The sequence below is a fragment of the Massilia sp. P2_C2 genome (assembly GCF_056404615.1).
Window position 1 is genome coordinate 1 of the sequence record NZ_JBFUDR010000006.1, and the last position, 50,564, is coordinate 50,564.

Genomic DNA, 50,564 nt, shown 5'->3' on the forward strand with positions numbered 1-50,564 from the left:
GGCGACGACGGTGCCCGGCCCGGCCCGGCCGCCGCCATTGCCTATCGCCAAGCGTACCCGCACGCTGCGGTCCGCGACGTTCGGGAATACCTGGGCATCGGCGATGTACACGGGCGACGTCGCCTGCAGCTTCACGGCGCCGACGATGCCGTTCCAGCTCATGCCCAGCGAGTCCGAAACGCTGTGCGAATCGGGCCGGTACGCCATCAGCACGCGCGAATCCACGCGCACCGTCACGCGGTGCCGGCCCGGCGCGACGAGGCCCAGCTCGTACTCGTGCGGGGCGACGAGGCTCAGGTTGGCACCGAGCGCCCGGCCGTCGATCCAGGCGCTGGAGCCCCAGCGCGGCCGCTCCAGGTGCAGCACGATGCGCTTGCCGGCCCAGGCGCGCGGCACGTCGACGTCGCGCTGGTACCACGCGGCGCCGAGGTAGTGGCGCGGCGGCTGGCTGAGGAACGGTACCTTCACCTGGCCTGGCGTCGTATAGCGTTGATACTCGTCGCGCAGCGACCAGTCCTTGTCGTACAGCGACAGCACCCACGGCGTGCGCGCGGTGATCTCGTCCCCAAAGCCCTGCGCGTTCAGGATGCCGGGCACGCGGATGCGGTCCGGCAGCGCGCGGCCTTCCCAGTGCGCGGCCACGCCCGCATCGTCGCGATCGAGTGCGAAGCGCCAGTCGCCGGACAGGTCGAGTGCATCGCCCGCCCGGGCAGGCGTTGCGCACGCCAGCGCGAGGGCCACCACGCCCGTGCGCATGCTGGTACCGAACGTCATCCCCATGCCAGGATCAACCGCCGAAGCGGAAGTCCGCGCCCACCATGATGCGGCGCCCGGCGTAGCTGTAGTCCAGGATGCTCGGCGTTCCGTTCGAGAACGGCACGTAGGAACCCTGGCTGTTGCTCGTCGCCGTATTGCCCAGGTTGCGGCCCTCGACGAAGACGTCGAATTCCGGCGTGATGCGGTACTGGATCTTGGCATCGACGTAGCGGGTCGCGTCGCGGAAGTTCGGCGAACCCGGGTTGTAGGCCGGCGGACGGGTATTGCCGCTCGCGTTCGGGTAGTTGTTCGGCGCCGTGCCGCTCGACCCCGCGAGATTGGTGAAGAAGCTCGACACACCCTGGACCGCGACACGCGCCGACAGGCGGCCGTCGTCGTACCAGAACGCCCAGTTGTACTGGAACTTCGACTCGCGCAGCGGGGGCAGCGGCGTGCCGGTCAGCAGGTCGACGATGTTCTGCGTCGAGGTCACCGAGGCCAGCTTGGTGTAGTTGCCGTCGAAGCCGAGGTAGCGCAGGCGCCACGGCAGGAACGTGAACGCGGTCTTGGTGTTGAACTCCCAACCCTTGCGCGTGGTCGCGACGCCGTTCTCGTACGTCGGGAACGAGAACGGCAGCTCGGCCAGCGACTTGCCGGTCGTCGGGTCGACCAGCGACAGCCCGAGCGGGCCGTTCACCGTCTGCACGATCGCCGGACCGACGATGCCGCGCTGGTTGAAGTAGGACAGCGAGAACATCGTGTCCTTGCTCGGATAGTATTCCGCGGTCCAGTTCTGGTTCAGGTTCTTCTGGGCCTGCAGCGCCGGGTTGCCGACGGTCTTCGTGCAGGTCTGGGTACCCTGGGCGTCGACCCGCTCGTCGTAGCGGCACAGGCCCGCCGGCAGCAGGCTGGTGACCGGGGGACGGGCGACCGTGCGGGCGCGGTTGTAGCGCACGACGAACGTATCCGGCACGAGCCATGCGGCCAGGTTATAGATCGGCAGGAAGTCGTGCGTCGTCGCGTCCACCGCAGTGTTGGTCGACACCGTGACGTCATTGGTGCCGCCCGGCGCGTTCGGGTTCGCCGGGTCGAAGCTGGCCGTGCGCGTGATCGACTGGAACTGCATGTTGCCGATGCCATGCACCTTGGTGCGCACGTAGCGATAGCCGATGTTGCCCTCGAGCTCCCAGCCGAACGGCAGCGAACGGCCGGTGAACGGGATGTGGTCGATGTTGAAGTCGCCCATGACATACAGGGCTTCGGAGCGCTCGCTCATCCGGGTCACCGGGGCCTCGTAGGTCTTGCCGTCGGTGCCCTTGCAGCGCTCGATGCAATCGAGGTTCGCGTTCGTGATGCCGGCCAGCTGGAACACCTTCGGCACGTCGATGCTCGGCCAGTTGGTCACCGCGCCGCCGAACTGGCCGTTGGCGCCGTTGAAGAACTGCGTGCTGGTGATGTTCCCGTTCAGCGACTTGGCGATGATGTCCTGGAACTGCTGCGGCGTGACGTTCACCACACCCGAACTCTGGGAATCCCAGCGGTTGCTCGGCACATAGCCGTACTGGCACTTGTTGCCGCCGGCACCCAGCGAACCGGCCGTGTCCTGGCAGCCCACGAGGGTGCTGCGCACGAGGCCGGGGATCGCGTAGACGATCGGATTCGTGCTCACCTGGTAGCCGTTGCCGCCGCGCGTGTCGTAGCGGGTGTCGCGGAAGTTGAAACCGGTCTTGAAGCGGGTGAAGAACGGGATCGCCTCGGGCAGGCGGAACGTGAAGTCGGCCTTGGCGGTACGCTCCTCCGTCTCGGTCTTGCCCGGCGTGTAGGTCAGCTGCGGCTGCGAATAGGTCAGCAGCGGCTGCTGGGCCGCCGTATACGCCGGGATATTATTGATGTTGGTGGTGCCCGCCGTCGCGGCCGCCTGCGCGGCCGGCTGCACCAGCCGCGCGTAATTGGCCGGGTTGTACAGGTCGAAGCTCGACCCCTGCGGGAAGTTATAGGCCCACAGTCCGGCCGGCGTCACGGACAGCTGCGCCGCGCCATAGTACGAGGCGAACGTCGTGCGGAAGGTTTCCGTCGTGTAGTTGGACCGCGCATCGCCGATCATCCACTCGGCGGTCATCCCGTCGCGCTTCCACTCGCCGCCCGTCTGGAAGTATTTGGTGATGGTGTCGGATTTCTGGAAGATCTGGTCGACGCCCGCGGCGCCGTCGCCGATGCTGAAACCGGTGACGTGGTGGCTGGCGTCGACGGTGACGGACGACGGATCGACGTTCGCGACCGCGCCCTGCACGGCCGGCCCGTTGCTCAGGAAGCTGACCGTGCCCGGGTACAGGTAGTAGCCGGCGCCATCCGCGCCCGGCGCCACCGACCGCACGCCATTCTTGTCGACGAACGTCTTGGCCAGGTTGACGTTCATGCCGCCCAGGTTCAGGAACGAATTCTTGTTGTCGGTGTGGCGCTTCGAATAGCTGCCCTTCGCGTACACCGTCAGATCGCGGTTGACCCTGAAGTCGGCGCGCAGGTCGAGGTCCTGGCGGCGGTCGATCTCGGTCTGGATCTTGTTGCGGATCAGCGAAGGCGTGTAGTCGTTCCACTGGTTCAGGCAGCTGATCAGCTCATTCTGGCGCTCGTTCACCGCATTCGTGCGGTTGGACGAACCCAGGTTCTTCAGGGTCGCGTCTGCCGTCGTCAGCTGCGGGAAGGCCGAATAGCAGTCCGCCTTGGACTTGGCTGCCGCCGACATCGTCAGGATCTCGTACGGCGTATGGGTCAGGTAATTGCCGGTGCCGTTCGTGTATGGATAAATGCCCGTCGAGCCGGCTGCGGGACCGGCCGGCGTCGCCGCCGCGGGGTCGGCCATGTTCAAGGTGGCCGGGTTGTACGTGAAGGTCTTCTCCGGCGAATTGTCGAAGTCGATCAGCCGGGAATAACCCTGGTTCGCGCTGGTCGCGACCTGCATCTGGTGCTGTTCGTTCGCGGTCGTCGACTTCGAGGCGTTCAGGATCACGCCGAGGCGGTTGTCCAGGAATTTGCGCGACAGGATGACGTTCGTGTCGGGCTCCCACTTCTTGTTCAGGTTATTCGTCGTGCCGGCCACGCGCACCGAGACGAACGGCTCCTTGAAGTCCAGGCCCGTGCGGGTCTTGATGATGATGCCGCCGCCCAGCGAGCCCTCGACCATGTCCGCGGTGGAGCCCTTGACGACGTCCACGCTCTTGATCAGGTCGGCCGACAGCTGGCGGAACTCGCTGCCGCGCCCGCCGGCCCCGGCCGCGCTGTTCGCCGACTGCACGGCCTGGCCGTCGATCTCGACGCGGGTCAGGTCGGGACCGTTGCCGCGCACCGCGACGGTGACGCCCTCGCCGAAGTCGCCGCGGTCCAGCGCGATTCCGGCCATGCGCGAGATCGCCTCGCCGATGTTCCGGTCCGGCAGCGAGCCGACGTCCTCGGCCACGATGGAATCGATCGCGGTGGCCGCGTTCTTCTTGCGGGCGATCGACGACTGCTGCGATTTGCGGGTCGACACGACGACCGTCGCGATGCCGCTGGCGACCTCGTTGTTGCCCTGCGCGGCCGGTGCCGGCGCCGCTGCGGATGCGGTCCCCGCAGCCTGCGCGGTCGCTGCGTCCGCTGGCGTCGGATTGTCCTGCGCGAGGGCGGCGTGGCTCGCCACCAGCGATGCCAGCGCCAGCGAGACGGCGCAGGCGAGCGGCGTGGGACGGATGACGGTTCGGATGTCGTGCATTTTCTCTGTCTCCTGGATGGACCGCCTCGGGCGGTCTGCTTGTTCGCGGCGACGCCGCACATCTGGCGCTGCGGTCGTCGACTCTTTTGCCAAGAAACAGTGTAGGGTGGCAACCCCGCGTTGTGATATATCAGCGAGAAATACTCATCGACGTGAGCGAATCGGGCGCGCGATGACGCACGAAACGATCAGGAACGCGCGCGATTCCTTTTTTGCGCAGGATTGGGAAAATTTGGCCGCGCAGGTTATCGCGGCGCGGCGGCGCGGTCGCGGATCGGGATGAAACGCGCAATCCGGTGATCGATTCGCGATGCGCGTCCCGGTCTCACGCCCGCTCGTCCGGGCTGGTCAACGCGCCACGAACGCTGTTAGGATTGCGGCACGCGGCACGGCCTGCGTGTCCGCCTTCCTTTCCGCACCAACCAACACAGTAATCCTTGCGATGACCAAACCTTTCAAACGCATCCTGTTCACCGGCGCCGCCGGTAACCTGGGCCGCCGCCTGCGCGAACGCCTGCACGCATTCGCCGACATCGTGCGCCTGGCCGACATGGTCGACGTCGGCCCGGCCGCGGCGCACGAAGAGATCGTCGCGTGCGACCTGGGCGACCGCGACGCCGTCATGCGCATGTGCGAAGGCGTCGACGCCATCCTGCACTTCGGCGGCATCTCCACCGAAGAGGAATGGGCGCCCATCATGCAGGCCAATATCCTCGGCATGGTCAACCTGTACGAAGCCGTGCACAAGCTGGGCATCCGGCGCGTCGTCTTCGCCAGCACCAACCACACGATGGGTATGTACAAGACCACGGACCTCGTCGACGCCACCATGCCGCCGCGCGCGGACGGTTATTACGGCGTATCGAAGGTGTTCGGCGAGACGCTGTCGCGCTATTACTGGGACCGTTTCGGCGTCGAGACCGTGTGCATCCGCATCGGCTACTGCTGGCCGGAAGCGACGAACTACCGCCAGATGACGACGTGGCTCTCCCTCGACGACCTCGTGCAGCTGCTGCGCCGCTCGCTCGTCACGCCGCGCGTGGGCCATATGATCGCGTTCGGGATCTCGGACAACGACGGTCGCTGGTGGGACAACCGCCACGCCGCCTTCCTCGGCTACAAACCGAAGGACAGCTCGGCCCAGTTCGCGCACAAGCTGCCGCAGGAAGTCCAGTATCCGCCCGCCGACGACATCACGACGTTCTACCAGGGCGGCGTCTTCCTCCACAACGGTCCGAAGTACCGGCCCTGAACGGCCCGGCGGCGCGCCTTCGTGCGGCATATGTCGTCTGACATCCTATAACCTCGTAGGGTGGGCACCCCTGTGCCCACGCGTAACGCCAACGTAACGCCAACGTAACGCAAACGCCCCGCGTGGGCACGGGGTGCCCACCCTACCGGCAATTTTTCGGCAAACTTGTCTGACAAGTGGTCTGCACGGCTATAATCACGTGTGAACCCATAGCCAATGATGCCCGCATGAACTCGCCGACCACCCTGCTACCCGCCCGCAAGAAATACCGCAACCTCGCCCAGGGCGTGGTCGAGGAACTGAGCGCGCGCATCCGCCGTTCCGAATTCAACCCCGGCGACAAGCTGCCGCCGGAAGCGGCGATCATGGAAGCATACGGCGTGAGCCGCACCGTCGTGCGCGAGGCGATCTCGCAACTGCAGGCGGCGGGCCTCGTGCAGACGCGCCACGGCATCGGCACATTTGTGCTGGAACCGCCGGCGACGGCGCTCGGCATCGGCCGCGACAGCGTCGTCACGGTGCGCGACGTGCTCGCCATCCTCGAACTGCGCATCAGCATGGAGACGGAGGCCGCCTGGCTCGCGGCGTCGCGCCGCACCGACGAACAGGTGGAAARGATGGGCGCGGCGCTGGGCGAGATGCAGCGCGCGCTCGAGAACGGCCGCACGTCCGTCGAGGCCGACGTACGCTTCCACCAGCTGATCGCGGAAGCGACGGACAACCGCTATTTCGTCGAACTGCTGGGACAACTGGGCAGCGCCATCATTCCGCGCGCCCGCCTGAACACGCCCGGCCTCGGCGAGGACAAGCCGGCCGACTACCTGGAACGCGTCAACCGCGAGCACGAGGATATCTACAAGGCGATCCTGCGGCGCGATCCGGAAGCGGCCCGCGCCGCCATGCGCACCCACCTCTCTAACAGCCGCGAACGGCTGCGCGAGGCGCAGCAGCGCCTGCAGGACCAGCCGGCCCGCTAGGGCGATGAGCGCAGCGGACCCATGGCAATACTGCTCTGGCACGCAGCAAACACGGCAAACGTCAGCAGGAATGGGCCGATCCTGGCCCATTGACCGGCGATCCGCTCGTTCGACCACGTGAGCGTCGCGGTAAACGAATCGGCGCCGACGGACACGCTGATGTCGTGCATGTCGAGATACCGGCGCACGGTCGGCGAGACGGCCTTGACCACTGCCTCCTTGATGCTGAAGACCAGTTGAATGAAGCCCGTGGCGTCCTCGCATGTGTCCAGCAGGGACTTTTCCTCCTGCCCGAGGACCAGATAGGCAATCTGTTCGATGTCCGCTTCGTGCCGCCGGTCGAACAGGTCGATGCCTATCCCCCGGGCGAACGACGACCGCACCACGGCGGCGGCGCAAATGCCCGACTCATGTGTGATCGACCCGGTGACGCCAGCGGGCCACACCGGCGCGCCGAGTGTGTTGCTTGGCAGGCTGGACGCCCGCACGCCAAGGCTTCCGAGGGCGGCATGTGCGCACCACCGCCCCGCAATGAACTCGGCCCGCCGCGGCAGGAGCGCATTGGCAATCCGTGCGACGTCGGCGGCAGGAACATCGAAGTCCAGGGAGGCGGCGACGCAGCGCGCAGCGCCGTCCTGCGGCAGCCAGGCCTGCAGGATCTCATTGATCGCTGGCGGCCATCGACTGTCGACGCACGATCCGGCCCGCATACCCGTCCGTCAGGCCGCGCGGCGCTGTGCCGAGCAAAGATGATCCGCGAGATACGCCGCATCCTCCCCGACACCACCGAGCAAGCCCGATTTCTGCTTGTGCAACCAGGGCAAGCCGACAAAATAGAGGCCCGGCTGCCGCGTGACGCCGCGCTCCTGGACCGGATAACCGTCGGCGTCGAAGACCGGGAACCTGACCATGTCGAAATCGAAGCGGTAACCGATCGCCCAGACGATGCTGCGGATGCCGCTTGCACCGAGATCGAGTTCGGACGCCGGTTGCACCGCATAGCCGTCCTGGAGTTGCGGCAGCGTCTCCGCCGGCAGCTCCAGACCCGCCCTGGCGATATAGGCATCGATGTTCTGCAACATGCCTGCCTCGAACCTGTCGGCCTTCGCCAGGTTGTCGTGGAGGTCCTGCGCCAGCAGGGCTTTGCCGTCCTGCACATCCTGCAGGCGGCCGACGAGACGGATCCCGTCGCGCGCAAACTGGTGCAGATTGAGGGAACCGCCATCGGACTTGCCGGCCATGTGCGGGTTCGCGGCGAATTTTTCCTTTGGCGACGTCAGGGTGTCCACGGTGCGTTCCGAAATGCCGAGCAGCGCGGCCCACTCCATGATGTCCTTGCCCCGGTAGCGGCGCGGAATCCGGCCGGCGCCACTCACGCATAATGTGACCGGGCGTCCGCTCTGGTGAATCTCCTGCGCGATCTGGCAACCCGACTGCGAACTGCCGACGACGAGCACGCCCCCTTCCGGCAACTGCGACGGATTGCGATAACTGCCGGAATGCAGTTGCGTGATGCCGGACGGGACCCGTGAGGCGAAAGCGGGCACCTTCGGCGCCTGGAACAGTCCGGTCGCCACGACGACGTGTCTCGCCTCATAGACAGTGTCGCGCGTACGGACAACGAATCCGCCATCCACACCGGCTTCCACCGCATGCACCTGGGTATTCGTCCGCAGGGGCAGCCCGAACTTGTCGGCATAACCGGCAAAAATCGCCACGACTTCATCACGGGTGAGAAAACCTTCACGTTGCGCGCCGGTGTATTCGGCACCCGGCAGGCGAAACGTCCAGTTCGGCGTCACGAGCGTGAACGAGTCCCAGCGTCCGTCTCGCCACGCCGGCCCGGCCTGGTCCGCCTGCTCGAGGATCAGGTGCTCGCGGCCCTGCTTCTTCAGGTAATAGCTGGTGGCCAGGCCTCCCTGCCCGGCGCCGATGATAATGGTGTCGATCTTGTTGGTCATATCATTGCTTGTTGTTGAGTTTGCGGCCGTACAGGGCACACGCCGGGCAAAAGCCGATGAAGCCGAAGAATGCAAAGGCCAGCGCGCCGACGATGACCAGTCCCCGCATCCAGGGCGCCAGCGGCACGAACAGGGCGGCGGCAATCACCATGATTCCCGCGACGACGCGCAGGATGCGTTCCCAGACCGGGAGATTTTTTTGATAGAACATGTTGAGCCTTTCTCGTTGGGGAAAAACGGTCCTTCATGTAGCGAAGGCCGCATGCACGGGCCGGTGGCCGGATGCCGTCATGGCGCTTCCGCCTGCCATCCGCCACCCATGACATAAGCAAGCTGGGTCGACGCGAGCAGCCCTTGCAGCCGGTTGCGCGCGACCTTGAGCTCGGCGTCGGACAGGTCACGCTCCGCGATTGCCACATCCAGGTAATTGACGGCCCCCTTCTCGAAACGGACGCTGGCAATGCGCGCAACCTGCCGGGCCGATTCCACGGCCGACTGCAGCATGCCCGCCTGCCGCCGGTACGATTCGACGTCGCCCAGCGCATCGTCCACCTCGCGCAAGGCAATCAAGAGCTTGACCTTGTGTTCGTTGACCGCCGCCTGGTAGCGTGCGTCGGCGATTTTCTGGTTCGCGCGGATCCGGCCGCCATCGAGCACCGGGAGCGAAATGGCGATCGGCCCCACGGAGAACTGGCGCGAGGCCCGGTTGGTCAGGTTGTGCAAATCCATCGAGGCGAAGCCGAAATTCCCGGTCAGGCCGATCGACGGATAAAACGCGGTGTCGGCGATGTCCTTTTGCGCCAGCAGGGCGCGCAGGTTTTGCGTCGATGCCGCCAGGTCCGGGCGCCGTGCCAGGATCGCTGCCGGCACGCCCGCGCTGATCCCCGGCACCTCCGGCAGGCGATATGCCGGGTTGCGCGGCAGGGTGAAATCCTGCAGCGGTTTCACGGTCAGCGTCGCCAACTCGTGTTCGGCAAGATTCATGCGACGCCGCGCATCCTCGATCTCGACTTCGGTATTGTCCAGGTCGAGCCGCGCGCGTGCCGGCTCGAGTTCGCTGATCAATCCGTGCTCGTAGCGGTTCCTGAGCACGGCCACCGCGTCGGCACGCCGGTCGCGTATGCGGGTCAGCAAGGCCATTTCGGATTCGGCCAGGCGAAAATGCCAGTAGTTCACCGCGACTTCCCAACTGAGCACCTGCTCCACCATGCCGGCGTAGGCCTTTTCTGCCGCGACCCCGGCATTCGCAGCGTCGACCGCGTTCGCTACCCGATTCCACAAGTCCAACTGCCAGCTCGCATCGAATCCGGCGGCATATTTATTACCGCTGATGGTGTGATGGCCAAGGACCTCACCCAGCGGCGTGTTTTCCGATGTGCGCGAGCGGCTGAAGCCCGTGCTCGCGCCCAGTTGCGGCATACGGTCGGCATCCGCCGTCTGCACTTGCGCGCGCGCCGCCAGCTCGCGCAATCGGGCCACCTGCGTATACGGATTGTCGCGCAACGTCGTTTCCACCAGCTCGTCGAGCACGGCATCGTCATACATCCGCCACCAGCGGCGCTGCAGCGCTTGCCCCGATCCCACGCCCGCGTTCTTGTAAGCGGCCGGTACGGGTGCTGCCGCCGGCATCGACGCCTTGTTCGGCGCGCCTGCGCAACCTGCCAGCGCCGCCATCAATGACGCGCAGATCAGGGTAGGTTTGGACATCGTCATAGTTTCCAGATTTTCTGTGTCATTGATTATTTGCCTGCCGCCACGACCCGGTCAGCCAGCCAGATCGCGGCGATCGACACCAGCAGCACGCAACCCAGGATGAAGAAGCAGTCGTCGTAGGCCATGACATACGATTCCCTGCGCACGAGGTGGTCGATCACGGCGATGGCCTGCTGGTGCGCGCCGGACGCGTCCCCGTTGCGCAGCGCAAATTCGCTGCCCAACTGGCCCAGCCTGTCCAGGGTGGCGTTCGAAAACAGGGACACCGATTCCCCGATACGCGCCGAGTGAAAATGCTCGCGCAGGGTAATCGTCGTGGCGAGGATCGCCGTGCCCACGGCGCCGCCGAGGATGCGCGACATGTTGTACAGGCTGGATGCCGACGACAGGTTGGCAAGCTCGACCCGGTGAATGGCGAAGTTGGACAACGTCAGCACGATCAATGGCTGGCCGAGCGCCCGCAGCACCTGCGACACGACCAGCTGGTCATGGCCGGTGCTGGCATCCATCCGCGCATTCATGAAGCACGACGCCGCGAACAGCAGCAGCCCGGCCGTGCAGATGACGCGGTTGTCGATGCGCCTGGAAAGGACTGCGGCGACAGGCATCATGACGATCTGGGGCAGGCCCATCCACATGATCACCTCGCCGATGCGCAGCGTGTTATAGCCTGCGATCTCGGACAGGAACAGCGGCAGCACGAACGTCGACCCGTACAGTCCCATGCCGGCCGCGGCGCCCACCAGCGACGACACCCCGAAGGTGCGGCGCGCGAACAGTCCAAGGTTGACGAACGGCTTGCTGCGCTTCAGGAGGAGCGCAATCCAGGACAGGATCCCTGCCACGGCCAGGACAAAGCTGGCACGAATCATTACGGAGGAAAACCAGTCCTTGCTATTCCCCTCTTCCAGGAACACGATCAGCGAACCCAGTCCGACCGTCATGGCACCGATCGCCGGCCAGTCCGCCTCGCGCAGCAGCGACAACTGGAGTTTTTCGCGGCCGAGCCCGTAAGCCAGGCCGGCCAGCATCAACACGCCCGGTACCCAGTTGATGAAAAAGATCGATGGCCAGCCGTAGAAATTCGTGAGGATGCCGCCCAGGGTCGGGCCGAACGCGGGCGCGATCGTACTCGACAACATGAGCCACGCCAGTCCGGCCGCGCGTTTATCCGCCGGCAGGCGGGTCAGGATGAGGGTCATCGCGGTGGGAATCAGTGCGCCGCCGGTGAAGCCCTGCAACGCCCGGAACACGATCATCGACGGCAGGTTCCACGCATAGCCGCACAAGGTGGAGAACAGCAGGAACAAAGCACTGTTGCCGACCATGTAGACGCGTACCCCGAACACCCGGACGAAGAATGCGGTCAAGGGAATCGCGATGACTTCGGCCGCCAGGTAGGCGGTGGTCATCCATGAGCCCTCTTCCTGGGTCGCCGAGAGCGAGCCCCGAATCTCGCGCAGGGACGCGTTGGTGACCTGGATGTCCAGGATCGCCATGAAGACGCCGAGAATCGCCGCATAAATGGCGATCCAGGTGCGCCGGCTGACTTCGGGCGCCGGTGCCTGTGCGCCGGCGCCGGCGCGCGGCATGGCGCCGGTCTCGCTTTGGGTGGCTGCGTTCATGTGACTCAACCGCGCGGCGTGCGTTCGCCGGGATTACCCTGGCGCAGGTCGACTTCCACGATAGCCGACGCACCCGGTGCCAGGCGGCTGGCCACGCTCTTCACCGATTCGGCATCCAGCATGATCTTGACCGGGATGCGCTGGACGATCTTGGTGAAGTTTCCGGTGGCATTGTCAGGCGGCAGCAGCGCAAACTGCGCGCCGGCCGCCGGCGAGAAACTGGCGACGCGGCCCGTGAATTCTTCGCCGGGGAATGCGTCGATGCGCACGCTCGCGCGCTGGCCCTGATGCAAGCCGCGCACCTGGGTTTCCTTGAAGTTGGCGTTGACCCAGACCCCATCCTGTACGATCGCCAGTACCTGCTGGCCGGCCTGCAGCCGTGACCCCACTTCGACATTCTTCCTGCCGATGCGGCCCGCGACCGGCGCCAGGATGCGCGTGTATTTCATTTGCAGGCCAGCCTCCTGCAACTGCGAGGCAAGCACCTTCTTTTGTGCGGCGACAGTCGCGCGGGACGCTTCCATCGCGTCGCGTTTGGCGGCGGCTGCGCTCGCCTGATATTCCTGCGCCTGCATTTCCGCCACCGCACTATCGCGCGCCGCAATCGCCGCCTCGACCTCCGACTTCGAGACGGAATTGACCTGCGCTTCGTACAGCGAACTGACGCGTTTAGCCTCCGCGTCGTTACGATGCCGCAACGCCGCAGCGCGCGCCACCAGGGATTTCGCAGCGAGTGCCTCAGCCTGGAACTGCCGGATCTGCACGTCGATCTGGCGGATTTGCTCGTCCGCCTGGGCCAGCTGGGCCTCGATCTGGTCGACCTTGACCTGCTGGTCGGCCGGATCCAGTTCGACCAGCGGATCGCCGGCCTTGACCCATGCATTGTCGTCCACCAGGACCCGGGTAACCACGCCGGAAATGCGCGGCGATACGACGCTGACGTGCGCGGCAAGGTAAGCGTTGTCCGTTTCTTCGAAATTCTGGCTGCGCCACCACATGCGCGCACCGAAGCCGAGCGCCGCCAACAGGATCAGCGCGAACACAAGGCTGGCCTTGCGCTTGCCTGCCGGAGGCTTCGCCGGTGCGTTTCCCGGCAAGGTCGTTTCAGCGGATGTGTGCGCGGGTTTATCGGCCATTCAACAGCTCCATTTATTCTCCATACAGTGCTTGGTAATCCCCGGGCCGGAACGCGCCCGGGTGTTCGTTTGCCGGATTTATTGCGCCGGGACTTCGGACCAGGACGCCGCGAGGACAGTGCGCAAGGCCGCACCCTGAACGATAGAAAAATGATCCTCGTCCATGTCCATCGTCTCCATATGCCCGCCGTTGGACATGGAGAAATTCACCAGCAGGGGAAAGTCTTGCCTGCGGCTGGYGCGGAACACACGAACCGGCGTGTTGATCGGCAGCGGCGCGTGGCGAACCAGGGCATCGTAATTGGCACGGTATTCTTCGAGCAGGGCAATGAATTCCTGCACCGACAACTCTGCGCCGTGCGCCGAGGTAGCGCGCAGTACCGCCAGCGCGGCGTCCGGCTGCCGCTCGGGATCCAGCGCTTCGATGACTGTGAACTCCTTTGGCATCGGCGTGCTTCCCAACAGGTCGCGCACGAAGTTGTGCAACAGCTGGTAGCCATGCAGTCGGGCGTCGCCGTGGCTATCGGCCGACTGGTAGCTGTCGATCATGGTCAACCCCGACGGTGCGATGCCCCGGGCTTCCAGTTGTCGCGCCATTTCCTGGGCGATGACCCCGCCCATGGACCAACCCAGCAGAACGATCGGCCGGTTGCGGGACAACTGCGCGGCGAGCGCATCGATGTAGCGCGCCGCAAGTTCCCTGACTTCACGGGGAGAGCCGTCGCCGGGCGATTGCAATGCCACGACAGCCGTCCCGGCGGGCACCAGGGAAACGAGTTCCCGATAGCACAGGATATTTCCGCCGACCGGATGGACGGCAACCAGCAGATGCTCGGCGCCATCGCGCAGTACGACCACCGGACTGCGCGCGCAGGATGAGGACGCGTCGCTTTCCGCGAGCAGCTTCGCCTGGGATGCGATCGTACCGTGACGCAGCAGCGAAGCCAGCGGCAGGCGCCTGCCGAATTCATTCGCGATCGCATTCAGCAGGCGCACCGCAAGCAAGGAGGTGCCGCCCAGCTCGAAGAAATTGTCGTCGATGCCGGGCGCCTCGATATGGAGCAGCCCTTGCCAGATGTCGGCCAGGCGACATTCATCCGCATTGCGCGGCGCACAGCGTTCCCGCGCCGCAGGCGGCAGCGCAGCCGCGATGTCGGCCAGCGCCCTGCGATCGACCTTGCCGTTGGCAGTGACCGGAATCTGTTCGAGTTCGATGAATTGCACAGGCACCATGTAGTCGGGCAGTGACCGCGCCAGATGGGCGCGAATGTCGGCCTCGCCGACATCGTCACGTTCCAGCACATACAGTGCCACGAGTTGACGATCCTGGCTGCCGCCCTGGCGAACGATGGTCGCGCCGCTGCGCACCCCGGGACAGCGGCCGAGCACGGCATCGATTTCTCCCAGCTCGATGCGGAAGCCGCGGATCTTCACCTGGCCGTCGTTACGGCCGAGGAACTCGATGTAACCGCTGCCGTGATAGCGGCCCATGTCGCCGGTCCGGTACAGCCGTTCGCCGGTGTGCGGATGGGTGATGAAGCTTGCCGCGGTGCGTTCGGCGTCCTGGTAATAACCGTGCGCCACGCCGATGCCGCCGATGTAGAGGTCGCCCGGCACCCAGGCGGGCGCATGGCGCAGGTCTTTCGTCAGCACATGGAAGGTTTGATTGGACAGCGGCCATCCGTAGGGAATGCTCTTCCAGGCCGGATCGACCTGGTCCACCACGAAATAGTTCGACCAGATCGATGCTTCGGTGGCGCCTCCCAGGCTCACCAGCCTGGCGTCCGGCAGATGCGCCGCCAGCCGGCCCGGCAGGCCGATCGGGATCCAGTCGCCGCTGAGCATCACCAGGCGCAGCGACGCCAGATCGCCGGCCGTGCGCGCGCCCAGGTATTCGATCTGCATTTCAAGCAGGGCCGGCACGGTGTTCCACACGCTGACCTTGTGTTCGCGCACCAGGCGCGCCCAATCCTCGGGCGACGGCGTCGCGCTGTACGGCGGCAGGACGAGCGCAGCGCCCGTGCCCAGGGTGCCGAAAATATCGTATACCGACAGGTCGAAGTTGAACGCCGAAATGCCGATCACCCGGTCCTCGGCGGTCAGTCCGAAGCGATCGATGACATCCTGGATGGTATTCACCGCGCCGCGGTGGTCGATCATCACGCCCTTGGGCTGGCCCGTGGAGCCCGACGTGAAAATCACGTACGCCAGGTCCTGCTCGCCCGCCTGCCCGTCTGGGGCATCAGCCAGCGCCACGGCCTCGCCAGGCTGGCCATCGGGCAGGACATCTTCCAGGATCAGCATGTGCACGCCGGGCGGCAAAGCGAAACCGGCTGCCAGTTCGCGCTCGACCAGCACGGCCTTGACGCCCTGCTGGGCGACCAGCCACGACTTGCGTTCCGCGGGCAACTCGCTGGATACGGGCAGATAGGCCCCGCCCGCCTGCACCACCGCCACCGCGGCCGTCACCTGGCGCCAGCCGCGTCGCGCGACGATCGCCACCAGGTCATTGCGCCCGACTTGCGTCGCACGCAGCCGCGCAGCCAACCCGGTCGTCCGGCGCCACAACTCGTCATAGGTCAAGGTGTGCCCGCAGCCGATGATGGCGGGGCGTTCCGGATAGGCGCGGCACGCCTCGGCAACGAAGTCGTGCAGCAGGCCGGTGCGCAACTGTTTGGCGGTCGCATTGGCGGCCTGGCGGGCAGCCAGGCCGGATGCGGGCACTTGCGGCAAATACAGCCCGGCGGCATCGGTCTCGCCGATCACGTCCAGTAACTGGGCGCCGAACGCGCGGAACATGTCTTCGACGACGCCGGGAAGGAACGCGTCAACGACATAGTCCCAGTTCAACGTCAGGTGATCACCATCCATGTAGACCTGGCAATCGAGCAGCACCTGCGGCGTCTGCAGGCCGCCGGCGCGCACTTCCCATCCCAGGTCGACCGGCGACAGCAGATCACGCATGGGCAGGCCGAGCGAACTGGCAAACACGACGGGCATGGCCGGCAACGCGCTGCCGCTGCGCCCCATGGCACGGATCACTTCGACGCCGGACACCTGCATGTGCTTCAGGTCGCGAAACATCTTGCGCTGTAACGCCCGCGCGCGCTCGCGCAATCCGCCAGGCACGTCTTCCGCCTCCACCGGCATCGTGCTGCCGAAATTTCCGAACACATGCGCGAACCGGGCGTCGGCCGGCCGATGCGTCACCAGCATGTTGATGATGAAAGAAGGATTCTTCGACCAGAGACGCAGCACATCGGCGTACATGGTGCAGAGCAGGCTATTGATGCTGACCCCAAGCTTGCGCGCCTGCGCATGCAAGGCGTCCACCTGACGTGCATCCAGGCTGATCCGGATACGCCGAAACTCCGATTTTTCGGGAATGGCGTCGTGATCGACGAGCGGCAATTCCGGCGCATTGGGCAATTCCTTTGCGCGTTCCTGCCAGTATTCCAGGGAAGCGGCGTAATCGGGGCTTTCCATCAATTCGAGCCGTTCGCCGACGAAGTCTGCGAATTTTGCGGCTGGCTGTGACGGCGTAGCGCGGCCCAGATAGGAGGCGCACATATCGTTCAGGAACAGCCACATCGACATTGCATCAAATGCAATCAGACGGAAAAGGAAATGGATATAGAAACCGTCCGATAGCCGATCGATGAAACAGGAAAATTGCAGGCCGCGTCCGAAAGGCGGCAATTCGGATTCCAGTGTCTCTTTCCTCTCAGCCAAGTAATGCTTTGCATTCTCCGCGCTGGTTTTCGAATAATCGTTGACACTGATTTCGATTCTTGCCGGAGGCGCTATCGGGCGCTGGGTGCCATCGTCAAGAATTTCGACGCAAAGCGAGGGATGCATTTTCACCACGCCATGGATGGCCGCCTCCAGCTTCGCAATATCAACGCTTTCGGAGAAAAAGCAGCGATGCAGATATGCCGGGGTATGCAGGCGGTAGGCATTCTGTTCGCCGAGCCAGTAGGCGTGCTGCAGAGGAGTAAGCGGAAACGCTGAGGCTGAGGTTTGACAGGTATCAGGCCGCAAGTCTGGACGATTTATTTTCACAATAGGAATCCCTTAGACATATTGCATCAACATGTCAACGTTAATCAGAAATATCGGAACCTCAGCGGAGGCGCGCAGTTTATGCCGGCAATGCCGACGGTTTTGTGACCCACCCATGAAGGAATAAAGGAGGTAGATCCGGAAGAGCTACTGATTATCGATGGCACCACATCTCGAATGCGGCCATATTACCATACCGCATTTTAAAAACAATATTCGATCCTTGAAATTGCGCAATCGCGACAGCCATAAACCGATTTCCCCCCACTCGGGTGGGGGAATCTAATCGGCCGCATATCATGGCAAATTTGGAGGCAATCGACAGAAAATGACACGCCAAACCAATCCATAGTCGGAGCTGGCCGCACGGCATAAATCTGCAAAACCGCCCGGGATTAATTAATGATTTTGCAGAATCAGGGTCGCCAATTATGCGAATGAATCACCATGGCGACAGCCGACCCGTTATCGCCATCGGATTTCCGCGATAACCGGCCTTGCCCTTTATGCATCATTGGCTTGCGCGAAGATGGACGAGGAGCAGGAAAAATTTTATGCACGGTAGCCTGCATGGCAAGGTAGCTTGTTATATGCTGCCGATGGCTGGTGGAAAACGTGACCAGTGTCGTCAAAGGGCCAAATTAATGAAAACGCAATTGAAGAAGGGCACGCTCGACATGTGCGTGCTGGCCATCCTGGCCGTCAGGGACAGCTACGCGTACGAGATCGTCGCGCAACTGGCCGACGGTCTCGACATGAGCGAAGGCACGATCTATCCGCTCATGCGGCGCCTTCAGAACGAAAAATGGGTGAGCACGTATCTGGTGGAGTCCGAATCAGGACCGCCGCGCAAGTACTACAAGTTGGCGCCGTCCGGGCGCGAGCAGTTGGCGCAGATGCGACGCGACTGGCAAACATTCGCCAATGAGGTCAACAAAATCCTGGGAGAGACAGCGTGAATCAACAAGCCTACCTCGCATCACTGAAGCGATCCTTGTCCGGCCTGCCCGGCGACCAGATCGAAGACATTCTGCGCGATTATGACCAGCACTTTGCCGATGCGATGCAAAGCGGGCGCAGCGCTGACGAAGTCGCCAGCGGGCTGGGCGACCCGCGCAAGGTCGCGCTCGAGTTCAAGGCGCTGATGCATGTCGAAGCATTTCAAGACAAGCACAGCCTGGCCAATTTTGGGCGCATGGCGCTCGCCCTGGCGCGGGCAGCGGGCTTCAATCTTGTTTTTCTCCCTTTCATGCTCGTCGCACCGCTGTTGCTGCTGTCACTGTATTTGGCCAGTGCCTGCGCCTTCGTCGGCGGTGTCACGCTCACGGCGAGCGGCGTGGCCGGCGTTGGCCAGGTCGCCTTCGAGTACGGTGGCAGGCACGTGGCAGTGGCATTCGTCAACCAGGAGGATCAGGCGCGACTGGCGCGGGCGACGGCGCTTCAAATTTCCCCCTATGCGATCGCCTACGTCGATAAACCCCTCGCGAGCGACAGCATTGATGCAAGCGGCAAAACGTTGTCCAGCAAGGGCGCCAAGTCGTTGATCGGTGTCCTGTATATGGCGGCTGGCATAGCACTGTTCAAGCTCTGCCAAAAGCTGGCGAACGTGGCGGGATCGACAACCAGGCGCTATCTCGATGTCAACGCCAACATCCTGCGCACCGCCCGCAAGGCAAATACGTGAGCCGAAACCGGGTCGGCAGTGCGGCCTTGTGGCATGAGCGCGACTGTACGAACCGTTGGTTCCAGCGGTTCGTACAATCCGAGGTCGCTGTCAGAATGTCATGCGCACACCCGCCCGGTAGGTACGGCCGATCACATCGTAGATGGCCGGGTTGACGCCGATGCTCAGGTTCGTCTGCGGGACGAGGACCGGCGCGCGGTCGGCAAGGTTGTCGACCTTGAAGTAGACCATGCCGTTCCTGGCGAAGTTGTAGTTCGCGCCGAAGTCGATATAGGTCGCGCCCGGAAGATGGTTGTCGTAGATCGTCGGATGTTGCGACGTCGGCAGCGGGCAGTTGGTCTGGCATTCGATGAATTCATTGCTGAACACACCGGCGCTGACCCAGCGCTCCGTCAGGCTGAGACTGAGCTTGCCGTTGTCCCAGGATTCCGTCACCAGGGCCTTCCACTTCGGCGTGCTGCCCGCCATGTTGCCCGCGCCTTCGCTCGGCGTCGTGCCCGGCACGCCCGGATCGGACACCGAGTGGATCGTCCGCGTGGCCATGCCGCGCAAGGTGAAGGCGCCCGGCAGGCCGAGGTCGCGCAGGTTCGCGCGGTACGCGGTCTCGATGTCGACGCCCTTCGTGTGGAGCGACGCGAAGTTGAAGCTCTGCGCCAGCACGTAGTTGGTGCCGGCCGGCCCGGTGATCGACACGGCGTTGCAGACGTTCTGGTAGCCGGCATAGCACAGGTCCACTTCCTGCTGGGGCCCCAGCGAGCTGATGACGTTCTTCACCTTGATGTCGTAATAGTCGACCGACAGGTTGAAGCCGCGCGCCCAGCCGGGCTGGGTCAGCACGACGCCGAACGAGTTGTTGCGCGCGACTTCCGGCTGCAGGTCCGGATTGCCGACGTTGCGCTGCTGGATCTGGACCGACGAGCCCTGGGCGTTGTTCACGGCCTGGTTCGTGACCGTCATCGCRGCATACAGTTCGGAGAGGTTCGGCGCGCGCACGTCCTTCGAGCTGACGGCGCGCAAGCGCAGGCCGTCGATCGGGGTCTTCCACGTGGCGCCGATCTTCCACGCGTTCGCATTGCCGGCCGTGCTGTACTTTTCCTGGCGGTCGGCGATGTTCAGGTTCGCTTCGCCGAACGTGGCCGACTTCAGGAACGGGATGTTGAACTCGATATAGGCTTCCTTCACGTTGAATGCGCCGCGGCCGTTGTGGTAGTTCCCTGCGAACCAGTTGTCGCCGCCCGTGGACAGCGTCGTGTCGAGCGGATAAGCGGGACTGTAGGGCGATTCCAAAGCGGCACCGGCGCCATACGGGTCGCCGCGAACCGCGTAATCTTCGCGCCGCCATTCCGCACCGGCCGCCATCGAGACCGGGCCCGCCCAGCCCTCGACCACGTCGCCGTGGACGTTGGCGCTGACGACGTTCTGGCTCGAATCCGTGTGCTGCATCGGACCGTTGACGGGCGCGATGTACGACCAGCCCGCCATATTGATCGGAACGTCGCCGAAGATGTTGATCGGCTGGCAGCCGTTGGCGCGCGCGGCCGCGTCGCGGCAGACGATGTTGCCGTTCGCGTCGCGGACGGCGTCGATGGCGTAGTTGTAGCGGCGGTTCAGCGTGATGTCCTGCACGTGGATCACGGTCGTGTTCTCGCCGTGCTCGGCGTAGGCATCGTACGACCAGTCCTTGCCGAACAGGCTGAAGCGCCCGTCCGCGCCGACGACGAAACGGCGCTGCGTGCGCGTCGGGTGCACGGTCAGGTTGACCGGGAATTCGGCGTTCGCCGTCCCGACCTGCATCACGCCGCTCGGGTAGCCGGCCGCGCAGCCCGCCGCGCTGGACGCGGGCAGGTAGGCGTTGTCGCACTTGATGCCGAGGTTGCCCTGCTTGGCCGCGCCAGGGTTCGGCGAGAACACGGAAGTCACCTGCGCCCAGTTGCCCGTGACGTAGATCTCGTTGTCCGCGTCGAGGTCCCACGACACCCGGCCGTACGCGACCTCGCGCTTGAAGTTCATGGCCAGGTTCGTGCCGGCGCCCACGCTGCCGGACAGGTCGCCGCCGACGCAGAAGTTGCCGACGCAATCGGTCCCGTACTGGAATGGGTAAGGCGCGCCGCCGGGTCCGAATGCCGTCCCCTTCAGCGGGCCATCCGTGATCAGGCCGTATTTCGCATACTGGACGTGCTGGGCGTGCACGATGCTCTTGTAGCGCGGCGCGCCCGCCGCCTGCATCGCCTTCGTCGATTCCTGCAGCGCGGGATTCATGTACCAGCTGCGGCCGTTCGCCCCGACTTCGCCGAAGCCCGGCGAATCGATCCCGTTTTCCTTCGTGAATTCGCCGCTCACTTCGACGTGCAGCCGGTCGTCCGCGAAGCCGCGGCCCCAGGCGGCCTGCAAGGTGCCGTTCTTGTCGTCGTGGTAGGTGGTCATGCCCCCTTCCACGTTGAACTTGAAGCCGTTGAACTTCTTGTCCGTGATGAAGTTGACGACGCCGCCGACCGCGTCCGAACCGTACGAGGCCGACGCGCCGCCCGTCACCACGTCGACGCGCTTGACGAGCAGTTGCGGAAACTGGCTCACGTCCGTCACCCCGGTGACGTTGGCGCCGACGACGCGCTGGCCGTCCAGCAGGGTCAGCGTGCGGATGGTGCCGAGGCCCCGCAGCGACAGCGAGGACAGCCCCTGCACGCCGCTGGACGTGCTGTACGTGAACGTGGTGCGTCCCGTGCTGCCCTGCAGCGCCGGCAGTTCGGTCAGGGTCTCGAACAGGTTCGGCTTGGCCGCCCTGGCGAGATCGTCCGCGGTCAGCGTGGTCGTCGGCGTGGGCTGGTTGAAGCCCCGGGCCGCGATGCGCGAGCCGGACACGAGCACCGTGCTCACGCCGCCGGTGCCGGTGGCCGTGACGGCGGCGGTGGGCGCGGCGGATGAGGTGGCCGGTGCGGGCTGGTCCGCCGCTGCGGGGTCGGAGGGGGCCGCGGCCGTGGCTTCCTGTGCCTGTCCCGGCATGGACAGGACGGCACAGGCACCGGCGACGGCGAGATGGATCAGGGTGTGACGAAACTGCGTTGGCATCGTGTCTCCGTTTATTGTATTGGTCGATGTGGTCCTGGTCGGACCGTGCTGCCGCGACTGGCGATGACTCCCCTTGGTCCCGGCGCGCTGCCTCTGCTGCTGTTTCTGCTTGGCCCGTGGTAACGCTATCTGTTACCGCTATCATCGAAGGAATCGCATTTTGTTCTTATCGATAAATATTCGTCCAATAACTTTTTATACTGCAGCGATACCAATGTTGGTATCACTTCAGCCTGTCGTTCCAGCCAATTTGTGCTTGCCCTTTTACCCGCCCACTTGTACGATGACTGACGTGTACGCAGTATCATTCCGCACGCTTTTCTGGAGCCTCAATGAATCCGCAAGAACTCAAGCAAGTGATGTCGTCCGGCCTGCTGTCCTTCCCCATCACCGACTTCGACGCCGAAGGTAATTTCCGCCCGGGCACCTATGCCGAACGCCTCGAATGGCTCGCCCCGTACGGCGCCACCGCCCTGTTCGCGGCCGGCGGCACGGGCGAGTTCTTCTCGCTCACGCACGACGAGTATTCGCAAGTCATCAAGACAGCCGTCGATACGTGYGCCGGCAAGGTCCCCATCCTCGCCGGCGCCGGCGGCCCCACGCGCAGCGCCATCGCGTTTGCCCGGGAAGCCGAGCGCCTCGGCGCCAAGGGCGTGCTGCTGCTGCCGCATTACCTGACGGAAGCGAGCCAGGACGGGCTCGTCGCCCACGTGGAAGCCGTCTGCAAATCGGTGAACATCGGCGTGGTCGTGTACAACCGCGCGCAGTGCCGGCTGACGCCCGAGTCTCTGGAAAAGCTGGCCGACCGCTGCCCCAACCTGATCGGCTTCAAGGACGGCATCGGCGACATCGAACTGATGGTGTCGATCTGGCGCCGCATGGGCGACCGCTTCAGCTACCTGGGCGGCCTGCCGACGGCGGAAGTGTATGCGGCCGCGTACAAGGCCCTCGGCGTGCCCGTGTACTCGTCGGCGGTGTTCAACTTCATGCCGMARCTSGCSATGGACTTCTACCACGCCATCGCSAAGGACGACCACGCGACCACGAACCGCCTGCTCGACGAATTCTTCCTGCCRTACCTGGCAATCCGCAACCGCAAGGCCGGTTACGCGGTCTCGATCGTCAAGGCGGGCGCCCGCCTCGTCGGCCACGACGGCGGCCCGGTGCGCGCGCCGCTGACCGACCTGACGGAAGAAGAACACGCCATGCTGGACAAGCTGATCAAGGCACAGGGCGGCCGGTAAACCAGAACCCAAGAAGATCCCAAGGAGATCCAATGAGCATTCAAGGTGAAATGATCATCGGCCGCCGCGTCGTGCGCGGCAGCGCCGGCACCACGCGCGCCTTCAACCCGGCCACGCGCGCGCAGATGGAACCGGCATTCGGCCTCGCGACCGAAGACGACGTCGCCGCCGCCTGCACGCTCGCCGAACAGGCCTTCGACACGTACCGCAACCTGCCCCTGGAACAGCGCGCGCGCTTCCTCGAAACCATCGCCGACCGCATCATCGACATCGGCCCCGCGCTGATCGAGCGGGCTTCCGCGGAAAGCGGCCTGCCGGCCGCGCGCCTGGAAGGCGAGCGCGCTCGCACCTGCAACCAGCTGCGCCTGTTCGCCAAGGTCGTCCGCGACGGGCACTTCCTCGAAGCGACACTCGATTCCGCCCTGCCGCAACGCACGCCGCCCCGTTCGGACCTGCGCATGCGCAAGATCCCATTGGGCCCAGTCGCCGTGTTCGGCGCGTCGAACTTCCCGCTCGCCTTCTCCGTCGCCGGCGGCGACACCGCGTCCGCGCTGGCGGCCGGCTGCCCCGTCGTCGTGAAGGCGCACAGCGCGCACCTCGGCACGTCGGAACAGGTCGGCAAGGCCGTGCGCCAGGCGGCCGAGGACTGCGGCATGCCGGAAGGCGTGTTCTCGATGCTGATCGGTGAAGGCCGCGTGGCCGGCCAGGCGCTGGCCGCGCATCCGGCCATCAAGGCCGTCGGCTTCACCGGCTCGCGCCAGGGTGGCCTCGCGCTCGTGCGCACGGCGAACGCGCGCAAGGAACCGATCCCTGTGTATGCCGAAATGAGCAGCATCAATCCGGTGTTCCTGCTGCCGGGCGCCCTGTCCGCCGGCGGCGCGAAGCTGGCGCAGGGCTTCGTCGATTCGCTCACGCTGGGCGTCGGACAGTTCTGCACGAACCCCGGCCTCGTGATCGGCCTGGCCGGCAACGACCTGGATGCGTTCCGCGCAGCCGCCGCCGAGGCGTTGGCCGCCAAAGGTGCGGGCACCATGCTCACGGCCGGCATCCACCAGGCGTATGTCGACGCGGTGGGCCGCCGCTCCGGCATCGCCGGCGTGCAACTGGTCGCACAGGGCAGCGCCGAAACAGGAACAGGAACGCGGGGCTGCGCCGCCCAGGCCGCGCTGTACGCCTGCGATGCCGCCACCTACATCGCCAGCCCGGCGCTGGAAGAAGAAATCTTCGGCCCGGCTTCGCTGCTGGTCGCCTGCCGCGACGCGGCCGAGATGCTGGCCGTCGCACGCCACCTGGAAGGCCAGCTGACGGCCACCGTGCACGCCACCGCGCAGGACCGCGAGCTGGCCGCCGGCCTGCTGCCGACGCTGGAACGCAAGGCCGGCCGCGTGCTGTTCAACGGCTTCCCGACCGGCGTCGAGGTGTCGCATGCGATGGTGCACGGCGGCCCGTTCCCGGCCACGTCGGACGCCCGCAGCACCTCGGTCGGCGCCACCGCCATCGAGCGTTTCCTGCGCCCCGTGTGCTACCAGGACGTACCGGCCGACCTGTTGCCGGACGCCCTGCGCGACGACAATCCGCTGGGCCTCGCGCGCATGGTCGACGGCACGCTGCTGGTCGCGAAATAATCAGCATGTAGACGCCAGGCAGTACGGGGTGGCTGGTACGATGTGCCCGCCACCCGCAATGGCCGGAGGAGACACCGGCCGCGCGCACGTGGGGGAACCTCGAAGAGCCGTCGCGAGCGGCAGCCCTGCCGTTCGAGAAGCGCAGCTGTACGCATAGTACAGCCGGTCCGCCGTCGCGGAGCATCGCAGGACGGCAGGGCAACGCGCAGCAGGCTATTCGACGTTCCTCGTCAGCACAAATCAACCATAAGGCCTGACCATGACACGCAATCACAACGGCGACGCCGCAGCCGCCAGCCCCGCCGGCGGCAGCTACCGGTGGACCATCTGCGCCCTGCTGTTCTTCGCCACCACCGTCAACTATCTCGACCGCCAGGTCCTCTCGCTGCTGGCGCCGTCGCTGTCGAAGGAATTCGGCTGGTCCAACACGGACTACGCCAACATCGCCGCCGCCTTCCAGTTCATGTATGCGATCGCCCTGCTGTTCGCGGGCCGCATCGTCGACCGCCTCGGCACCAGGACCGCGTACACCATCGCCATCGTCATCTGGTCGGGCGGCGCCATCGCGCACGCCTATTCGCTGGAACTGGGCGCGGGCGTGACAGCGATGCTGGGGCTCGCGGTGCCGGCGTCCGTCGTCGGCTTCATCATCGCGCGCAYGATCCTCGCGATCGGCGAAGCGGGCAACTTCCCGGCCGCGATCCGCGCGACGGCCGAATACTTTCCCAAGTCCGAGCGGTCGTTCGCGACGGGCATCTTCAATTCCGGTGCCAACATCGGCGCGATCCTGGCGCCGCTGACCGTGCCCGTGCTCGCCGCGCTCTGGGGCTGGCAGGCCGCGTTCATCTGGATCGGCGCCATCGGCTTCCTGTGGGTCGTGTTCTGGTCCGTCCTGTTCGACGAACCCGCGCGCCAGCGCCGCCTGTCGCGCGCGGAACTCGACTACATCCGTAGCGACGACAACGGGGCCGCACAGGTCGCCCCGACGGGCCCCGCGCCGAGCCTGCGCACCCTGCTGGGCCTGCGCCAGACCTGGGCTTTCGTGGTCGGTAAATTCCTGACCGATGGCGTGTGGTGGTTCTTCCTGTTCTGGCTGCCGAAATACCTCACCGACAAATACGGCATGGCGACCTCAAGCCTCGTGCTGCCGCTGGCCGTCCTGTACAGCATGACGATGGTCGGCAGCATCGGCGGCGGCGCCCTGCCGGCCCGCTTCATGCGTACCGGCAGCGCACCGTACGACGCCCGCATGAAAGCCATGCTGCTGATCGCCTTCTTCCCGCTCGTCGTGCTGCTGGCGCAACCGCTGGGCCACCTGGGCTACTGGGTGCCCGTGATCCTGATCGGCATCGGCGCCTCGGCGCACCAGGCGTGGTCGGCCAATCTGCTGACGACGACGTCGGACCTGTTCCCGCGCCACTGCGTGGCCTCCATCGTCGGCATCGGCGGTCTGGCCGGCGGCATCGGCGGCGTCCTCGTCACCAAGATCGGCGGCCGGCTGTTCGATTACTTCGGCGCGCAAGGCCAGATCCAGACTGGCTACATGATCATGTTCGCGTTCTGCGCGCTGGCCTACCTGGCGGCCTGGGTGATCATGAAAGCGCTGGTGCCGGCGCAGGCCACGGCCCGGCTGCCGGAGGAGCTCGCGCATGCCTGAAGCGATCATCGAACGACTCCCCGGCGTGCGCTGCGCCGTCGGCGAAAGCCCCGTCTGGCACGCGGGCGAACAGGCATGGTACTGGGTCGACATCCCCGCGCGCCGCATCTGGCGCATGGACCATGCGACCGGCGGCACACGGTACTGGACGGCCGCCGAGATGGTCGCCTGCATCGCACCGCGCGCGGACGGCGGCCTGATCGCGGGCATGGAAACAGGTCTCTTCGCCCTGGACCTGCTGGACGACGGCACCGTGCGCGCGGAACGGCTGGCGGCGCCGTCCGGGCTGGGCCCCGGCATGCGCTTCAACGACGGCCGTACGGACCGCCAGGGCCGCTTCTGGAGCGGCACGATGTTCATGGACATGGCCGCCGCAAAGGCGATCGGCCAGCTGTTCCGCTACGACGCGCGGGGCCTGTCCGCGCCGCTCGCCGAGGGCCTGGTCACGCAGAACGGCCTCGCCTGGTCGCCCGACGGCCGCACGATGTATCTGTCCGACTCGCATCCGACGCGGCGCTGCGTGTGGGCCTTCGACTATGACGTCGACGCCGGCGTGCCGCACGACCGCCGCCTGTTCGTGGACATGGCCRCGTATGCGGGGCGGCCGGACGGCGCCACGATGGACAGCGACGGCTGCTACTGGGTGGCGGGCAACGATGGGAGCAGTCTGCTGCGGTTCACGCCGGGTGGGAAGCTGGACAGGGAACTTCATCTGCCGGTGCCGAAACCGTCGATGCCCTGCTTTGGCGGGCCGGAGCTCGATACCTTGCTGGTGACGTCGATCGTGCAGCCTGGGCGGGAAAGTGATGCGTTCGCGGGGGCGGTGTTGCTCGTGCGGGCCGGGGTGCGTGGCGTATTCGAAGTGCCGTTTGGCGGTTGATACGTTGATAGCGGGTAGGGTGGGCTCCCCCGAGCCCACGCGTGATGTTCCTGTTACGTCAGCATTTGCGTGGGTACGGGGTGCCCACCCTACCGCCCGGTTCTGTATGCGTGCCGTCGCATGTCGGTTAGTTGCAGAGACTTCGAACGAACAGGCCGCCAGCACGTGTCGGGCCGATGCGGTATCGTGTCGGCCACGTAACGGAATCGCAATGAACGACGACATCCATTTCTATGAACCACGCATGGGCCACGGCCTGCCGCATGATCCCTTCAACGCCATCGTCGGGCCGCGGCCGATCGGCTGGATCTCGACGCGCAGCCGCGCCGGGGTCCTCAACCTCGCGCCGTACAGCTTCTTCAACGCCTTCAATTACACGCCGCCGATCGTCGGCTTCGCCAGCATCGGCTACAAGGACACCGTCCGCAACGTCGAGGAGACGGGCGAGTTCTGCTGGAACCTGGCCACGCGCTCCCTCGCCGCGCGCATGAACGCCACCTGCGCCGCGGTGCCGCCCGACGTCGACGAATTCGCGCTGGCCGGGCTCACGCCTGCCGCGTCGCGCCTCGTGGGCGTGCCGCGTGTGGCCGAGGCGCCGGTCTCGTTCGAATGCCGCCTCACCCAGCTGATCCGGCTGCAGGGTGCCGACGGCCAGGCCGTGCCGAGCTGGCTCGTGCTGGGCGAAGTCATCGGCGTGCATATCGACCGGGACGCCTTGAAGGACGGCGTCTACGACACGGCGCACGCGGGCCACATCCTGCGCGGCGGCGGGCCGGCCGATTATTTCGAGGTCGGGCCGGCGCAGCTGTTCCGCATGGCCAGGCCGGCATAAGGATTATCCGCAGTAAGCAACATCGGCCGCGATCACGTATGATCTCGTAACGCCATGACAACGGCGTCCCCAGTCCGCGCCGCGCCAGGAGCGTGCGCAGCCCCGGCCATCCACGCCGTGCGGGCGACGAAGGACGCGCGTCCCGCCGCCGATCGGAGCGCGGCGGCACGTCAAGGCACCAGGCCCCGCCTGCGCCCTGCCGCCACCACCACCACCAATCGGGGCGCGGATGCGGAGCCGCAACGAACAATAAACCACGTCCGCACAGCGGCAAAGGAGAAACGATGAGTACTGAAAGCAGCCTGAACGAGGCTAAAGACACCCAGTTGCGCGCCGACGCGCTCGACTACCACCGCAGCCCCGTGCGCGGCAAGATCGAGGTCGTCGCCACGAAACCCCTGTCGAACCAGCGCGACCTGTCGCTTGCCTATTCGCCGGGCGTCGCCTACGCCTGCGAAGAGATCGCCGCCGACCCGGCCACGGCCGCCGACTACACGTCGCGCGGCAACCTGGTCGCCGTCATCTCGAACGGCACCGCGGTGCTCGGCCTGGGCAACATCGGTCCGCTCGCCTCGAAGCCCGTCATGGAAGGCAAAGGCTGCCTGTTCAAGAAATTCGCCGACGTCGACGTGTTCGACCTCGAGCTGGCCGAGAACGATCCGGACAAACTGGTCGACGCCATCGCGATGCTGGAACCGACCGTCGGCGGCATCAACCTGGAAGACATCAAGGCGCCCGAGTGCTTCTACATCGAGAAAAAGCTGCGCGAGCGGATGAACATCCCGGTCTTCCACGACGACCAGCACGGCACCGCCATCATTTCGAGCGCGGCACTGCTGAACGCGCTGAAGGTCGTCGGCAAGGACGTCGGCACGGTCAGGCTGGTGGCGTCGGGCGCCGGCGCGGCGGCCATCGCCTGCCTCGACATGATGGTCAGCCTCGGCGTGAAGCGCGAGAACATCTACGTCTCCGACTCGAAGGGCGTGATCTGGCAGGGCCGCGAAGCGAACATGGAAGCGAACAAGGCCCGCTACGCACAGCAGACCGATGCGCGCACGCTGGCCGACATCGTCAACGGCGCCGACGTGTTCCTCGGCTGCTCGACCGCGGGCGTGCTTACCGGCGAGATGGTCAAGACGATGGCCGCCAGCCCGATCATCCTGGCCCTCGCGAACCCGGAACCCGAGATCCGTCCGGAAGTGGCGAAAGCCGCCCGTCCGGACTGCATCATCGCCACCGGCCGTTCGGACTATCCGAACCAGGTCAACAACGTGCTGTGCTTCCCGTACATCTTCCGCGGCGCCCTCGATTGCGGCGCCACGCGCATCACGGACGAGATGAAACTTGCCTGCGTGAGCGCCATCGCCGACCTCGCCGAGGCGGAAGCGAACGATGCCGTCGCCGCCGCATATGCCGGCCAGGACCTGAACTTCGGTCCCGACTACATCATCCCGAAACCGTTCGACCCGCGCCTGATCGCCGCCATCGCGCCGGCCGTGGCAAAAGCAGCGGAAGCATCGGGCGTCGCGACGCGCCCGATCGCCGACATGGACGCCTACCGCGACAAGCTGGGCGAGATGATCTACCACACCGGGTTCTTCATGAAGCCCGTGTTCGCGAAAGCCAAGGCCGCGCCGAAGCGCGTCGCCTACGCCGACGGCGCCGAGCCGCGCGTGCTGCGCGCCGTGCAGACCGTGGTCGACGAGGGCATCGCGAAACCGGTCCTGCTCGGCCGCGCGTCCGACGTCGAAAAGGCCATCAAGCAGTCCGGCCTGCGCCTGAAGCGCGACGTCGACTACACGCTGGTGGAAGCCGAAGGCGACACCACCTTGCAGGGCGCGCGCCTGCTCAACGAAGGCAAGGTCGATTCCCTCATCTGCGGCATGCAGGGCCGCTACGACAGCCACCTGACGCACGTGAAGAACGAGATCGGCCTGGCGCCGGGTGCGGACGTCCTCGCGGCGATGAATGCGCTGGTGCTCGACAAGATGACCCTGTTCATCACCGACACCTATGTCAACGACAACCCGTCGGCGCAGGAACTGGCGGCGATCACGAAGCTGGCCGCGACCGAGATGCGCCACTTCGGCCTGGAACCGAAGGCGGCGCTCGTGTCGCATTCGATCTTCGGTTCGTCCGAGCGCCCGTCCGCGCAGCGCATGCGCGACGCCCGCGCCGTCCTCGCGCAGACGGCACCCGAGCTGCCGGTGCTGGGCGAGGTCCACGGCGATGCCGCGCTGTCGGAAGACATCCGCCGCCTGTACCAGCCGCACGGCGACTTCACGGGCAGCGCCAACCTGCTCGTGATGCCGTCGCTGGATGCCGCCAACATCCTGTTCAACGTGCTCAAGGTCACGTCGGGCAAGGGGGTCACGGTCGGCCCGATCCTGCTGGGCGCCGCGAAGTCCGTGCACATCCTGAGCCCGAGCGCGACCGTGCGCCGCATCGTCAACATGACGGCGCTGGCGGTGGCAGAAGTGCGCTAAGATCCGATGCTGGTAGGGTGGGCACCCCGTGCCCACGCGTGACGTTCGCGTCACGTTGACGTTCGCGTGGGCACAGGGGTGCCCACCCTACCGAGACGGGTCCAACCCCCCCGGGCGCATCCATTGGCCCCGCGATGCAATCTTTGCTAAGCTGTCGGTCTGAAACCGATTTCATCCAGACCGACACCTATGCCCAATCCACGCAAGACTGCCCTGGCGCTGGCCCTGCCCTGCGCCCTCATGGCCTCCGCGCACGCGGCGTCCGACCTCCCCGTCCACACCCTCGACAACGGCAGCGTGCGCGCGACCGTGACGGACGCCATCGGCGGCCGCCTGCTGTCGTTCGCGCTGGCCGGCAAGCCCAACTTCCTGAAGCTCGACACGGCGGCCGGCGATCCGGACGCGCCCATCGGTCCCACCACGGACAACGTCGGCTACTTCGGCCATGAAATCTGGATCGGACCGCAAAAGGAATGGTGGTCGCACCAGGACGTGAACCCGTCGCGCGCCGGCGCGCCGTGGCCGCCGGATCCGTGGCTCGGCCTGTCGCGCTACAAGGTCGAGGACAAGCGCGCAGACGCGATCACGCTCGCGAGTCCGGCGAGCCCCGTCAACGGCCTGCAGCTCGTCAAGCGCTACGCCCTCGTTCCCGGCAAGCCGCACAGCCTGCGCCTGGACGTGGACGCGGCCAACGTGCGCAAGACGCAGGTGGCCTGGGACATCTGGTTCAACACGCGCGCCCACGGCGCCACCCGGGTCTACGTACCCGTGGCGCGGCGCGGCGACGTGCGCCAGCAGGCGATCGAGCCAAAGCCGGACATGAAGCCGCTCACGTGGACCCTGAAGGACGGTCTCTTCTCGATCGACGCCTACCCGGCCGGCCAGGGCCAGCCGCACCGCAACGGCAAGATGCTGCTGCAGCCGTCGAATGGCTGGATGGCGGGCTTCCATGACGGCCAGCTGCTCGTGATCCAGTTCGCGCACCAGCCGCGTGCGGCCATTCATCCGGACCAGGGCCAGGTGGAGCTGTATAACGACTGGCAGCCGGAGGCGCCGGACAAGGGCCTGATGGAGATGGAAGTGCACGCCCCGTACGTCCAGCTGGCGCCGGGGCGGCACATGCAGGCGTCCGAGCAGTGGACCCTGCTGCCCTATGACGGGCCGGATACGCGCAAGGCACAGGTGGCGTTCCTGCGCGCGCACGCGAAGGAGCTGGGGCTCGGCGGTCTGTAACGCGTGCGTCCTGGTGGGCTCGGTGAGCCCACCCTACGACATCGTGGCATTCGTAGGGTGGGCACCCCGTGCCCACCAAGGCGTCACAACATCAGAAGCTGTACCGCATCTGCGCCGTATAACGCGGCCCGGACACGAACCAGGCACGGCCCTTGAAGCCGATACCCTGCTGCATCAGCTGGCGGTACTTGGAGTCCGTCAGGTTCTGCGCTTCCAGGCCGATCGACAGGTTTTCCGTGATGTTGTAGATCACGGAGCCATCCAGCTGGCCATAGCTGTCGGCCCACGTCGGCAGCGCCCACGCCACGTTGTGCTGGCCGAAGGTCGCGCTGTTCGGGTTGGTATCCGTACCGTCGCCACCCTGGGTGCCGTTGACGTTCACGTTCTGCAGGTTCTTCGAACGCCAGTTCCACGCGAGACGCATCGACAGCGGGCCCTTGTCATACATCAGGGCCAGGTTGTACGACTGGCGCGACAGGCCGATCAGCGGCAGGTCGCCGAACGTGCGGCCATCGATGTCGCAGCCGTTCAGGTTCAGGTTGAAGTTGGTCGCCGAATTGCCGCCCGAGCAGTACACCGAGTGCACCGCCTGGTGCAGGTCCGTCTTGCTGTCGACGTACGTGTAGTTCGCCTGGACGCCGAAGCCCGACAGCCAGCCCGGCAGCATGTCGAAGTACTGCTGGTACGCGATCTCCGCGCCGCGCGCATGGCCGTCCGCGCCGTTCACCGGCCCCGTCACCGTGAAGGTGTACGGTTTGCCGGTGTTGTCCGCCAGGTTATAGCCGTACGACTGCTTGATGATGACGTCCTTCAGCTGCTTGTTGAACAGTGCCATGGTCAACGAGCCCGATTTCGAGAAGTACCACTCGGCCGTCAGGTCGAACTGGTGCGACCGGACCGGACGCAGGTTCGGGTTGCCGGTACCGGTACCCGTGTAGGTAACGAGGCCGCTGGCATTGTCCACGTTCTGCGACAGCGTCGTGTAACCCTGCAGATCGCTGAAGTCCGGACGCGAGATGCCGGTGGACAGGCCCGCGCGGAACTGCAGCGTGTCGCTGGCCTTCATGCGCAGGTTCAGGCTGGGCAGCACGTTGTTGTAGCTGTTCTTGAAATCCTGCTTCTGCGAGAACGCGGTGAATTGCGGGATGCCGGCGCCCGTCGACGTGCTCGGCGTGAACACGGTATAGCCGTGCGCCGTCATGTCGGTCTTCACGTAGCGCACGCCGATGTTGCCGTCGACCGGGAACTTCAGGTCGTCGAAGCCGAAGCGCAATTGCGAGTACAGCGCACCGGTACGTTCCTGCTGGTCATTCACGCCGGCCGGGTCGGTGCCGAACGTCGCCGGCTTCCACGACGTGCATGTGTTGGTACCGTCGTTGCACAGCTTGTTCGGATACGTGTGCAGCTGCGCATACGTGCCCGGATAGCCGGTCGCCAGCGACACGGCCGGGAACACCAGTGCCGGGACGGATGTGTTGTTGTTGAAGAAGTTGTTAAACGAGTGGATCTGCACCTGGTTGTTGAAGCGCGGATCGCCCAGGTACGCGAGGCTGGACAGCGTATTCGTCGGGCCCACCTGCCAGGTCTGCGTGATCGCCGCCCAGTTGTAGCTCGGATTCGAGTTCTCGTTGCGCGAATCGCGGTCCGTCAGGCGCACGCCGAAACGGATGTCGCGCAGCACCGGATGGTCGAACTCGTAGCGCGCGTCGGTCCGCCAGGCCCATTCGCCGGCCTTGCTGCGGTCCTGGTGTTCCATCGTGAACGCCCAGTAGTAATTATTGGGGTTCGCAAGATAGGCGCGGTCCGCGTCCGTGAACGACAGCGTGGGCACGTCGCCGCGCAGGTCGATGGTCTCGCTGGGCATCTGCACGCCGGTGGCCACGGTCGAGTCGAAACTCTTGGTCGTGGCGCGGATGCGCTGCAGGTCCGTGTCGATGGTCCAGCGGTCGTTCGCGCGCCAGCGCACGTGCCACGCGATGTCGGTCGTGTCGGACTTGCGGTCGGCCGAGCGCGTGTCGCCGCCGAAGTTGACGCCGCCGTCCTGAGGATCGGTCAGCGTGCCGGTCAGCAGCGCGCCTTTCGAGTCATACGTGGCGTTCGGACTGACCTGGATGTTGTAGGGGCTCGACTGGGCGAAGATCGCCTGCTCGTCCCAGTGCATCTTGTAGCTCGACTTGAAGAACGTCAGGTAGGAACTGAGCGAATTATCCTTCTTCCACTGCRGCGCGGCATACGCGCCTTTGCGCTTGCGGTCGAATTCCAGCGTGCGCCACTGGGAGCCCTTCGGCACCCAGACCGTCTTGCCGGCCACGATGTCGGGACGCGGATAGTAAGGTTCGACCTGGAACGCGTCCGTGCGGGTGCCGCTTTCCGAGTACGCGAAATCGACCATGGCGCCGATCTCGCCGAAGCCCGTCTTCCAGCGGTCCGAGAACATCACGGAGCCGGACGGCTGGCGCTTGCCGCGCTTCAGTTCCGAATAGGTGTCCTGCAGCGATACGGCGACCTTGCGCCCCTTGAAGTCGAAGGGCAGCGCCGTGCGCAGGTTGACGAGACCGCCGACGGCGCCCTCGATCTGTTCGGCCGATGGGTTCTTGTAGACGTCGACGCCCGCCATCAGTTCCGGCGGAACGTCTTCGAAGTTCAGCGCGCGGCCGCCGTTGGCGGAGAACGAGTCGCGGCCGTTCAGCTCCGAGCGGACGTACGACAGGCCGCGCACGTTCACGTTCGAGCCTTCCACCGAATAGTGCTCCGGGTCGCCCTTCGTCATCGTGCGGTCGATCGTCACGCCGACCACCCGCTGCAGCACCTCCGTCACCGAACGGTCCGGCAGCTTGCCGATGTCGTCGGCGACGATCGAGTCGACGATCTCGTCGGAGTTCTGCTTGATCTTCTGGGCGGATTGCAGCGCGGCGCGCTGGCCCGTCACGACGACGACGTTCGCGCCGCCAGCCTGACCCGCTTCGGTCTGCGCCAGCGCGGCACTACCAGCGAGCAATGCGATCTGGCCGGCAGCTACGGCGATCGCGGTTCTTTTGAATCGATTCATTTATTCTCCTGTGTTTTGCTTATGTCGCCCCGCTTCCGTGGCAGGGCTTGGTTTGGAACTACTTCGGGAACTGCGTCGAACTGCTGATGCATGCGGTCGCCATGCGACGGCCGCGGGAAACGGTTCAAAACGACGAGGAGCTGGCGCGGTCGTGCCGCGCCGCCGTGATGGTGATCGAAAGGAAAGATAAAGCCGGTGCCCGCCGGGCGAGGATGAGACTGGCAAGTCTGAATGGCATGTTTGTCTCCACGCTTTTTTAGTGCGTTGATCGTAGTCGTTCTAGTTTTGTAATCGTTTTCATGAAGTGTAGGTATTTGCTGTGAAATTTGTCAAACGCGAAAACAATCGTGTTGCACGCTAACATCGAAGGTATGCCTTATTTGCAACGAGGTATATCGAAAACTGATGGCTCGATAATCCGTCCGAAACGCGCAACACCCATGCCCGGATTAACGCGGCGGACTCGGATTGTTGGGAATGGAAAACCGGAAGCAGCACAACCGGAACGTCGCCGCGCCGGGCGAAGTTGCTGAAAGCCATCCTCATGGCGTCAGGGTGGATCTTCCGGATGAACGCAAAATGACGTCATGTTAATGAACGATCCCGACACATGCGCGCGCGACACGCTGCACATGGCGCAGGTAGCGCTACCAAATCATATTATTCTTGTTCATCGACGCTACTTCGCCTATAGAATCGGGAATATGAATTCGCAAAACCGAAAATGTCGTGCTAGCGCAATCTATTAAATTCAGAAACAGAACACGAAACGATTTGCGTGTCTGCTGCGCATTCATCGAAGGGCAAGATGGTCTCTTGCCGCTAATCCCGAGAGCACGTAGAGTCGAATCATTTCACTTATCGATACGCGATCCCAATCCAAAAAGGAGAGCGCAATAAAGGACATGACGGATTTTCAGATATATTCGGAGGCCCCATGAACGCGCCGCTCAATCCGCCCAAGCGGACCCGCCGCACCAAAGGGGGACTCACCCTCGTCGACGTCGCACGCGTGGCCGGCGTGGCGCCGATCACCGTGTCGCGCGTGCTGAACTCGCCGGAAAAGGTCTCCCCCGACCTGGTGCAGAAGGTGCGTGATGCGATCGAACGCACGGGCTATGTGCCGAACCTGCTGGCCGGCAGCCTGGCGTCGACGCACAGCCGCATGATCGCGGCCATCCTGCCGACCATCGCGGGCTCCGTGTTCCTCGATACGATCCAGTCGCTGACCGAGACGCTCGCCGGCGCCGGCTATCAGCTGATCCTGGGCCAGGCAGGCTACGAGAATTCGCGCGAGGACGAGCTGCTGGAAGCGATCATCGGGCGCCGTCCGGACGGCATCGTCCTTGCCGGCATCATGCGCTCGGCGCAGGGCCGGCGCAGGCTGCAGGCGAGCGCCATTCCCCTGGTCGAGACGTGGGACCTGACGCCGACGCCGGCCGACATGCTGGTCGGCTTCTCCCACGAGGAGGTGGGCCAGGCGGTGGCCGAATTCCTGTACCAGCGCGGACGCCGGCGCGTGGCCGTGATCAGCGCCTCCGACGAACGCGCCCTGCGCCGCAACCGCACGTTCGCGCAGGCCGCCGTCCGGCTGGAGATGGGCGGCCCCGACCGCGAGGTGCCGTTCCACACGATTTCCGCACCGGGTACGGCGGCCGGCGGCCGCACGGGCCTGCGCGCCCTGCTGACCGCCCATCCCGACATCGACGCCGTGTTCTGCAGCTCGGACATGGTCGCGCTCGGCGTGCTCACGGAGGCGCGTGCGATGGGCATCGACGTTCCCGGCCGGCTGGCCGTCGTCGGACTCGGCGACCACGCATTCGCGGCCGATCTGTACCCCGCGCTGACGACCGTCCGCATCGACGGCCGCGCAATGGGCTGCATCGCGGCGCGCTTCCTCATCGACCGCATCGCGGGCAACCACATCCCCGAGGTAGTGCGCGACATCGGCTTCACCATCGTCGAGCGCGACAGCGCCTGACGCGCTTCCAGGCGCACATAAAAAAAAGGGCGCCCGGAGGCGCCCTGAAGTGATATCGAGAGTAAGTAAGTCGAGGCCGTGCTGGTGGCCACCACGCCACCGCACGAGACGTCATGCTAACGTGCCGGCGCATATCGCGCCCATCACTTATTCGCCGTTTGTTATCAGTTTTTGATATAGCCAGTCTGTCACCGCCCTGACTATCGTGACCTTTGCCGGCACTGGCGCGGCCCGGTGTACAATCCTTTGTTCCAGGAACCAGGACCCGGCCGCGACCCGCGCCGCGGCCGGGTTCCGGATTCCGATCGTGCATCGACCAAGAGCTGACATGGCCACCACCGGGACACTACCACGCCGCCAGGCGGACCGCGACCGCAGCGCTTCACGCGCCCGGCCTCGCATCCGTGCGCTCCCGGTCCGGCCATGCGCGGGCGCGGCCCCGGACCGCCAGCCGCCCCGCCCGACCCCGGCGCCGCCGTCCGGCCACAAGCCGGTGCGCCAGGCGCTCCTCCGCCGCACGCATGCCGCCCCGACCCACGGGAGCGCAGCGGGTTGCATTCGTCCTGCCCTGCCCGGCTCCGCCCCGGGCGACCACCTCAACCACTAAGATCCAGAACAACATGCAGACCCACTCGAACGAGACAGACAACGGCCTCCCCCTCGACATGATCATCTTCGGCGGCATGGGCGACCTTGCGATGCGCAAGCTGCTGCCGGCCCTGTACATGGCCTTCCTGCACGGCAACCTGCCGCCGACGACGCGCATCCTGTCCACCGGCCGCCAGGAGTTCGACCGTGAAGCCTACCTCGCCCACATCGAGGCGAACTCGCGCTCGTTCATCAGCGAGAGCAATTTCAACGACAAGACCTGGGACGGCTTCCTCAAACTGCTCGAGTACGTCCGCCTCGACGTGCAGGCCGCACCCGACTTTTCCGCCCTCGCGAAGGCGTCGCGCGCCGGCGCCCAGCGCGTGTTCTACCTGTCGACGGCACCGTCGCTGTTCACGACCATCTGCGACAAGCTCGCCGCCAGCGGCCTCGTCGACGCCAATGCCCGTGTCGTGCTGGAAAAGCCGCTGGGCACCGACCTGGCGTCCGCGATCGCCATCAACGAAGACGTCGGCCGCCACTTCGCCGAGTCGCAGATCTACCGCATCGACCACTACCTCGGCAAGGAAACCGTGCAGAACCTGATGGTGCTGCGCTTCGGTAACTCGATCCTGGAACCGCTGTGGCGTGCGCCGAACATTTCCAGTGTGCAGATCACCGTGGCCGAGGAAGTCGGCGTCGGCAGCCGCGCCGGCTTCTACGACGGCGCCGGGGCGATGCGCGACATGGTCCAGAACCACCTGCTGCAACTGCTGTGCATCGTCGCGATGGAACCGCCGACGTCGCTGTCGCCGGACGCGGTGCGCGACGAAAAGCTGAAGGTGCTGCGCTCGCTGCGCCGCCTGACGCTGGCCGACATCGCGCGCGACACGATCCGCGGCCAGTACATCCGCGGCGTGTCCGGCAACCAGGAAGTGCCCGGCTACCACGAAGAGAAGAACGTTCCGCAGGACAGCAAGACGGAGACGTTCGTCGCCCTGCGCGCCTTCATCGATACGTGGCGCTGGTCGAAGGTGCCGTTCTACCTGCGCACCGGCAAGCGCATGGCCCGCCGCTCGTCGAAGATCGTCGTCGAGTTCACGAACCCGCCGTTCCCCCTGTTCCCGCAGACGGCCGGCGCCATCGCCAACCGCCTCGTCATCGAGCTGCAGCCGGAAGAAGCGATCAAGCTGCAAATCATGGCCAAGCAGCCCGGCAGCGGCATGGAGATGCAGCAGGTCGCACTGAACCTCGACCTGCAGTCGGCGTTCCAGCAACGCCGTGCGGAAGCGTACGAACGCCTGCTGATCGACGTCGTGCGCGGCCGCCTGACCCACTTCATGCGTCGCGACGAACTGGAAGCGGCATGGGAATGGGCCGACCCGATCATCGAAGGCTGGCAAAAGCTGAACGAGAAGCCGCACCCGTACGCGGCCGGCTCGTGGGGTCCGGCCGAGTCGTTCGCGCTGCTCGCGCGCGACGGCCACAGCTGGGTCGAGTAAGCGCCCCGCCCGGACGGTACGCGCCCGCGTATCGTCCGCCTGCCGTCGGCGCGCCCATGCTTTTCAGAATCGTGCACAATAGCCCGGAGGCATCGTCCGCCCCGGGCATTTAATCCTTCGCAAACCGACGCGACGTTTCACCCGTGCGCGATTGGAGAGTGCGAACAGTTGGCGTAGAGTGCGGTGTCTCTCAACTAGACCTCGGAAGAGACCGCCATGCAGGCAAGCAACTTGAACACGATGGGCATGCTCGGAGTGCAAGCCCTCAAGAACATGGACCGCAGCCGCAAGGCGCGCGGCGAGATGCTGGACCGGGCCGGCTACGGCCCGCAGCAGACGCCCTCCACGGTCCTGTACTCGGAACCCGGCCTGAACATGCGCCGCTACGGCGCGCCGGCCGACATTACCGCGAACGGCGGGCCGGCCGTGCTGATCGTGCCGGCGCCCATCAAGCGCCCGTACATCTGGGACCTGGCGCCCGGCATCAGCATCGTGCGGCGCTGGCTCGACCGCGGCTACCGCGTCTACCTGGCCGAATGGGTCGCCCTGCCGGACACCCATGACCACTTCGGCCTGGACGACTACGGCGATCACCTGCTGTCCGCCTGCCGCCGCGCCATCGCGGCCGACGGCGGCCCCGACCAGGTCGTCATCGCCGGCCACTCGCTCGGCGGCATCCTGACCGCCCTCCACAGCTGCCTGCACCCGGACGCCATCCGCGCGACGATCCTGCTGGAATCGCCGCTGCACTTCACGCCGCAGAGCAGTTGCTTCGCCCGGCTCGTCGACGCCACGCCGCACGCGCGCCCGATCGCCGACGCATTCCGCCAGGTGCCCGGCGTCTTCCTCAACATGATGAGCGCGATGGCCGAGCCGCAGGCATTCCAGTGGGAGCGCTGGACGGACCGCTGGCTGTCGCTGACCGATCCGCAGGCGCTCGTCACGCACATGCGCGTGGAACGCTGGACGCATGACGAATTCCCGCTGCCGGGCCGGCTGTTCACGGACATCGTCGAATCGCTGTACCGCCACGACGCGCTCATGCAGGGCAAGCTCGCCGTCGGCAACCGCACGATCGGCCCGCGCGACCTGACGTCGCCGCTGCTGTCCGTCGTCGACCCGCGCAGCAAGCTCATTCCACCGGATGCGATGATCCCGTTCCACGACGCGACGTCGGGCCCGCGCAAGCGCGTGCTGCACTACGAGGGCGACGTGGGTGTGAACCTGCAGCACGTGGGCGTGCTGGTGGGGCGCAGCGCGCATGAGAAAATCTGGCCTCAGATTTTCGATTGGCTCGACGCGTAGGGTGGGCATTTGGGGCCGGGGCCCCAAATGAAACGTACCCACGCGTGACGTTTGCGGTGTGTTGGCGACACGCGTGGGCTCGGGGAGCCCACCCTACGTAACTACTACGTTGGATTCACACCCGCTCGATCGCCACCGCAATCCCCTGCCCCACGCCGATGCACATGGTGCACAACGCGAACCGCCCACCGGTCCGCTGCAACTGGTACATGGCCGTCGTCACGAGCCGCGCGCCGCTCATCCCGAGCGGGTGACCGAGCGCGATCGCGCCGCCGTTCGGGTTCACACGCGGATCGTCGTCACGCAAGCCGAGTTGGCGCAGCACAGCCAGGCCCTGCGACGCGAACGCCTCGTTCAACTCGATGACATCGAACTGGTTTAGCGTCATGCCGGTCTGGCGCAGCAGCTTCTGTACGGCCGGCGCCGGACCGATGCCCATCACACGCGGCGCCACGCCGGCCGTCGCCATGCCGACGATGCGGGCGCGCGGGGTCAGGCCGTGTTGCGCCGCCGCCTCGGCATTGGCCAGCAACAGTGCGCAGGCGCCGTCGTTCACGCCCGACGCATTGCCCGCCGTGACGGTGCCGCCCGGACGTACAACGGGTTTCAGCTTCGCCAGCGTCTCCAGGCTCGTTTCACGCGGATGCTCGTCCTGCGCGAAGCGCACCGGATCACCTTTCTTCTGAGGTATCAGTACCGGCACGATCTCCTGCTCGAACGTGCCATCGCGCTGCGCGCGCGCAGCCTTGGTCTGGCTCGCCAGCGCGAACGCATCCTGGTCGGCGCGCGAGATGCCGTAGTCGTCGGCCACGTTCTCGGCCGTTTCCGGCATCGCATCCGTGCCATACAGCTCGTGCATCCGGGGATTCGGGAAGCGCCAGCCGATCGTCGTGTCGACAATGTTCGCGTTGCGCGAAAACGGGGACTCCGCCTTGCCCATCACGAACGGCGCGCGCGTCATCGATTCCACGCCGCCCGCGATCATCAGCCGCGCTTCGCCCGCTTTGAGCGCGCGGGCCGCCGTGCCGATGGCGTCCAGACCCGACCCGCACAGCCGGTTCACGGTGGAACCGGGCACGTCCTGCGGCAGGCCGGCCAGCAGCGCGGACATCCGGGCCACGTTGCGGTTGTCCTCGCCGGCCTGGTTGGCGCAGCCGTAGATGACGTCGTCGATGGCGGACCAGTCCACGTCCGGATTGCGGCGCATGAGTTCGCGGATGGGGATCGCGCCCAGGTCGTCCGCGCGCACGTCCTTCAGGGCGCCGCCGTAGCGGCCGATCGGGGTGCGGATGGCGTCGACGATGAATGCTTCGGTCATGTCAGTCTCCTGTTAATCGTTCGAAGTGGCCAGCAGCGCCGCGGCGGTGACGGCCTGCAGGTCGGCCAGGGTGAGGCCGGGGGCCATCTCGCGCACGCGCAGACCTTCCGGGGTGACGTCCAGCACGGCCAGGTCGGTGTAGATGCGGCTGACGCAGCCCAGGCCCGTCAGCGGATAGGTGCAGCGCCCGACGACCTTGCTTTCGCCGGTCTTGGTCTGGTGTTCCATCATCACGAACACCTGCTTCGCGCCGATGGCGAGGTCCATCGCGCCACCGACGGCCGGAATCGCATCCGGTGCGCCCGTATGCCAGTTGGCGAGGTCGCCCCTTTGCGATACCTGGAAGGCGCCCAGCACGCAGATGTCCAGGTGGCCGCCACGCATCATCGCGAACGAATCCGCGTGGTGGAAATAGGCGCCACCCGTCAGCAGGGTGACCGGCTGCTTGCCGGCGTTGATCAGATCCTCGTCTTCCTCGCCGGGCGCCGGCGCCGGGCCCATGCCCAGCAGGCCGTTCTCGCTGTGCAGGAACACCTCGCGCTCCGGCGGCAGGTAGTTTGCGACCTTCGTGGGCAGGCCGATGCCCAGGTTCACGTAGGCACCCTCGGGAATATCCTGCGCCACGCGCGCGGCCATCTGGTCGCGGCTGAAACGACTGGTGATGCTCATGCTGCCTCCTTGACGACGCGCTGGACGAAGATGCCGGGGGTGACGATCGCTTCCGGATCGAGCACGCCGAGCGGCACGATCTCAAGCACCTGCGCGATGGTGGTCCTCGCCGCCATCGCCATGATCGGGCCGAAGTTGCGCGCCGTCTTGCGGTACACGAGGTTGCCCCAGCGGTCGCCGCGCAGCGCCTTGATCAGCGCGAAATCGGCGAGGATCGGCGTCTCGAACACGTAGTTGCGGCCGTCGATGACGCGCGTTTCCTTGCCTTCCGCCAGCAGGGTGCCGTAGCCGGTGGGCGTGAAGAAACCGCCGATGCCGGCGCCCGCGGCGCGGATGCGTTCCGCCAGGTTGCCCTGCGGCGTCAGTTCCAGTTCGATCTCGCCCGCGCGGTACAGCGCGTCGAAATGCCAGGAATCGGACTGGCGCGGAAACGAACACACGATCTTGCGCACGCGCCTCGCCTTGATGAGTGCCGCGAGGCCCGTGTCGCCGTTGCCGGCATTGTTGTTGACGATGGTGAGATCGCGGGCGCCGTGGGCGATCAGCGCGTCGATCAGGCTGGAAGGCATGCCGGCGTTGCCGAAGCCGCCGATCATGACGGTGGCGCCGTCGTGGATGTCGGCCACGGCGCGCTCCAGCGTGTCACAGGTTTTGTCGATCATGGTTGTCTGCCGGAATCGAACCGGCCTCAGTGAACGGGGATGTGCGATAATCGAACACATGCTCGCCTACCGCACAAAAAGTGTACGCCCGCCCGGCGCCGAAGGTCAAGCACTTCCCGTCATCGATTACAATCCCGCCATGTCATCCACACCCGCCCCGCTCACCATCGCCGAGGAAATCGACGCCCTCGCCGACCCCGATTTCATGACGTCGCTCGCGCGCGGCCTTGCCGTGCTGCGCGCCTTCGCCGATACGCGCAAGCCGCAGACCATCGCCCAGATCAGCCAGCAGACGGGTATCCCGCGCGCGGCGGTGCGCCGCTGCCTGCACACGCTGCGCCAGCTCGGCTACGTCGACGCGGAACTGAACAACTTCGCCTTGCGCCCGAAAGTGCTCACGCTGGGGTATTCCTACCTGTCCTCCACGCCGCTGACGGCCGCCGCCCAGCCCTGCCTGAACGCCGTCAGCAAAGCACTGGGCGAATCGAGCTCGCTGGCCGTGCTGGAAGAAGACCAGGTGCTGTACGTGGCGCGCGCGGCCACGTCGCGGGTGATGTCGGTGTCGCTGTCCGCGGGCAGCCGGCTGCCCGCGTATTGCAGCTCGCTGGGCCGCGTGTTGCTGGCGCAGCTCGCGCCGGACGAACTGGATGCGTATCTCGCGCGCACGACGCTCACGCCGATGACGCCGCACACGGTGACGGATCCGGACCGCCTGCGCGATGTATTGGCGCAGGTGCGGCACGACGGTTACGCCGTCAACAACGAGGAGCTGGAGCTCGGATTGCGCTCGATCGCCGTGCCGGTGCGCGGCGCGTCGGGGCGCGTGCTGGCCGCCCTGAACGTGGGCGCGCACGCGACGCGCGTGACGCCGGAGCGCATGGTGGAGGAATTCCTGCCGGTGCTGCGCCAGGGCGCGCAGGAGCTGGCGCTGCTGCTGCCCTGACAGGCGTCGCGTCGGCGGCGCTCAGAACGCCCCGACGTAATTCTCCGCCAGCGCCGTGGCCAGCGCGCGCGAGCTGACGACATTCTCCAGCTCCGCGCGCTGCACCTCGCGCTGGAACGGCGACGCGTCGGCGAACGTATGCAGCATGCTCGTCATCCACCACGAGAAGTACTCGGCGCGCCAGATGCGTTTCAATGCGTCGTCGGTGTAGCGCTCCAGCCGGGCGGTCTTGCCCTGGCGGTAGAACTCGTCCAGTCCGGCCGCCAGCAGGCGCACGTCGGACACGGCCAGGTTCATGCCCTTGGCGCCGGTCGGCGGCACGATGTGCGCGGCGTCGCCCGCGAGGAACAGGCGGCCCGACTGCATCGGCGTCGAGACGAAGCTGCGCATCGCGACGATATTCTTCTGGAAGATCTTCCCTTCCGTCAGGCGCCAGCCATCGCGGTTTTCCACGCGCGCTTGCAGCTCGGCCCAGATGCGGTCGTCCGACCAGTTGTCGACGCTGTCCTTCGGGTCGCACTGGAAGTACATGCGCTGCACCGTGGGCGAGCGCGTGCTGACGAGGGCGAACCCGCGCTCGTGGCGCGCGTAGATCAGCTCCGGCGCCGACGGCGGCGCCTCGACGAGGATACCGAACCAGCCGAACGGATACACCCGCTGGTAGTCGTTGCGCCCCTGCTGCGGCATGGCGGGACGGGACACGCCGTGGAAGCCGTCGCAGCCGGCGATGAAGTCGGCATCGATGCGGAACGCTTCGCCGTCCCGCGTGTACGTCACGGACGGCCGGTCGCTATCGACGCCGTGCACGGCCACGTCGCGCACGCCGAACAGCATGTCCGCGCCGGCCGCCGTGCGCGCGGCGACGAGGTCCTTGATGACTTCGTGCTGGGCGTACACGGTGATAGCCTTGCCCGTCAGTTCGGTCAGGTCGATGCGGTGGCGGCGGCCGTCGAACGCCAGCTCGAACCCGTGGTGCAGCGCGCCCTCCGTCCGCATCCTGCTGCCTAATCCGGTCTCGTCGAGGATGTCCATCGTGCCCTGTTCCAGCACGCCGGCGCGGATCGTCGATTCGATCTCGTCGCGCGTGCGGCATTCGAGCACGACGGATTCGATGCCCTGCAGGTGCAGCAGATGGGAAAGCAAAAGGCCGGCGGGGCCGGCGCCGATGATGGCAACCTGGGTACGCATGTCGTCTCCTGAAAAAAATATTTGTCGACGACCATGCTAGTGGCGCGCGGTCTTGAATAGAATGGATGAAATCATCGATTCCTTGTACTTTTTCGACATGCGCCCTTCCCTCCCCGCCGCCGCCATCCCGCGCTTTGCCCTGTACGGCGAGCAGACGCTGGCCGAAGCCGTGCACGTCGAACTGATCGAGACGCGCAGCCGGCTGCACGACTGGCACATCGGGCGCCACACCCACCCGGGCCTGTTCCAGGTACTTTTTCTATTGCGCGGCAGCGTGCGCGCGGCCGTCGAGGAAGCCGTGTGGGAACGCAAGGGTCCCGTCGCGCTCACCGTGCACCCATCCGTGGTGCACGGCTTCGACTTCGCGGAAGGAGCGCAGGGGTATGTGCTGACGGTCGACCAGAATGTGCTGTTCGCCACGCCCGACCACCACGGCGAGCTGTTCGCGCCGCTGTTTGTGGAACCGCTGTCGCTCGCGCTGGCGCGCCAGCCGCGCGCGCGCATCGAGGGGCTGCTGCGCAATATGGTGGAGGAAGCCGCATGGCCCCGGCAGGGCAATGCGCTGATGCTGGAATGGCTGGCGCGCAGCGTACTGTTGCTGCTGGCGCGCGTGCACGCGGAACACAGCGCCGCCAGCCGCTCCGGCCACGGCGAATTCCGCCTGTTCGCCGCGTTCCGCGCGGCCGTCGAGCAGCACTACAAGGACGGTGTGCCGGTCGCACATTACGCCGACCTGCTGCGCGTGACGCCCGTGCGGCTGAACCGGCTGTGCCTGAAGCTGGCCGGCAAGTCCGCCTTCGACATCGTCCAGGACCGCCTGATGCTGGAAGCCTGCCGCAAGCTGACGTACGCCCCGTCGAGCGTCGCCAGCATCGCGTACGAACTGGGCTTCCAGGACCCGGCCTATTTCAGCCGGGCGTTCAAGCGCCACACAGGGGTGACGCCGAAGGCCTATCGCGAACGGCTCAGAAGTGGTGACGCAGCCCGGCCATGAAGCCGTTCTGCGTCTTGCCCACGCCGACGCTGCCGCCGGCATCCAGCGGGACGGCCGAGGTGCCCTCGTTGTCCATGCGGCCGACGCCCGTGTAGAGATACGTCCGCTTCGACAGCGCATACGTGACCCGCGCGACGAGCATCGTCACGTCCGCATCGACGTGCCGCGTGACGCGCTTCGCCCATTGCGCGTCGACCGTGAAGGCGCCGACCGGGTAGCTCGCGCCCAGGTAGTACAGGTCGGACTCCATGCGGCCCGTCGCCGCCTTCGTGTCGCGGTCGATCACGCCGGCGCCGATCTTCGCCGCACCCAGCATCACGTAACCGTTGAGGGTCGTGCGCGTGTCCGTATTGGCGCTGCTCGTCAGGCCGCCGGCCGCGCCGGTATTGCCATGCATCCGGTCGTACGACGTGTTCACGCCCCAGGCCTTGGTCTCGTAACCGATCAGGCCCGTGTACTGGCGGCAGGCCTGGGCATTGCCCGGCACCTCGCCGGCGCAGTTGGTGGCCGGCGGACCGCCCGCGTTCGATGCGTCGCGGCCCAGGCTGTACGTGGCGCCGATTACGAGCGGGCCGAAGTTACCCATGTAGCCGATGGCATTGTCGCTGCGCGCATTCGGCAGGTAGGGGTCGATGCTGCCGAGGGCGAACAGGCTGGGGCCCAGCACGTCCGCCTTCTGCGGCGCGATATACGTCATGTTCAGCTGGCGGCCCAGCGTCAGGGTGCCCCAGGCGCCCTTCAGCCCCACATTGGCGGCGCGGCCGAACAGGCGGTTGCCCTGCCCCGTCATGCCGGTGTCCAGCGACAGACCGTTTTCCAGCACGAAGAAGGCCTGCAGTCCATTACCGAGGTCTTCGGTGCCGCGGAAGCCGATGCGCGACGGCAGTTCGCCCGTCAGGGAATTCATCTTCGTCACCGCATGCCCGGCCGCGTCGACGTTCGTGAGGTAAGAGAGGCTCGTGTCGACGATGCCGTAGACCTGCACGCTCGTCTGGGCATGCGCGGCCGCTGCCGCCAGGACGCAGGCCAGCGCGGCAGCCGCACGGATTGCTGTTGGGTTCATATTGTCACCTCAGTCATGAATGATTGGTTTTATTGGCAGCTGAAATTCGCGGCCTGTTCGACGTCGCCCGATCCCTTGTACTTCGCGACCTTCGGATAGGCGCACAACGGCCGCGTGCGCGCCGCCGACCAGGTCGACGGGACGTCCGCGTTCACGCCCCCCGCGTTGCCCGCGCCGCGCGCACTGGCTTGCAGGGTGTCCGGCGCCTGGCCTTTCTCGACCCAGTTCACGAGTGGCGTCAACGCGTCGAACTGGTCGGTGGCCGGGCCGCCCGCGCAGTGGTTCATGCCGGGCACGCGGAAGAAGCGCGCGAAGTTCGCCGCGCCGCCGCCGTTCCCGCTGCGCAGCGACTCGTACCACGCGGTGGTGTCGTCGCTGGAAAAGATCGGATCGCTGGTGCCGTGGTAGACGAGCAGCTTGGCGCCGCGGTTCTTCAGCCTGGCCAGGTTGGCCGGGTCGGGCGGCAACATGAACGACAGCGCGGACTCGGGATACGTGGCGCTCGTCGCGCCCACGCGCGCCAGCATGGTGTCCAGGCTGCCGCTCAGCGCGAACGTCGTGCCGTCGAACGTCGTCGGATTTTCGGGCGGCACGGACCAGATCAGGCCCACCGCGCCGGCGTCGCGCTGCAGCGGGCTGCTGAACTTCCAGCTCGCCCAGCCGTCCGTCGCGAAGCCCGCATCCCACGGGAAGCTCGTGTAGATCTTCGTGCCGGTCTCCGTGTTCGCGCCGGCGAACAGCGCGCCGACGGCCGTCTTCTGCGCCGCGCTCAGGCAGGCGCCGTCGCGCGCGCCGGCACACGTGGGCACGTCGCGCGCCAGGTCGAACGCGGCCTGGCACGCGCCGGTGTCCTGGACGAGACCATCCGTAGCACCGTCCAGCGCATCGCATTTCGCCAGCACGGCGTTCGAGACCAGGGTGCGTTCCGCCTGCGTAAAGCCGGTGCCGAGGTTGCCCGCCGTGGTGGCCAGCGATGCATAGGTCTTGCCGCCGGCGATATTGGCGATGGCGGCCAGCGGCAGGCGGAAGCCCGGGTCGCCGACGAGGAAGCCGTCGTACTGGTCCGCGTAGCGCGCCGCCGCCACCATCGTGTGGCGGCCGCCGTTCGAGCAGCCGCCGATGTACGATCGGTCCGGCGCCTTGCCATAGGCTGTCTGGATCACGGCCTTGGCCATCGGCGTCAGTTTGCCGACGGCCTGGTAGCCATAGTCCAGGCGCGCCTGCGGGTCGATGCCGAAGTCCGGCGTGGGACTGGGGTGGCCGGCGTCTGAACTGAGGACGGCGAAGCCCTGGTTGAGCGCATTGTCGAGCGGACCGCCGCCGCCGACCGGGCCCGTCGCCGTAACCACGCTGCCGTCGACGCCGCCGTTGGCCTGGTAAAAGAAGCGGCCGTTCCACGCGACCGGCAACCGCATCTCGAAGCCGATGGCGTACGCCTTGCCGTCGGCGCCGGTGCGCCGGAACATCTGCCCCAGCACCTGGCAGTGCGCGGGCGCGGGTTTGCCGGCTACGGCGAGGACGCCGGCCGCGATCGGGTTCGCGGCGGTGATCGTGGTGTCCGGATAAGCGATGCGGGTGGCCAGTTCGGTGCAGGCCGTGAGCGTGGCGCCGGTCGCCTGGCCCAGTTGCGGCAGCAGCTGCGGCGCCGCGGCTTGCGTGCTCTCATGGCTGGTGCCGCAGCCGCTCAGGCCGAGGACGGCCAGCACGGCCGCCGTGTATTGTCGGTTCATCGAGGTTTCCTGTCTTTCAAAGCGTGGGGACGAGCGGAGCCGGCGCAGCCCAGCGGAGGGCTGCGCGGACACCGCGTACCACGTGAATCAGTGGGAAGTCAGTGCGTGCCGGCGGCCTGCGCGCCCGGGACGGCGTCCGGATCGGCCCGGCGCGACAGCGACCATGCGCACAGCGCGGCCACGACGAGGCCCGGCGCCGCCGACAGCATCACGCCGGCCGCGCCCGCGCCGGTCGCCAGCACCTGGCCGGCCACGAGCGGACCGGCGATGGCGCCGAGACGGCCGACGGAGATCGACGCGCCGATGCCGGTGGCGCGGATCGCCGTCCCGTACAGGACCGGCGCCCGCGCATACAGCACGGCCTGGGCGCCGAGGGCGCAGCAGCCCGCCGCGAAGCCGGCCGCCATTGTCAGGCCGAAGCTGCCCGCCAGGCCGAGGCCCGCCAGCGACAGCAGCATGCCGGCATAAGCGATCCCTACCGCAACGCCGGGACGGTCGCGGTCGACGAGGCGGCCGCTCAGCACGGAACCGGTGGCGCCGCCGAGATTGAAGAGGATTTGCACGACGCCGGCCTGCGGGCGCGTATAGCCCTGGCCGATCAGCAGCGACGGCAGCCAGTTCAGCAGCATGTACAGGACGGTGAGCGTGAAGAAGCAGGCAACCCAAAGCAGCAGGGTGGACGCGCGCGCGCTGCCGGCGAACAGGTTGCCGATGCGGCGGTCGGCCGGCGCGTGGCTGGCCGCCTGGTGGCGGAAGCTGGCCGACTCCGCGAGCAGCAGCACGAGCAGCAGCGCGACGACGATGGGCACGAGCCCGCCCACGTAGAAGATCGTGCGCCAGCCGGCCTCGAACTTCATCATGCCGATGACGGATGCGATGGCGCCGCCCAGCGGCACGCCGCAATAGGTCAGGCTGACGGCCGTGCTGCGCATGGCCGGGTCGGCGGCCTCGGACGTCAGGGCGATCAGCAGCGGCAGCGCGGCCCCGAGGCCGAGGCCCGTGAACACGCGCGCCGCCAGCAGGCTGTCGTAGCTCCACGCGTGGGCGGTAGCGAACGAAAATACGCCGAACAGCAGCACGGCGCCGACGAGCACGCGCTTGCGGCCGATGCGGTCGGCCAGCCAGCCGCCGACGAAGGCGCCCGGCAGCAGGCCGACGAGACCGGCGCTGAACACCCAGCCCATCATGGCCGGCGCCAGTTTGAATTCCGCGCCGATGCCCGGCGCAGCGATGCCGGTGGACTGCAGGTCCAGTCCTTCCAGCAGTGCGGTGATGAAACACAGCGCGATCGTGGCCGCACCGCGCGGCAGGTTGCCTCGGTGATTCATGTTGTCTCCTCTATTGCGATGGATTGTCGTTCGGGCCGGCATGGCGCCGGCCTCGTTGTTGTTCGCAGATGAATCGGCGGTCGGTCAGGTCGTCGTGCGCGTCCCTCCTTCACCGGCCCGGATGCCAAGGCTCGCCCGGTCGGCGTACAGGTCGTCGACCAGCGCGGCGCGCCGGGCCAGCACGGCCGCCTGGTTGATGGAGCCCTTGTCCGTCAGCTCGCGGTGGTCGATCGACGGCGGCTCGACCAGCGGCAGCAGGCGCTCGACCCGGTTCGACGAACCGCTCGCCGTCGCGTTCAGGTCCGTCAGC

At 66.2% G+C, this 50,564-nt stretch carries 34 protein-coding genes and 1 pseudogene; 16 read left to right on the forward strand and 19 right to left on the reverse strand.

Annotation, left to right across the window (positions count from 1 at the left end; all coding sequences use genetic code 11):
* Window positions 1-774: hypothetical protein (locus AC1DYX_RS01485; RefSeq protein ID WP_477255570.1), on the reverse strand; the 774-nt coding region annotated here is incomplete at its 3' end.
* Window positions 775-787: 13 nt separating this feature from the next.
* Window positions 788-4,501, reverse strand: a complete 3,714-nt coding sequence (locus AC1DYX_RS01490; RefSeq protein ID WP_477255572.1) for a TonB-dependent receptor — start codon at window positions 4,499-4,501, stop codon at window positions 788-790.
* A 442-nt stretch (window positions 4,502-4,943) separates the two neighbouring features.
* Between AC1DYX_RS01490 and AC1DYX_RS01495 the strand changes: the two genes are divergently transcribed.
* Entirely contained in the window at window positions 4,944-5,753 is an 810-nt protein-coding gene (locus AC1DYX_RS01495) for an NAD-dependent epimerase/dehydratase family protein (protein WP_477255574.1), read from the forward strand.
* Window positions 5,754-5,980: 227 nt separating this feature from the next.
* A complete protein-coding gene (locus AC1DYX_RS01500; RefSeq protein ID WP_477255576.1) occupies window positions 5,981-6,730 on the forward strand; it encodes a FadR/GntR family transcriptional regulator in 750 nt (249 codons plus the stop codon).
* Here AC1DYX_RS01500 and AC1DYX_RS01505 read toward each other — a convergent pair.
* From AC1DYX_RS01505 to AC1DYX_RS01535, 7 genes are all read right to left on the reverse strand, one after another.
* Window positions 6,727-7,440 carry a 4'-phosphopantetheinyl transferase family protein gene (locus AC1DYX_RS01505; RefSeq protein WP_477255578.1) on the reverse strand — a complete coding sequence of 238 codons (714 nt, stop codon included), beginning with the start codon at window positions 7,438-7,440 and terminating at the stop codon, window positions 6,727-6,729. The genes AC1DYX_RS01500 and AC1DYX_RS01505 overlap by 4 nt on opposite strands.
* Window positions 7,441-7,449: 9 nt before the next feature.
* On the reverse strand, window positions 7,450-8,691 hold the full coding sequence (locus AC1DYX_RS01510) for an NAD(P)-binding domain-containing protein (protein ID WP_477255580.1): 1,242 nt from the start codon (window positions 8,689-8,691) through the stop codon (window positions 7,450-7,452).
* Window position 8,692: 1 nt separating this feature from the next.
* Entirely contained in the window at window positions 8,693-8,902 is a 210-nt protein-coding gene (locus tag AC1DYX_RS01515) for a YgaP family membrane protein (protein WP_477255582.1), read from the reverse strand.
* Window positions 8,903-8,979: 77 nt separating this feature from the next.
* Entirely contained in the window at window positions 8,980-10,398 is a 1,419-nt protein-coding gene (locus AC1DYX_RS01520; RefSeq protein WP_477255584.1) for an efflux transporter outer membrane subunit, read from the reverse strand.
* 32 nt (window positions 10,399-10,430) lie between these two features.
* Complete coding sequence (locus AC1DYX_RS01525; RefSeq protein WP_477255586.1) at window positions 10,431-12,029, reverse strand: MDR family MFS transporter; 1,599 nt, start codon at window positions 12,027-12,029, stop codon at window positions 10,431-10,433.
* A 5-nt stretch (window positions 12,030-12,034) separates the two neighbouring features.
* Window positions 12,035-13,165 carry an HlyD family secretion protein gene (locus AC1DYX_RS01530; protein WP_477255588.1) on the reverse strand — a complete coding sequence of 377 codons (1,131 nt, stop codon included), beginning with the start codon at window positions 13,163-13,165 and terminating at the stop codon, window positions 12,035-12,037.
* Window positions 13,166-13,243: 78 nt separating this feature from the next.
* A complete protein-coding gene (locus tag AC1DYX_RS01535; RefSeq protein WP_477255590.1) occupies window positions 13,244-17,206 on the reverse strand; it encodes a non-ribosomal peptide synthetase in 3,963 nt (1,320 codons plus the stop codon).
* 665 nt (window positions 17,207-17,871) lie between these two features.
* Here AC1DYX_RS01535 and AC1DYX_RS01540 point away from each other — a divergent pair.
* Both AC1DYX_RS01540 and AC1DYX_RS01545 read left to right on the forward strand, forming a co-directional pair.
* Window positions 17,872-18,186 (forward strand): PadR family transcriptional regulator, encoded by a 315-nt coding sequence (locus tag AC1DYX_RS01540; protein WP_477255634.1) that lies wholly within the window; start codon window positions 17,872-17,874, stop codon window positions 18,184-18,186.
* The gene (locus AC1DYX_RS01545; RefSeq protein ID WP_477255592.1) at window positions 18,183-18,911 is read left to right on the forward strand and encodes a DUF1700 domain-containing protein; all 729 of its coding nucleotides are present in this window, start codon (window positions 18,183-18,185) and stop codon (window positions 18,909-18,911) included. Before AC1DYX_RS01540 ends, AC1DYX_RS01545 begins: the two co-directional genes overlap by 4 nt.
* A 90-nt stretch (window positions 18,912-19,001) precedes the next feature.
* On the opposite strand, the gene AC1DYX_RS01550 is transcribed toward AC1DYX_RS01545, so the two are convergent.
* Complete coding sequence (locus AC1DYX_RS01550) at window positions 19,002-21,977, reverse strand: TonB-dependent receptor plug domain-containing protein (protein ID WP_477255594.1); 2,976 nt, start codon at window positions 21,975-21,977, stop codon at window positions 19,002-19,004.
* Between the two features lie 332 nt (window positions 21,978-22,309).
* On the opposite strand from AC1DYX_RS01550, the gene kdgD reads away from it, so the two are divergent.
* From kdgD to AC1DYX_RS01585, 7 genes are all read left to right on the forward strand, one after another.
* A complete protein-coding gene (kdgD, locus tag AC1DYX_RS01555) occupies window positions 22,310-23,221 on the forward strand; it encodes a 5-dehydro-4-deoxyglucarate dehydratase (protein WP_477255596.1) in 912 nt (303 codons plus the stop codon).
* Window positions 23,222-23,253: 32 nt separating this feature from the next.
* Complete coding sequence (locus AC1DYX_RS01560; protein WP_477255598.1) at window positions 23,254-24,846, forward strand: aldehyde dehydrogenase (NADP(+)); 1,593 nt, start codon at window positions 23,254-23,256, stop codon at window positions 24,844-24,846.
* A gap of 259 nt (window positions 24,847-25,105) precedes the next feature.
* A complete protein-coding gene (locus AC1DYX_RS01565; RefSeq protein ID WP_477255600.1) occupies window positions 25,106-26,503 on the forward strand; it encodes an MFS transporter in 1,398 nt (465 codons plus the stop codon).
* Window positions 26,496-27,383 (forward strand): SMP-30/gluconolactonase/LRE family protein, encoded by an 888-nt coding sequence (locus AC1DYX_RS01570; protein ID WP_477255602.1) that lies wholly within the window; start codon window positions 26,496-26,498, stop codon window positions 27,381-27,383. Before AC1DYX_RS01565 ends, AC1DYX_RS01570 begins: the two co-directional genes overlap by 8 nt.
* A gap of 211 nt (window positions 27,384-27,594) precedes the next feature.
* Window positions 27,595-28,215 carry a flavin reductase family protein gene (locus tag AC1DYX_RS01575; protein ID WP_477255604.1) on the forward strand — a complete coding sequence of 207 codons (621 nt, stop codon included), beginning with the start codon at window positions 27,595-27,597 and terminating at the stop codon, window positions 28,213-28,215.
* A gap of 284 nt (window positions 28,216-28,499) precedes the next feature.
* Entirely contained in the window at window positions 28,500-30,701 is a 2,202-nt protein-coding gene (locus tag AC1DYX_RS01580) for an NADP-dependent malic enzyme (protein ID WP_477255606.1), read from the forward strand.
* Between the two features lie 189 nt (window positions 30,702-30,890).
* Window positions 30,891-31,934 (forward strand): DUF4380 domain-containing protein, encoded by a 1,044-nt coding sequence (locus AC1DYX_RS01585; protein WP_477255608.1) that lies wholly within the window; start codon window positions 30,891-30,893, stop codon window positions 31,932-31,934.
* Window positions 31,935-32,025: 91 nt separating this feature from the next.
* Here AC1DYX_RS01585 and AC1DYX_RS01590 read toward each other — a convergent pair whose 3' ends face one another.
* Window positions 32,026-34,983 (reverse strand): TonB-dependent receptor, encoded by a 2,958-nt coding sequence (locus AC1DYX_RS01590; RefSeq protein WP_477255610.1) that lies wholly within the window; start codon window positions 34,981-34,983, stop codon window positions 32,026-32,028.
* A 937-nt stretch (window positions 34,984-35,920) separates the two neighbouring features.
* Between AC1DYX_RS01590 and AC1DYX_RS01595 the strand changes: the two genes are divergently transcribed.
* The 3 genes from AC1DYX_RS01595 to AC1DYX_RS01605 all read left to right on the forward strand — a co-directional run bounded on the left by AC1DYX_RS01595 (window position 35,921) and on the right by AC1DYX_RS01605 (window position 40,359).
* A complete protein-coding gene (locus AC1DYX_RS01595) occupies window positions 35,921-36,964 on the forward strand; it encodes a LacI family DNA-binding transcriptional regulator (RefSeq protein ID WP_477255612.1) in 1,044 nt (347 codons plus the stop codon).
* A 620-nt stretch (window positions 36,965-37,584) separates the two neighbouring features.
* Complete coding sequence (zwf, locus tag AC1DYX_RS01600; RefSeq protein ID WP_477255614.1) at window positions 37,585-39,054, forward strand: glucose-6-phosphate dehydrogenase; 1,470 nt, start codon at window positions 37,585-37,587, stop codon at window positions 39,052-39,054.
* Between the two features lie 216 nt (window positions 39,055-39,270).
* The gene (locus AC1DYX_RS01605) at window positions 39,271-40,359 is read left to right on the forward strand and encodes an alpha/beta fold hydrolase (RefSeq protein WP_477255616.1); all 1,089 of its coding nucleotides are present in this window, start codon (window positions 39,271-39,273) and stop codon (window positions 40,357-40,359) included.
* A gap of 115 nt (window positions 40,360-40,474) precedes the next feature.
* Here AC1DYX_RS01605 and pcaF read toward each other — a convergent pair whose 3' ends face one another.
* Genes pcaF through AC1DYX_RS01620 form a run of 3 tightly spaced genes read right to left on the reverse strand, consistent with a single transcriptional unit; the run spans window position 40,475 to window position 43,008 of the window.
* Window positions 40,475-41,677, reverse strand: a complete 1,203-nt coding sequence (pcaF, locus tag AC1DYX_RS01610) for a 3-oxoadipyl-CoA thiolase (protein WP_477255618.1) — start codon at window positions 41,675-41,677, stop codon at window positions 40,475-40,477.
* Window positions 41,678-41,689: 12 nt separating this feature from the next.
* The gene (locus AC1DYX_RS01615) at window positions 41,690-42,346 is read right to left on the reverse strand and encodes a CoA transferase subunit B (protein ID WP_477255620.1); all 657 of its coding nucleotides are present in this window, start codon (window positions 42,344-42,346) and stop codon (window positions 41,690-41,692) included.
* Window positions 42,343-43,008, reverse strand: a complete 666-nt coding sequence (locus AC1DYX_RS01620; protein WP_477255622.1) for a 3-oxoacid CoA-transferase subunit A — start codon at window positions 43,006-43,008, stop codon at window positions 42,343-42,345. Before AC1DYX_RS01620 ends, AC1DYX_RS01615 begins: the two co-directional genes overlap by 4 nt.
* 139 nt (window positions 43,009-43,147) lie before the next feature.
* Here AC1DYX_RS01620 and AC1DYX_RS01625 point away from each other — a divergent pair, with 139 nt between their 5' ends.
* A complete protein-coding gene (locus tag AC1DYX_RS01625; RefSeq protein WP_477255624.1) occupies window positions 43,148-43,951 on the forward strand; it encodes an IclR family transcriptional regulator domain-containing protein in 804 nt (267 codons plus the stop codon).
* Window positions 43,952-43,972: 21 nt separating this feature from the next.
* On the opposite strand, the gene AC1DYX_RS01630 is transcribed toward AC1DYX_RS01625, so the two are convergent.
* Window positions 43,973-45,139: a 4-hydroxybenzoate 3-monooxygenase gene (locus tag AC1DYX_RS01630; protein WP_477255626.1), complete on the reverse strand. Its 1,167-nt coding sequence runs from the start codon at window positions 45,137-45,139 to the stop codon at window positions 43,973-43,975.
* 97 nt (window positions 45,140-45,236) lie between these two features.
* Here AC1DYX_RS01630 and AC1DYX_RS01635 point away from each other — a divergent pair, with 97 nt between their 5' ends.
* Window positions 45,237-46,133, forward strand: coding sequence for a helix-turn-helix domain-containing protein (locus AC1DYX_RS01635; protein WP_477255636.1), 897 nt, complete (start codon window positions 45,237-45,239; stop codon window positions 46,131-46,133).
* On the opposite strand, the gene AC1DYX_RS01640 is transcribed toward AC1DYX_RS01635, so the two are convergent.
* The 4 genes and pseudogenes from AC1DYX_RS01640 to AC1DYX_RS01655 form a co-directional block, all read right to left on the reverse strand.
* Window positions 46,105-47,196, reverse strand: coding sequence for a porin (locus AC1DYX_RS01640; protein ID WP_477255628.1), 1,092 nt, complete (start codon window positions 47,194-47,196; stop codon window positions 46,105-46,107). The two genes, AC1DYX_RS01635 and AC1DYX_RS01640, sit on opposite strands and share 29 nt — an antisense overlap.
* Window positions 47,197-47,225: 29 nt before the next feature.
* A complete protein-coding gene (locus AC1DYX_RS01645; RefSeq protein WP_477255630.1) occupies window positions 47,226-48,926 on the reverse strand; it encodes a tannase/feruloyl esterase family alpha/beta hydrolase in 1,701 nt (566 codons plus the stop codon).
* Window positions 48,927-49,024: 98 nt separating this feature from the next.
* A complete protein-coding gene (gene mhpT / locus AC1DYX_RS01650; RefSeq protein ID WP_477255632.1) occupies window positions 49,025-50,254 on the reverse strand; it encodes a 3-(3-hydroxy-phenyl)propionate transporter MhpT in 1,230 nt (409 codons plus the stop codon).
* Between the two features lie 84 nt (window positions 50,255-50,338).
* Window positions 50,339-50,564 (reverse strand): annotated as a pseudogene (locus AC1DYX_RS01655) (hypothetical protein); the annotation flags it as partial.

Coding starts and splice junctions, on each gene's coding strand:
- AC1DYX_RS01540 (WP_477255634.1), top strand. CDS start 17,872: ATGAAAACGCAATTGAAGAAGGGCACGCTCGACATGTGCGTGCTGGCC.
- zwf (WP_477255614.1), top strand. CDS start 37,585: ATGCAGACCCACTCGAACGAGACAGACAACGGCCTCCCCCTCGACATG.
- AC1DYX_RS01580 (WP_477255606.1), top strand. CDS start 28,500: ATGAGTACTGAAAGCAGCCTGAACGAGGCTAAAGACACCCAGTTGCGC.
- AC1DYX_RS01605 (WP_477255616.1), top strand. CDS start 39,271: ATGCAGGCAAGCAACTTGAACACGATGGGCATGCTCGGAGTGCAAGCC.
- AC1DYX_RS01510 (WP_477255580.1), bottom strand. CDS start 8,691: ATGACCAACAAGATCGACACCATTATCATCGGCGCCGGGCAGGGAGGC.
- AC1DYX_RS01640 (WP_477255628.1), bottom strand. CDS start 47,196: ATGAACCCAACAGCAATCCGTGCGGCTGCCGCGCTGGCCTGCGTCCTG.
- AC1DYX_RS01525 (WP_477255586.1), bottom strand. CDS start 12,029: ATGAACGCAGCCACCCAAAGCGAGACCGGCGCCATGCCGCGCGCCGGC.
- pcaF (WP_477255618.1), bottom strand. CDS start 41,677: ATGACCGAAGCATTCATCGTCGACGCCATCCGCACCCCGATCGGCCGC.
- AC1DYX_RS01575 (WP_477255604.1), top strand. CDS start 27,595: ATGAACGACGACATCCATTTCTATGAACCACGCATGGGCCACGGCCTG.
- AC1DYX_RS01635 (WP_477255636.1), top strand. CDS start 45,237: ATGCGCCCTTCCCTCCCCGCCGCCGCCATCCCGCGCTTTGCCCTGTAC.
- AC1DYX_RS01495 (WP_477255574.1), top strand. CDS start 4,944: ATGACCAAACCTTTCAAACGCATCCTGTTCACCGGCGCCGCCGGTAAC.
- AC1DYX_RS01620 (WP_477255622.1), bottom strand. CDS start 43,008: ATGATCGACAAAACCTGTGACACGCTGGAGCGCGCCGTGGCCGACATC.
- AC1DYX_RS01505 (WP_477255578.1), bottom strand. CDS start 7,440: ATGCGGGCCGGATCGTGCGTCGACAGTCGATGGCCGCCAGCGATCAAT.
- AC1DYX_RS01595 (WP_477255612.1), top strand. CDS start 35,921: ATGAACGCGCCGCTCAATCCGCCCAAGCGGACCCGCCGCACCAAAGGG.
- AC1DYX_RS01645 (WP_477255630.1), bottom strand. CDS start 48,926: ATGAACCGACAATACACGGCGGCCGTGCTGGCCGTCCTCGGCCTGAGC.
- AC1DYX_RS01625 (WP_477255624.1), top strand. CDS start 43,148: ATGTCATCCACACCCGCCCCGCTCACCATCGCCGAGGAAATCGACGCC.
- AC1DYX_RS01520 (WP_477255584.1), bottom strand. CDS start 10,398: ATGTCCAAACCTACCCTGATCTGCGCGTCATTGATGGCGGCGCTGGCA.
- AC1DYX_RS01490 (WP_477255572.1), bottom strand. CDS start 4,501: ATGCACGACATCCGAACCGTCATCCGTCCCACGCCGCTCGCCTGCGCC.
- AC1DYX_RS01615 (WP_477255620.1), bottom strand. CDS start 42,346: ATGAGCATCACCAGTCGTTTCAGCCGCGACCAGATGGCCGCGCGCGTG.
- AC1DYX_RS01630 (WP_477255626.1), bottom strand. CDS start 45,139: ATGCGTACCCAGGTTGCCATCATCGGCGCCGGCCCCGCCGGCCTTTTG.
- AC1DYX_RS01585 (WP_477255608.1), top strand. CDS start 30,891: ATGCCCAATCCACGCAAGACTGCCCTGGCGCTGGCCCTGCCCTGCGCC.
- AC1DYX_RS01560 (WP_477255598.1), top strand. CDS start 23,254: ATGAGCATTCAAGGTGAAATGATCATCGGCCGCCGCGTCGTGCGCGGC.
- mhpT (WP_477255632.1), bottom strand. CDS start 50,254: ATGAATCACCGAGGCAACCTGCCGCGCGGTGCGGCCACGATCGCGCTG.
- AC1DYX_RS01515 (WP_477255582.1), bottom strand. CDS start 8,902: ATGTTCTATCAAAAAAATCTCCCGGTCTGGGAACGCATCCTGCGCGTC.
- AC1DYX_RS01530 (WP_477255588.1), bottom strand. CDS start 13,165: ATGGCCGATAAACCCGCGCACACATCCGCTGAAACGACCTTGCCGGGA.